Genomic DNA, 57,671 nt, shown 5'->3' on the forward strand with positions numbered 1-57,671 from the left:
CGGCGGCCTGCGCCTGCTGCACGGCCAGCCGCGCGAGTTCACCGACGGCGACCGCCAGGACCTGGCGGACCTGGCGGATCTCGCCGCCGCGGCCATCGCGCAGCACCATGCGCAGTCAAGCCGGCGCGCCGACGAAGACTCCTGGCGCGAAGAGGCCAGGAAGCTGGCGCTGGCCATCGAAGGCAGCGGCACCGGGGTCTGGGACCGCAACGTGGTGACGGGCGAGATCATCTATTCGCCCGGCTGGAAAGCCTTGCTGGGCTATTCGGATTCGGAACTCACGACCCGCATCGAGGATGCCTACACCCGGCTGCATCCGGACGACCTGGACTTCGTGCAGGCCGCCATGCAGGATCATTTCGACGGCAAGACCGAGAGCTACGAGGTCGAGCACCGCGTCCGTTGCAAGGACGGCAGCTACAAGTGGATCTGCAGCCGCGGCAAGGTGATCAGCCGGGACGAATCGGGCAAGGCGTTGCGGATGATGGGCACCACCACCGACATCAGCACGGTGCGCGCCATGGCCGAGCGGCTCCGGCTCACGGCGGATCTGGTCGTCAACCTCACCGATGCGGTGCCCGGGCTGGTCTTCCAGTGCCAGTCCGCGGCAGAGGGGGGCTCCCGGTTCTCGTATGTCAGCGCCGGCATCTGGGACATGTTCGAGCTGACCGCCGACGACGTGCGCGCCAGCACCACCGCGATCGAACGGCGCATCCATCCCGAGGACCTGCCCGCCTATCGCGCCTCGCAGCAGCAGGCCGCCGCCGCCCTGACGCGCTGGCACCTGGAGTTCCGCGTGTGCCTGCCGTTGCAGGGGGTGCGATGGCGGCAGGGGGATGCCAGCCCGAGCCGCGACCCCGACAACGGCGTGGTCTGGCACGGGTTCGTCACGGATATCACCGACCGCAAGCGCGCTGAACTCGAATTGCGCGAACTCGCCGCCACCGACGCGCTGACGAGTCTGCCGAACCGCCGCCATTTCATGTCGCGCATCGCCGCCGAGCTCACGCGCCTGCAGCGCCACGGCGGCCAGGGTTCGGCGGTGCTGATGTGCGACCTGGATCACTTCAAGCGCATCAACGACACCTGGGGCCATGCCATCGGCGACGGGGTGCTGCAGCATTTCGCCAGTATGCTGCGCGCCCAACTGCGCGAGATCGACCTGGTCGGCCGTATCGGCGGCGAGGAGTTCGCCGTCGTGCTGCCCGATACCAGCATCGAAAGCGCGCATCTGTTCGCGCGCGACGTGCAGCATCGGATCGCCGATACGCCGTATCTGTCGGACGGGTTGCAGGTACCTTTGACGGTCAGCATCGGCATTTCCGCGCTGCATGCCAAGGACGACCACGCGGAGCTGGCGCTCAGCCGCAGCGACCGGGCGCTTTATTACGCCAAGCAGCGCGGCCGCAATCGGATCGAATCGGTATTTTCCCGGTAGGGCGGGACCCGGCCGCGATCGCCCGCCCGGCCGGCGTCCGGCATGAAAGATACGGGTACTGACGGACCTGCCGATCGAGCATTTCGGGCAGTCGCCGCATTTTGCGGGACGGGGGTGAGCGCCTTCGTCCGCGCCTTCGGCCGGGGGCCATGTGATGAGGTAGTCTACGCCCCTTGACATGGAGAACAACAGTGCCAAACAGGTACGGAAAGCTCGCTTCCTGGGTCTATCACCTGGATAAACCCATCGGCCATTCCTTCGGCGACCTGGAATACTATCTGGAGCGCCTGGCAGGGTGTGATGGCCCCATCCTGGAACCCGCGGTCGGCAATGGCCGCATCTTCATACCGCTGCTCGAGAAGGGCCTGGCCATCGAAGGGTTCGACGCATCGCAAGACATGCTTGAACTCTGCCGGCAGGAATGTCAGCGCCGGGGACTGCGGCCCGCGCTGACATGCCAGACATTCGAGCAATTTGGCTACGACCGGCGCTTTGCCTGCATTGTCATGCCGGCGGGATCGATCCAATTGATCACCGAGACCGCGTCGGCAATGGCGGTGCTCAGGCGGTTCTGGGATCATCTGCTGCCCGGTGGCAGGCTGATCGTGGACATTGATCCCATCGAGAGCCTCATCGGAGCGGCGAGCGCCGCGCGCAGTTGGGCGGCAGGCGGCGGCGATCTGCTCACGATGACCAGCCATCGCGCCGGGATTGACTACATCACGCAGACGACCCTGTTCCATCTGCACTACGAACACTGGAGAGAGGGTGCGCTGCTGTCGGCGGAACTCGATCTATTCCATTTGCGCTGGTGGGGTGTCGATGAGCTGGCCTTCGCATTGCGGCAAGCCGGTTTCGTGGATGTGGTGGTGTCAGGCGATTACCAGCATGGATGCCCACCCCGCAGCGGGGCGCGGATCATCAGCTTCGAGGCCAGCCGCCCGCGGGGGTGAGGGTTCGCGCGGCAAGGCAACGCCACGCGCGGTGGCCTCCCATCGGGTCGATGGGGGCCACACGTTGCGGTGTGCTGCGCGATCGGCCCGGCGCGAAGGAAGCCTGCTTCAGGATCGAAAGGCCCGGGCGACGCCAGTGGCAAGGAGGTCCCGCCACGTGGTTTTCATCTCCGGTGACCCGGTTGAGTCAGCACGCCATGGCTTCACTTCACGGAAGGCCAGCGTCCGCCCAGTGCGTGCGTGGCATCGGCCGCGGCTTCCTGCACCAGCTTGGCCATCTTTTTGACGGCGGCCGGCGAGTAGCGTTCCTTGGGGCCCGACAACGAGATGGCGCCGCAGATGTCGCCATCCGGGCCGAATACCGGGCTGGCCACGGCCGCGCAGTTGGGGTCGCGTTCGCCCATGGATGTCAGCATCAGGCCGACCTCGGCCGGCGACTTGCCATCGACCAGGTAGGCGGTCAGCAGCTTGCCGGCGGCGCCCTTGTCCAGCGGCAGCAGGTCGCCGACGCGGATACGGTCCAGCGTGGAATGGTGTGAGTCCACGCGCAGCACGCAGGCGCGCGAGCTCGCGTCATGGTAGACGTGGAACGAGGCGCTTTCCGTGCCCTTGTCGACCAGGGCCTGCAGCAGGGGCAGGATGGTCTCGGTCAGGCGGTAGGTGGCCTCGTACGCGCGTCCCAGTTGATGCGCGTAGGGCCCCAGGGAATAGCGGCCGTCGGCGCGCCGCACCACCAGCGCGGCCTTTTCAAGCGAAGCAATAAGCCGCAGGAGCGTGCTCTTGTAGAACCCGGTGGCCCGGGAAAGATCCGCGAGCGTGATGGGCTCGGTGCGCTGCGCAACGGCCCCGACGATGGTCAGGGCGCGTTCGACGGCGGCAACGCCGTCAGTGGAATTGTCCTGAGTAGTGGTGCGACTCATTGGAATGGTAGGGGTGATTAGGCGATGGTCCCCGAATCCGGATCGATCACCCGGCTGATGACCGGGAAATAGCGGTTGCCATGGCCCTGGGCCAACGCGGCGCTGAACCAGTGCTCAACGTTGCGGGCGCCCAGCGCTTGTACGCCGGTTTGCTCGGCCAGCGCCAGTGCGTAGCGCAGGTCTTTGCGGGCGTAGTCCACGGGGAAGGCTTTTTCGGGAAATTCACCGGGCAGAATAGCCTTTAAGCCGTGGTTGCGCAACGCGAAGCTATCGGCCGATCCGCGCGTGAACGTATCCAGCAAGACCTGGGGATCCACCCCCGAACGCCTTGCAATTGCGCGCGCTTCCGACAATGCCACCACGGTTTCGAACAGCACCATGTTGTTCAGGATTTTCACGACCTGGCCGCTGCCGACCGGCCCGCAGTACGTAATCTCGCTGGCGAAGGTGGACACCAGTGGCTTGACCCGCTCAAACGTCGATGCCTCGCCGCCGATCATGACGGACAGCGTGCCGGCCTCGGCGGCGGCGCGGGTGCGGGCAACGGGCGCGTCGATGAAGAGGGCGCCCTTGGCGGCGAATTCGGCGGCCAGCTCGCGCGTCACATCGACCGGCGACGTGCTCAGGTCCACGATCAACTGGCCGCCGCGCGCATTGGCCAGCAGGCCGTCGGCGGCGCGCGCCAATTGCGCGACCACTTCGCCGGACGGCAGGGACAGGAACACCACGTCGCAGTCGCGCATGATCTGCTGCGCCGTCGCGGCCACCACGCCATGCGGAGCCAGCCGCTGCAAGGGGGCGGTGTCGGTGTCGCAGCCCAGCACGGGCAGACCGCCTTTGGTGGCCAGGTTGCGGCAGATGGGTTCGCCCATGACGCCCAGGCCGATGAAGCCGGCTCGTTGAAATTCAGACATGTGGAGAGTCTCCGAAGAAAAAGGGGGCCGTCGCTGCGGCCCTGAAAAGAATGCGAAAGGACGCCTGCGGCTTACATGCCGAAGTAGATGCCCTTGGATTGTTGGTACAGGCGCAGGCCGCTGACGCCTTTTTCGCGGCCGATGCCGCTTTGCTTGAAGCCGCCGAACGGGGTGGAGATCGACAGTTGCTTATAGGTGTTGATCCATACGCTGCCGGCTTCCAGGCGCTTGGCCACGCGCCAGGCCCGCCGGTAGTCCGCCGTCCAGATGCCCGACGCCAGGCCGTAGACGCTGTCGTTGGCCTGGTCGATCAAGTCGTCTTCGTCGTCGAAGGTCAGCGCGCACAGGACCGGGCCGAAGATCTCTTCGCGCACCACCTGCGCATCGCGCGCCAATCCGCCCAGGATGGTGGGCCGGTAGAACGCACCCGCTTGCAGCGCGTCGCCGTCGGGCCGCTGCGCGCCCAGGAGCACCTGCGCGCCGTCGCGCTTGGCGGACTCGACCATGCTTTCGATCTTGTCGCGATGGCCGAACGATGCGATGGGGCCCATCTGGGCGCCGGCGGCGTCGGGCAGGTTCACGTTGAGCCGCCCAGCGCGCGCCACCAGCTTTTCCATGAACGAGGCCGCGATACCGCGCTGCACGTAGAGCCGCGACCCGGCCACGCAGGACTGCCCGCTGCCTTCGAAAATGCCGCCGATCACGCCGTCGATCGCCGCGTCCTGGTCCGCGTCATCGAACACGATGTGCGGCGACTTGCCGCCGAGTTCCAGCGCGACGGGCATCAGCTTTTCGGCGGCGGCGTGGGCGATGGCGCGGCCGCTGGCGGTGCCGCCCGTGAACGAGACCATGCGCACACCGGAATGTTCGACCAGGCGGCGGCCCACGGTGGCGCCCAAGCCGGTGACCACGTTGAGTATGCCGGGGGGCAAGCCGGCCTCCAGCGCGATGCGGCCCAGCGCCAGGGCGGGTGACGAGGTCACCTCGGAAGGCTTGAGGATCACGGCGTTGCCGGCGGCCAGCGCAGGCGCGACCTTCTGGGCTTCCATCGTCAGCGGCGAGTTCCACGGCGTGATCGCCACCACCACGCCATACGGCTCGTAGTGCGTCATGGACAGGTAGTTGCCGCGAGCCGGCGTGACCTCCGCGCCCAGCGTTTCGCACACGCCCGCGTAGTAGCGGAAGGTTGCCGCCGCGCTGGCGACTTGCGTCTTGCATTCGGCCCAGACCTTGCCGTTTTCGATCATCTGCAGACGCGCCAACAGCTCCGCATGCTGCTCGATGCCGTCGGCGATGCGGCGCAGGATCGCGGCGCGCTGGTGCGGCAGCATGTCGCGCCAGGCGGGCTGGCGTTGCGCCTGCCAGGCGGCGTCGACGGCCTGGTCCACCTGCGCGTCGGAGGCCGCGCTTATCAGGTAATTCCGCGCGCCGGTGGCGGGATTGATGGACGCGAACGCGGCGTCTTGCTGGGCGATCCATTCGCCGCCGATCAGCATGGGTTTAAGGGTTTCCGATGATTCGGACATGACGTGATGTTCCTCTCTTGTTGGGATGTTCCAGCGCGGACGCTGGCAGCCGGCGTGCATTTATTCGTTGACAGTCTGCGGCTGAAAAAATATAAAATAGAATAATCGTTCTGTCTACAGGAACGAAAGAATAAACAGACCGTCATTCGAAGACAAGAGGAGACCACTCAATGCATCGGAATTTCTTGCGCGCGCTGGCATGTGCCACGGCGTTGTTGGCGGGAACGGCCCACGCCGATTCCTATCCATCCAAACCCGTGTCGATGATCGTGCCGTATCCGGCCGGCGGCGCCACCGATGTGGTGGCGCGCGCCGTCGCCGAAAAGCTGACGCAGTCGTGGGGCCAGTCGGTCATTGTTGAAAACCGCGCGGGGGCCGGCACCACGATCGGCGCCAGTTCGGTGGCGCGCGCGCCAGGCGATGGCTACACCCTGTTCATGACCACGTCGGCCCACACGATCAGCGGCCATCTGTACAAAAAGCTCAACTACGATCCCGTCAAGGACTTCGCGCCCATCACGCTGATCACCCGGGTGCCGCTGGTGCTGGTCGTCAACCCGGCGGTGCCGGCCAAGACGCTTCAGGAATTCCTGGCCTACCTGAAACAGAACGGCGGCTCGGTGAACTTCGCGTCGCCGGGCAACGGCACCGCGCAACACCTGAGCGGCGAGCTCTTCAAGATCGCCACGAAGTCGGGCATCACGCACGTGCCTTACCGCGGCGACGCGCCGGCCTTTACGGACCTGGCCGGCGGCCAGGTGCAGATGATGCTGGCCACGATCACGTCGGCGCTGCCGTTGATCGAGTCCGGCAAGCTGCGCGCGCTGGCCGTGGCCAACGGCAAGCGCGTGCAGGCGCTGCGCGACGTGCCGACCTTCGCGGAAGCAGGCATGCCCGGCTTCGAGGCGGCGACGTGGTTCGGCCTGCTCGCGCCGGCGTCGCTGCCGCCGGCGCAGGCGCAGCGCATCTATGAAGACGTGTCCAAGATCGTGGCCACGCCCGCGATGCAGGCCCGCCTCGAAAGCTTGGGCGGCGAAGTCGTCAACAGCACGCCGCAGGAATTCGCCGCCTTCATGTCGCGCGAGCAGGAGAAGTGGGGCCAGGCCGTCAAGGCGTCGGGCGCCGTCGCCGCGCAGTAATCCCAACGAGGCGCGTGATTGCCGGGCGCATGCCCGGTATCCGTGCCATGGTGGCGGGGCCGCGCGTTGACGCCGTGCGGGACGTGACGGATTGCCCGTTGATGCGGGCGGACGATGGGCGGGCGCTGCCACCGGGATAAGGTTCGGCTCGGATTTTCCCCGTGTTGACACGGGGAGTTTTCGATACTTAGAATGTTCTGGCAGAAAGAATATACGTTCTAAAAATAAGAGCGAACATAGGTGGGAAGAGACAATGAATAACCACGCCATGGCAGCGCGGCATGCGTCCGACGCGCAGCTTGCGCACCGCTTCCGAAGCCGCGCGCTGTCGTTCTCGCGGCCGCGTCAGGTCGATATGGACCTGCTGCTGGGCGTCGGCGCCGTACCGCTGCTGGTCCGCATCCGCGACGGCCGCGTCATCGCCGCCGACACGCCCGCCGCGCCGCTGCCTTCCTGCGATGTATCGCTGCGCGCCGGCGCAGACGCCTGGTCGCGCTTCTGGCAAGCCGTGCCGGAAGCGGGCTGGCATGACATCTTCGCGTTGAGCAAGCGCGGCGAACTGGCCATCGAAGGCAACCTGCAGCCGCTGATGGCGCACTTGCAGTTCGTCAAGGACCTGCTGGCCACCGGCCGCGAGGCGCAAGCATGAACGCCGCGCTGGAACCCATCGTCGGCCGCTATCTGTCCGTCGACATCGGCGGCAAGCCTTGCCGCGTCTACTTCGAGGAGGCCGGCGCGGGCATTCCGCTGGTCTGCCTGCATACCGCCGGCGCCGACAGCCGCCAGTATCGCCACATGATGTGCGATGCGGACATCACGTCGCGCTATCGCGTCATCGCTTTCGACATGCCCTGGCACGGCAAGTCCTATCCGCCGCCCGGCTGGCAGGATGAGGAATACCGCCTGTCCACTGAACGTTATGTGGAGACCGTGATGGCGTTCTGCCAGGCCCTGGCGCTGGATCGCCCGGCGCTGATCGGCTGCTCGATCGGCGGGCGCATCGTGTTGCAACTGGCGCATCAGCACGCGGATCGTTTTCGTGCGCTGATCGGGGTCGAGGCGGCCGATTTCCAGCAGCCTTGGTACGACACGTCGTGGCTGCATCGCGGCGACGTCCATGGCGGCGAGGTCTGCGCCGCCCTGGTGTCCGGGCTGGTCGCGCCGCAGTCCCCGGCGGTCTATCGCCACGAAACCTTGTGGCAGTACATGCAGAGCGGCCCCGGCGTGTTTCGCGGCGACCTTTATTTCTACCGCGTGGACGGCGATTTGCGGGGGCGGCTGGGCGGCATCCGCACCGATCGTTGTCCCCTGTTCCTGTTGACGGGCGAGTATGACTTTTCATGCACACCCGAAGACACCTTGCGCACTGCCGCCGGCATTCCCGGCGCGCAGGTCACTGTCATGCGCGAATTGGGGCATTTCCCCATGAGCGAAAGTCCACAGCAGTTTCGCGGCTACATCATGCCGGTGCTGGACGCCATCGCCGGCCTATAGAGCGGCATTACCGACGGGCAGGCACTGCCCGCGATCCACAGGAGGCATTATGCGTTATCCGATCATTCTGGCCGGCATCTTCGCCCTGGCCGCAGTTCCCGCCGCGCAGGCGCAAGAGACGCTGAAGCTTGGCGCGTTGGTCACGCTGTCCGGCGCGGGCGCCGCGTGGGGGCAGGGAATGAAGAACGCCGCCGAGATTGCGGCCGACCAGGTGAATGAAGCGGGCGGACTGGACGTCGGCGGCAAGAAGTACCGGGTGCAGGTGGTGGCCTATGACGACAAGTACCAGGCCAATGAAGCCGTCACCGTGGCCAACCGCCTGGTGTTCGAGGACAAGGTGCGCTACGTGATCGGCCCGGTCGGATCGGCGCCGGTGCTGGCGATCCAGCCCATGACGGAAAAGAACAAGGTGATCGTCATGACTTTGGGCTTTACCACCAAGGCGCTGGCCGCGGACAAGCCCTTTACCTTCCGCCCGAACGTGACGACCGCCGAGGTGTCGCAGCCGCAGATCGACTGGCTGGTCAAGTCGCTAGGCCTGCGCAAGGTGGGCGCGCTGTTCCCGAACGACGAAACCGGGCAGCAGATTGCGCTCGACCTGGAAGGGGCCTACAAGAAGGCGGGCGCGGCCTTGTCCGTCAAGGAGTTCTTCGAACGCGACCGGGTCGATTTCGTGCCGGTGTTGACGCGCATGATGGCGCGCGGCATTGACGCCATCGAACTGGACGGCAATTCACCCACCACCGCCGGCCTGATCGTCAAGCAGGCGCGGGAACTGGGGTTCGAAGGGCGCATCGTGCGCACCGGCGGCCCCGCCACGCAGGAAATCGTGAACGTGGCCGGCAAGGCGGCCACCGAGGGCATGCTGGTGCATACGCCGATTGATCCGGAACTGCCGGAAACCAAGGCCTATGCCGAGCGCTATGCCGCCAAGTACAAGCACGCGATGAACGGGTTCAGCCCGGCCTTCTATGACGGCACCAACATGCTGTTCGAAGCCATGCGCCGCGCCGGCACCGTCGAGGACACGGACCGCGTGCGCGTCGAGCTGGAGAAACTGGAAGGCTTTCAAGGTGCGCTGGGCAAGCTGAGCTGGACGGGCAAGGCCAGGTACGGCATCAACCACCAGTTGAACGCGCCGTTCTACGTGGCCGAAGTCAAGGATGGCCGCGAGGTGATCCGCGCGCGCTGCACCGTCGAGGGATGCCGCTAGCGCGGCGGGGGATGCCACGTGGATTGGAGCATTCTGCTGACGCAGGCCACGATAAACGGTCTTATCGTGGGACTGCTGTATCTGTTGATGGCCGTGGGCTTCACGCTGGTGTTCGGCGTGATGCGCATGGTGAACTTCGCGCATGGCGAGTTCTACATGCTGGGCGCCTTTGGCGCCTATTACCTGACGACCCAGGCGGGCTTTTCGTTCCTGCCCGCCATGGCGCTGACCTTCGTCTTGGCGGTGGCCGGCGGCGCGGTGCTGGAATGGGGCGTGCTCAAGCCGTTTCGCCGGGATGAGCTGAACGGCATGATCGCCACGATCGGCCTGGCGATGATCCTGCAAAACCTGGCCCTGATGTTCTTTGGCCCCGACCCCTTGTCCATGCCCGCGGTGGCGCAGGGCACCGCCCGCATGGGCAAGCTGGTCGTGCCCTTGTCGCGTGTGTATGTGGTGGTGTTCGCCTTGCTGGCGCTGGCCTTGCTGTACGGCTTCCTGCGCCATTCCAGGCCGGGCCGCGCGCTGCGGGCCGTGGTCGAGGACTTCGAAATCGCCGGCATCCAGGGCATCCGCTCGCGCATCTATTACCCGCTGGGCTTCGGCCTGGGGGTGGGGCTGGCGGCGGTGGCCGGCGCGCTGATGGCGCCGCTGTTTTCGGTGTCGCCGTTCGTGGGCGGCACGCCGCTGCTCAAGGCGTTCATCGTGGTGATCCTGGGCGGGCTGGGCAGCATCCCGGGCGCCGCCTTCGCGGGCCTGGCGCTGGGCCTGGCGGAAAGCTATGGCAGTCTGCTGTTCGACAGCAGCACGGCGGACATGCTGATCTTCGCTATCGTGATCGTGATGTTGGTCGTGCGGCCCAAGGGGCTGCTGGGCCGGGGGGAGGCATAAGTCATGACGGACATTTCGCTTGAAGCCGGTGTGGCGCGGCCCGCGCCATTACGCTGGCTGTTGTGGGCCGCGTTGGCCGTGGCGGCGTTCGCGCCCTGGTTCGCCGGGCCGTTCGTTCAGCATCTGGCGGTACTGACGTGCCTGAACGTGCTGATCGTCAACGGCTTGGCGCTGATCGCGCGCTGCGGGCAGTTGTCGCTCGGGCACGCGGCCTTCGTCGCGCTGGGCGCCTATGGCTCGGTGCTGGCCGCACGCTATCTGGGATGGAGCTTTCTGCCCGCCGCGTTGGCCGGCGTGGCGTTGACGGCGTTGGTGGCGCTGACGTTGGGCGCAATCATCCTGCGCTTGAAGGGCGTCTATTTCGTGCTGGTGACGTTCGCGTTCGGGGAACTGGTGCGGTTGATCCTGCTGGACGGCTCGTCGTGGTCGGGTGGCGCCAACGGCATCGCCAGCATCCCGCCGGCCACGCTGGCGGGTATGGTGTTCGATACGCGCGCCAGTTTCTACGGCCTGGCGTTGTGCGTGGCCCTGGCGTCGGTGGCGCTCTTGCGCGTGATGGCAAGGCAGCCGTTTGGCCAAGCCATCGACGCCGTGGCGGAAAACCCCGCGCTGGCCGAATCCACTGGCCTTGGCGTGCATCGCATCCAGCTGTGCGCCTTCGTGGCCGGCTGCGCGTTGGCGGCGGTCGGCGGCGCCTTGCAGGCGCGCTATGTGGGATATGTCTCGCCGGAGTCGTTCAACGCCAGCATTTCCATCGGCTTCATCATCATGCTGGTCATCGGCGGCCGCCGATCGGTATGGGGCGGGCTGATCGGCGCGATGGTGCTGACGCCGCTGCCCGAACTGTTTCGCGGCGCGGTGCAGACGCAGCACATTTTCTATGGCGCGGCGCTGATCCTGATCCTGCGTTTTCTACCGGCGGGCCTGGCCGGCCTGCCGGGTCCGTGGCAGGCGCGCCGGCACAAGGAGTCCCAATGAACCAGCCTCTATTGAAGGTGCAGGGCATGTCGCGCAGCTTTGGCGGGTTGGCGGCCTTGCGCGATGTCAGCTTCGCCGTCGCCCCGGGCGAAATTGTCGGCCTGATCGGGCCCAACGGCGCGGGCAAGACAACGGCGTTCAACGTCATCAGCGGTACGATGCCGCCGTCGGCCGGGTCGGTGCATTTCGATGGCCGCGACATTTCCGGCGGCCCACCCAGCCGTGTGGTGGTGCAGGGGCTGGCGCGCACATTTCAATCCACTTCCACCTATCCCGAGGCCACGGTGGCCCAGAACATTCGGCGCGGCATGCTGTCGCGCATTCGAAATTCGTGGCTGCGCCATCTGGCCGGGCGTGACCAGGACTTGTTGTCGGCCTCGCAGGCCGAGCGCGAAGTGGACCGGCTGCTGCACCTGCTTGATCTGCAGGGCTGGCGCGACGCGGCGGCCGGGTCGCTGGCCTATGGCTTGCAGAAAAAACTGGGCATCGCCGTCGCGCTGGCCTGCCGTCCGCGCATGTTGCTGTTGGACGAGCCGGCGGCGGGGCTGAACCACGAAGAATGCAACGAGCTGGGGCGCCTGCTGCGCCGCCTGCAATCCGAGGAAGGGTTGACGATGCTGTTGGTGGAGCATCACATGGCGCTGGTCATGGAACTCTGCCATCGTATCGTCGTGCTGGTGCAAGGCGAGAAAGTCGCCGAGGGCACGCCGCAAGCCATCCGCGACAACCCCGCCGTGATCGAAGCCTATCTGGGAGCGCCCGACTATGCCCATGCTTGAAGTCCAGGACCTGACGGTTCGATACGGGCCGCTGGAGGCCGTGCGCGGCATCAGCTTCACTGTTGAACAAGGCCAGATCGTCGCGCTGGTCGGCTCGAATGGCGCGGGGAAAAGCTCCACGCTGAAAGCGCTGATCGGCCTGGCGCCGGCCGCGAGCGGGCGCATTGCGTTTGAAGGGCGGGACATCGCGCGGCTGGGTTCGGCGGCGCGGGTGTCGGCCGGGCTGGCGTTGTCGCCCGAAGGGCGGCGCCTGTTCGGCCGCATGACGGTGCTGGATAACCTGATGGCAGGCGCGCATGGGGTCCGGCCGGGCAGTCGCGTGCGCGCGCGGCTGGACGAAATCTACACCTTGTTTCCCCGTGTGCAGGAGCGCCGCGCACAGTTGGCGGGCTCATTGTCCGGCGGCGAACAGCAGATGGTGGCGATCGGCCGCGCGTTGATGGCGCAACCCCGTCTGCTGATGCTGGACGAGCCCTCGTTGGGCATCGCGCCCAAGATCGTGGCCGAGATCGCGGGCGCCATCCAGCGCATCAACCGCGACAGCGGCATCGCCATTGTGCTGGTCGAGCAGAACGCGCGGCTGGCGCTGCGCCTGGCGCATCAGGCCCATGCGTTCGAGCATGGCGAGGTGGTGCGCAGCGGCACAGGCGCCGAGCTGCTGGCCGACCCCTTCGTGCAGAAAGCCTATCTGGGAATCTGAAATGAGCGTGGCAATGCAAACCGCGGTTCCGCAATACGAGGTGTATGCCATCCGCTACGCGCGGATGCCGCGCCAGCGCCGCGATAACTTCCTGGGCGGCGATCCGCACGACGGCGACATGCCCATGGACTTCTTCGTGTGGCTGATACGCGGCGCGGGCCATGTGGTCCTGGTGGACACGGGTTTCAATGCCGACATGGCGCGCTTGCGGCGGCGCGAACTGATCCAGTGCCCCATCGCGGCCCTGGCGCCGCTGGGCGTGCAGCCCGAAGCCGTGCAGCACGTGGTGCTGACCCACCTGCATTACGACCACGCGGGCAATCTGGACCTGCTACCCAACGCGCGTTTTCATGTGCAGGACGACGAACTCGACTACGCCACCGGCCGTTGCATGTGCTTCGAACCGCTGCGGCATGCCTACGCGGTGGAGGATGTGGTCACGCTGGTACGGCGCGTCTACGACGGCCGGGTGGACTTCCATGATGGCGACGGGACGTTGCTGCCGGGCATGGAACTGCTGCATATCGGCGGCCACACCAAAGGCCTGCAGGCGGTTCGGGTGCATACCGAACGCGGCTGGGTGGTGCTGGCCTCGGACGCCAGCCATTATTACGAAAACATGGGGCAGGGCAGGCCGTTTCCGATCGTCTATGAAACGGCCCGGATGCTGTCCGGCTACGCCAAGCTGTATGGCGCGGCGCAGTCCGAGCAGCACGTAGTGCCGGGGCATGACCCCGCGGTGCTGGACCGCTATCCCAAGTGGCAGGGTTCATCGCACGTGGCGATGCTGCATCGACCGCCGCGGCGGGAATCCTAGATCCGGCGCCATTTCGCCGGGGCGCGCCCGCCGGGGAGCTTCGCGCCAGAGTCTGGCGGCCGCGACCCGGCCGGCGCAGTCATCAATAGGTGTACCTGATGCCCAGTTGCGCGGTTCGTGGCGCCCCGGGGTAGACATAGCTGTTGAACGAGCCCTCGTCATACGTGCGATTGAAGAGGTTCGTCACGTCGAGGTTCACTCGCAGATTACGGTTTATCTGATAGAAGCTGAATACGTCGACCGCCACATAGGCTGGCATGCGGTAGGTGTTCGCCGCGGTTTGCCCCGCCCGTTTGCCGACGTAGCGCACGCCGACGCCCAATCCGAGCCCGCGCGCGGGACCTTCATGGAATTCATACATATTCAATAGGCTGAGGGTGCTTCGCGGGATGTTGGCCAGGCGCGTGCCTTCGGGCAAGGTGTTGTCCTGGGTCACCGCCGCGTCGACGAAAGCATAGCCGCCTATCACCCGCCACTGGCGCGTGAGGTTGCCGGCCACATTCACGTCGAAACCGCGGCTGCGCACTTTCCCGGCTGCCACCCGGTAGGTGATGTCCGCGGGGTCGACCGTGAGAACGTTCTGTTTGTCGATCTGGTAGGCCGACACGTCGACGCTCAGTTTTTCATTGAGCAGTTCCCACTTGGCGCCGACTTCAATCGACTTGCCCTTTTCGGGATTGAAGCCGTTGCCCTGGCGGTCGGCCCCCGTGTTCGGCTTGTAGGCGCGCGCGGTGTTGGCATAGACGGAGAGCGTCTCCGTAAGGTCATAGACCACGCCCAGGCGGGGCGAGACCGCCGAGTCGCGGGTGCGCCAGCTCGACGCGCCGGGCAAGCGATCCCGGTAGCGGTGTTCGAAGTGTTCGAATCGCACTCCCGCCACCACTTTGAACCGGTCCGTGAGTGAAATCTGATCCTGTACGAAGGCCGCCCAGGTTTTCAGGTTTTCCTTATCGTGCGTCGTCGTGCGACTCAGCGGCGGGCGCGGTTGGCCAAGCACCGGGTCGTACAGGTCGACGGGGTAGGCGTTGGCGCCGGCCGCGGACCGGCGAATGATCGATTGGTAGTCGTAGTCTTCAACCTCCACGCCAGTCAAGAGCGTGTGGCGTACGCCGCCGGTGCTGAAGCTGCCTGTCAGGTTGAGTTGGAAATCCCGATCGGTCCAGTCCAGCCGGCGGTAGTTGAAGTTGCGGCCCAACGTCCGACCGTCGGACTGGAGCGCATTGGCTTCCACCGCGTTGCCCTTGAGCGTGCCGTCGAGCCATTGGAACCCGCCGGCGACTTTCCAGTCGTCGTTCAGCGCATGTTCGAAGCGCAACTGGACGACCGTGTTGTCGTTGTGCAGTTTGTTGGTGGTGCCGGCTTCCCAGGCATTGACGCTGGACGACGCGCGCTTGCTCTGGTTGGGATAGTTCGTCAGGCCCCGGTCCAGCGGATGGTTGTTACGCATCAGATCCGCTTCGAGCGTAATCCGCGTGGCGGCGCTGGGCTGCCAAGTGAGTACGGGAGCGACGGCGTAGCGCTCCGTGCTGACGTTGTCACGGAAGGTATTGCCCCCTTCGGCCAGCGCATTGATGCGATACGTGAATTGGCCTTGCTCGTCCACGGGGCCGGTGGTGTCGATGGTGACGCGGCGCATTCCGTGGCTGTCGAATTGCAGGCCGGTGCTCAGGCTTGCTTGCGCTTCGGGTTGCTTTGTCACCACGTTGAACGTGCCGCCGGGATCGCCGCGGCCATACAAGGTCGTGGCGGGGCCACGTATGACCTCGAGCCTTTCGAGGGTGTAGGCGTCGGGCGCGTTGGGATAACCGCGATTGATGGGGAATCCGTTGCGGTAGTACTCGCCGGTGGTAAAGCCCCGGACCGTCACCGTGGTCAGGCCTTGTCCGCCGAAATTGTTTGCGCTGCCAACGCCGCCGGCGTAATCGAGCACTTCGCGCAAGCGCGTGGCATTGGTGTCCTCCACGACGTCGCGGGGTACGACGGTGATGGATTGCGGCACCTCGCGCAGGGCGGCATCGGTGCGCGTGGCGCTCATGCTGCGGGTCGCCCGATATCCGATCACCGGACCGTCGGCCCGCTCGGCGATGCCGTAAACGCTCACGGCCTCCAGTTCGACGGCATCAGCGGGACTATTCGGCGCGGCGACCGCGGTGGGGACGATGGCATTCAGGAGACATACAGAGAGGACAGGGCGGCGCATGTTGCTGGGCAGGATAGGATGTGGCGCGATGGGCGCCAGATAATACTATTGATGATACGGATTCGCATTATTGATGGTGTTTTTGTTGTAATGCCGCACGTCCATATCCCTGCCATGGAAAGGCCCGCCCTTCCTTCGTAAGGCACCGGGGCGGGGCCGCGTCGTGGTTCGACCAGTGGCTCGACGGCGAACCGCGGTTGCTCAGTCGAGCGAGATGCCCGACTCTTGGGCCACGCGCCGCCATTTTCCTTGTTCGGCCGCGAGCATGTCGCGGAACTGACTGGCGGATCCCGGCGACACCTCCACCCCCCTTGCGGTCAGTTTTTCGCGCACGTCGGGCATACGCAGCACGGTGTTCAAGGCGGCATTGAGCCGTTGCACGACGTCAGGGGCCACGTTGGCGGGGGCCAAGACGCCCATCCAGCCTTCCGCTGCCATGTCTTGAAAGCCCAACTCTCGCAGGGTCGGAGTGTCCGGCAGGTCACGCAGTCGTGCGGGGGAGGGCGTGGCCAGCGCGCGCAGCTTTCCCGATTTGATATGAGGCAAGGCCACCGCGGCGGTTTCGAACGTGAAGTCCACTTCGTTCGCCAACAACGCGCTCATTGCCGGCGCGCTGCCCTGGTAAGGAATATGCGTCGCGCTGATCCCGGTGCGAGACAGGAACAACGCGCCGATCATGTGATTGGTTGATCCGATGCCGAATGACGAGAAATTCAGGCGGTCGGGATGCGCCTTGGCCCGGGCGATCAATGACGGCACGCTGGTGATGGGCGAGGAGGCGGGCACGACCAGCACAAAGCTGACGCTACCCACTTCGCCAATCGGGGTGAATTGCTTGAGCACGTCGTACGGCGCCGTCTTGCGGGTCACCGGGTTGATGATCAGCTCGGCGCTGGTGCCAAAGAACAGCGTGTTGCCATCGGGCGCGGAGCGTGTCACGTTCAATGCGCCCAGGGTGCCTCCGGCGCCGCCACGGTTTTCGACGATTGTGGGCTGGTCCAGAAGCGCGGGCAGCTTTTCCGCAATGATGCGGGCGGCGCCGTCCGTGCCTCCGCCAGGAGGAAAGCCGACGACCAGGCGGATGGGGCCCGCTGGATTGCCGGCGGCGCCGGCTTGGATGGCGCACAGCGCGCCCGCGCACAAAAAGACCAAACGGAGCAGCATGTTCATGGGGATTCTCCAACCGGAACGGTATGTTCCAAAGGGGGGGGATGGGCAACGACGTTACGGCTGGCCCGCGCTTTGGCGCACGCCTTCTTCATGGGCCGCCTGTTCGGCGGCGCGTACGCTGGCACGGGCGCCGACCCGTTGCAGATAGGCCTCCAGATGGGGCCAGGCGGCGGTGTCGATGCGGTGCGCGCGGGTCCACATGGCGATCGTGTAGCAATGGGCGTCCGCAATCGTGAATTGATGGCCCATCAGGAAGTCGCGTCCCTTCAACTGATCGTTGAGCCATTGCAGCCGGCCGTGCAGATACTGGCGGGCGATCGATTTGTACTCGGGCGGCGTGATGGCCTTGAACAACGGCATGAAGCCGCCTTTGTGCAAATCCGCCGCGATGAAGCTCATCCACTCCATGATGCGGTAGCGAATCAGCGACCCGGGCGGCGCGAACAAGGCCGTGCCGGGCTGTTGGTCGGCCAGGTATTGCATGATGACGGCGCCTTCGCTGAGGTACTGCCCGTCGGGCAACTGCAAAGTGGGCACCGTGCCCTTCGAGTTGACGAGCAGGTAGTCCGTCCCGTCGGCCAACCGCTTGGTGCGCATGTCCACCCATTGCAGATCCAATGCAATGCCGAGTTCGCGCGCGACGATGTCGACCGCCAGCGAGCAACCCCGTACCTCGTGATAGAACTTCATGTCTGTCTTTCCCTGATGACGTTGCCAGCGCCGCGGCGCGCGGCTGCCTGGCATCGGATTGAAATGGCGATTTATCGCAAATCAGTAGTACAAAAATAGAAAAATAATTAATTCAGTACTACAATTCTTGCGTGGCTAGCCTTTGTTTCCAACTAGGGGAAACGCTTGCTCGGCCGGCGGCCCGCCGTCGGCGGCTTCTTGTGAGCCATCGAAGGCCAGCCGGATTTCGGACAGAACCCGTGCCGGGGACGGTGGCGCCCTGTCCGAGCACTTGTTTCCCAGAAGGGGGGAGGAGGACATCATGCAAGGCACGATCTTGGTGGGGACCGCGGGGCAGGGCATATTGCGAAGCGCCGACAACGGCGCGAGCTGGCATCGGCTGGGCTTGAAAGAGGCGATCGAATTTGACGGCGTCGTGCGCTGTCTGGCGGTCGACCCGTCCGATCCCGCCCGCGTGTTTGCTGGCGCGGATGCCGGGATCTGCCTGAGCACCGACGGCGGGGCGCATTTTCGGCGGCTGGATTCCCCGGCCAACGGGCAGACTGTCTGGGCCCTGGCACTGGACCCGAGCAACCCCGCGCGGGTCTACGCAGGTACAGGGGCCCCATCGCGTGCGCGCATGTTCCGCTCGGCCGACGGCGGGCAGACGTGGGAGGCGTTGCCGGTCGAATTGCCGGAGTTCTGCGCCGGCGTGAATCGGCCGCGTATCCTGGCGATTGCCGTGGATCCCGTCAATGGCGAAGTCTGGTTCGGGGTCGAGGAGGGCGGCGCCTGGCGCAGCCGTGACCGGGGCGATTCCTGGCAGCGGATTGACTCGGTCGCCAACGGCATCGTCAGCGGCGACATCCACGCCATCAGCGTTTTGCCGCCGCGCGGCCAGATTCCGCGCACGCATCTGATCTGCACCGTCAATTCGGTCTACACCAACGTCGACAACGCCCAAGGCGCCTGGCAAGGCGCCAGTTCGGCGGATCGCTTCGATGGCCTGTACTACACCCGCACGATCCAGCCACTGCCGGGCGGCGAGGATGTCCTGTTGCTGGCGGTCGGCGATGGCACGCCGGGCACGCGGACGCGGATATATCGCTCTGAAGACCGTGGCCGCACTTGGGCCCGCGCGATTCTGCACTCGCCGCCGAACGCTACCTTCTGGGCCTTCGGCGCGCATGCGGCCGATCCGTCGCTCGTGTTTGCCGGCACGAAGTATGGGCACCTGTTCCGGTCGATGGATGGCGGACGCAGCTGGTTCAAGGAATGGCGTGATTTCAGTGAGATCACCGCGGTGGCCTGGACACCGTTCGTCGCGTCAGTCAAGGCCCACCCCCAATCCAGATTGCCGAGCCAGGCCACATGACCGCTTCAGCGCCGCCGCGCCGGCCGTGTCCGCGAGGCGGCCTTCTCATCCCATCCCATTCCATTTCCTGAACAAGAGACGTACCTTATGAAGACCCCGAATTTCAGCGCTTTCCACATCCGCAAGTGGTATCTCCAGATCGAGGATTCCCTGGCGGGAGAAACCGGCGCGCCCGCGGATGGCGAACCCTTGCGAAAGATCGTCATTGCCGCCTGCCTCCACAATCCCTATGCTGGCCGCTATGTCCAGGATCTGTCCGCATGGATCGACGCGTCGCCCGAGTTGGGACGCGAGTTCGGCCGCCGCATCGGCGAGGCGGCCGCGGGAAGGGCGATCGAGAGTTATGGCAAAGCGTGCCTGGTGGGGATGGACGGAGAATACGAGCATGGCAATGCCCTGCTCACCAATCCCGCCGCGAACCCTGTGCGGGAAGGCCTGGGCGGCGCGAAATCCTGGGTGCCGTCCACCGGGAAGCGTGGTGCGCCCGGCACGGCCATCGATATTCCCCTGGCGCACAAGGACGCGCTCTATGTGCGGTCGCACTACGACACCGTGACCGCGCAATTCAACGACGGCCCGAACCGTGACGAAGTCGTGCTGGTCTGGGCGTTCGCAACGCGCGGGCGGCTGAACGCGCGCCTGGGGGGATTGCGCGCCAGCGAGGTGAAAGGGCTGGACGGCTTGTGCTGAGCCGGCCGGTTTCAGGGAGAGGTATATGAATCGCCGAGACTATTCGTTGACGGTATCCGGGTTGCGCCTTCATGTCGTGGAGTGGGGCGACGTCGACGGCTATCCCATCGTCATGCTTCATGGCATCCGGGGCTACGCCGAGACCTTTTCGCGTTTGGCGGCCGCATTGCAGCCCGGGGCGCGCGTCATCGCCTTTGACCAACGTGGCCGCGGCGAGTCCGATTGGGATCCCGACTGGAATTACTACGTGGACGCCTACGTGGCCGATCTGGAGGGCGTCACCGGGCAACTGGGGCTGGGGCAATTCGATTTGCTCGGGCATTCGCTGGGGGGCATCAACGCCATTGTGTTCGCGGCGAGACATCCGCAGCGGGTCCGTCGATTGGTCATCGAAGACGCGGGTCCGGGGGCCTTTGAAGTCAGCGCGGGGGCCTCGCGCATCTGCCAGGAGCTTCAGGCCACGCCCGAGCGGTTCGCTTCATGGGACGAGGCCGCGGCATTCATGCGCGCATTGCGACCTTCAGTCAGTGAAGCCGCGCGCCAGCAGCGTTTGACCAGCATGCTCAAGCCGGCCGCGGATGGCGGTTTTACCTGGCGCTACGATCACGCGGGCATCGCCGCAACCCGATTGAACCCGGACCCCGCGCGCGTCGTTGACTTGGAGCCATGCGTGCAGGCGATTGCGTGCGCCACCTTGGTGGCGCGCGGCGGCAGGACGGACTACTTGCAGCCCGATATGGTGCGGCGTATGTGTGATCTCAATCCGCGTATTCGATCGGTCGAGATCCCGGACGCCGGCCATTATGTCCACGATGACCAGCCGGCGCTGTTTGCCGAAGCGGTGCGGGGATTCCTGGGCGGCCCGGCTCCTTATCCGCCCAGATCCGCCGGCTCCGTCGCCAGGACCTTTTGATAGATCGCGATGGTGTTTTCCACGGCGGCCTGCAGCGCCGCCGGCGAAGAGCCGACCCAATCGTAGCCCTGCCCAACCATGCGCTGGCGAGCGGCGTCGTCTTTGCCCAGTTTCCCAGCCAGCATCGCGACGCTATCGCAAATGGACGCCGGGGTGCCCGCGGGCCCGAACAGGCCGAACCATCCGCTGAAGTCCAATTGCCGCACCTGCTGTTCCTCGAAGGTCTTGCTGTCGGGAAAAACCGGCGTGCGGGCTTCGCCCGTCACGCCGAGGACGCGGACCTTGCCTTCGCGGGCCAGGCTTTCAAGCGCGCTGCTGGTCAGGAATACCGCATCGATGTGGTCGCCGAGCAGATCGGTGACCGCCTGTCCGGAACCCTTGTAGGGCACATGGGACAACTTGGCGCCCGTTGATTGGGCCAACAGCAGGCCGTAGAGGTGTGCCGACGAGCCGGTACCGAAGGTGCCGTACGTCAAGGCTTTCTGGCGGGCGTCGGCGAGGAATTCATCCAGCGTTTTCCAACGCGACTTGCTGGCGACCGCCAGCACATTGGCGGTGGTCGCCAGTAAGGTGACGGGGCTGAACTCCTTGGTGATGTCGGCGGCGGCCGTCTTGGCGATGAGCGGGCCCAGCACATGCGTGCTGGAGGTGCCCAGCAGCAACGTCGTCCCGTCAGGCTTCAGGCGCGCGACATGGCGCGCGGCGATGGCGCCGTTGGCGCCTGGCTTGTTTTCGACCACGAAGGTGGTGCCGGGCGCGTGTGTCTGGGCGAAGTGGGCGAATTCGCGCGCGAGTTGGTCGGCGCCTCCGCCGGGGGAAAACGGCACCACCAGGGTAATCAGTGCCGGTAGTGGTTGGCCCTGGGCCTTGGCCAGTGGGGCTCGCCCCAAGGCGCCCGCCGCCATGAGGCCCAACAACCCTGTGGTGAAAGATCTGCGTTTCATGACCGCCTGCTCCTAGGGGTAGGGATCGGCCACGGTAAAACCCGTCAGCCGTCCAAGAACGTGAATGACGGTTCAAATCGTACTACTAAAAAAAGGAAAATTATAATTTAGTACTACAATTTAATGGATAACACCTAGTGTTGTCGGATTCGCAGCACCTGGAGTGCCGTGCGCGCGGCCTGACGGACGTGGTGCAGGGCGGCTTTGCCGGCGGCCGCTTCGTCACGGGCCTTGAGCGCTTCGAAGATCTGGGTCAATTCGTAGAGGGTCTCAGGCAACCGGCTGGGCGCGGACAAGGATGTCCTGCGCAACAGCACGATGCGATTGTGCAGTTGGCGCAGCATGTTGCCCAGCAGGCGATTGCCGCACCCGGCGGCTATCGTGTCGTAGAACGTATCGCTGAGGGCAACCGTCTGCTCGACGTCGCCGCGACGCGCGGCGGCGGCGAGGGCGTCGAAGGTGGTTGTCAAGGTCTGCATATGCTCGCTGCGCGCGCGCAGTGCGAAGCCGGTGCAGATCTGCGCTTCCAGGATGCCTCGTACTTCGTAGATTTCTTCCGCTTCTTCGTAGCTCAACACCGCGACCACCGGCCCGCGATTGGGGATGATCTCGATCAGGCCCTCGGCCTCGACCTGGCGTAGCGCTTCGCGCACCAGTGTGCGACTGACATCGAGCAATTCCATCAGCTCACGTTCCTTGAGACGTTCGCCTGGCTGAAATCGGCCCGAAAGAATGGTCTTGCGCAGCGCGTTTTCCGCTTGCCGCCGCAATGGCGTGGACGGCGTGTCCTGTTCAGCGGGCATGCGCGGGTCCTGGTTATCGTGATTCATGGGATGTCATACCGGAAGTTGCTGTTGTCTCGACTCGATCATACGAAAATTGTATGGCATCGCGCGGCTCGGCCGTGCGTGGCTTTCCATCCGGGCGCTTGAACCGACATGCCCTGCGCCCGCGGCGCGCCGCTTCGATCCTAGACCGTCCCGCGCGGTGCGGCGGCCATGGGAGGGCACGCCGATCCTGCCAACCGTGCCTGTATCAGTTCCAGCAGCGCCCGAACCCGCGCAGTCACGGAATGGCGATGGCTGTATGCCCCCAGCAATTGCAGGGGGGCGGGACACAGGTCCAGGGGTACCTCTTGCAATCGGCCCGCAGCAAGGTCTTCCTGGCAGGGATAGGCCGCCACAATGGCGAAACCGATGCCTTGGCGTGCGCCCGCCACGGCCAGCTCTCCGCTGTTGACGCGATAGCGGCTGCGCACCGGCACCTTGACGATTTCGCCCGCGGCGTCCTGAAACTGCCAGGGCTGGCCCTTGAGCGCACTGAGGGTAGTGATACAGGGCAGGGACTTCAGCTCGCGAACGTGGCGCGGCATGCCGGTCCGGGCCAGCAAGGAGGGGGCTGCAACCACGATGCTGGGCAGTGTGGCGAGTTCGCGGGTGATGAAGGCACTGTCCTCCTGATGGCCCCGGTGGAAGACGATGGAAAGGTCAACGTCCTCTCGAAGCGCTTCCAGTCCGGTCATCCGGGTATCGCATTCCAGTTCGATGCCTGGATGGAGGCTACAGAATTCGGCGAGGATGGGAGCCAACAACCTTGGCGCTTCGCCGGGCATGCACATTTTCAGAGGACCACGCAGTTCGCGCTGTACCGCACCAAGCTCTTCCTGCGTGGAGAGCAGAGCGTCGAGCAAGGGCTTGGCGCGTTCGTAGAGCAGTCGACCGGCTTCCGTCATACGCAGGTGGCGGGTGCTGCGTTCCAGCAGGCGTGTGCCGAGTTTGCGTTCCAGTGCGGCCACGTAGCGGCTGACGTTGGATGAGGGGATCGCCAAAAGACGCGATGCGCCAGCAAAGCTCTGCTCATCCACAACAGCGGTATAGACGCGGACGGTATTCAGATCGAGCGCATCGCGCATTGATTGTCCCATCTGAGGTATGAAAACCTCCCATTTTTGCATGCTAGTTCTCAGCGGTGGCGAAATCTAAGATGCCATTTTGTTCGATGCGAGGCGGCGAGCCCAACATCGAGCACCGTATGGACAGGAGAGATTCAGCGTGGAAATTGGAATACTTGGCGGCGGCATCGCGGGCCTGAGCGTGGCGTTGGCTTTGCGCAAACAGGGCTACCGGCCCAGGGTCTATGAGCGCCGGGCGGAGCCGGCAACCATGGGGGCCGGCGTGACGCTTTGGCCGAACGCCAGCTTTGTGCTGGAAGAACTGGGGCTGTTGCAGGACATCGACGCCATGGGCGGCCGACCGCTGACAATGCGCCGCCAGGATGCTGCGGGCAATGCACTGGGAGGCCTCGATATTGCCTTGCTGGACAAGACGATGGGATACCCGACCTACACGGTGCTACGCCGGCACTTGCAGGAGGTGTTACTGGATCATGTCGTCCGGGCCAGGATACCGGTGGCGTTCGGACACCGGGCGGTGGGTATTGAGCTGGCTGCCAATGGCAGGGCTGTGGCCCGTTTCGAGAACGGTGCGCGCATCTGCCCGGATCTGCTCATTGGCGCCGACGGCCGCATGGATTCCGTGGCTCGCAAGTTTGTCGCGGGTGACAACACACCTGCCTATCAGGGCTTCGTGAATTGGATTGGCGTAGCGCAGGGGCAGCATGCGCTGGTGGACGATATTTCGATTCAGGATTTCTGGGGGGCGGGCGAGCGCTTCGGTTGCGTCGCGATTCGACCCCAACTGGTGTATTGGGCTGCAGCCCAGGCTCGGCCGCTATCTGAAGCCAGACCGGCTGCAGATATACGCAAGGAGGTCGAAGATCTGTTCGCGGGATGGCCCGAGCCCGTCGCGCGCATCATCCGTGCCACGCCCGCAAATGCCATCCGGCTGATTGCGGTGCATGACCTGGAGCCGCTGCATACGTGGAGTCGGGCGAATGTACTGCTGGTTGGGGATGCCGCACACGCGCCGTTGCCGACGTCGGGGCAAGGGGCCTGCCAGGCGTTGGAGGATGCGTGGCATTTGGCGCGGTGCCTGGAGGGCGCAGGCGGCAGCCTGGATGAGGCCTTTCGGACCTTCACGCAGATCCGCAGCCCCAAGACGGCAAAGCTGGCGGAGCAAGGTCGGGGCTTTGCTCGCGGGCTATTCGCCACCGATCCTGAAACCTGTCGCATGCGCAACGCGCGGGCCAAGGCCTCCGACCCGGTGCGTGACGTGCAGGTCTTGGCCGCCGGATGGGGACAGGGCCTGCCAATGCCAAGCTGCAGCGACAGCACGCCAACGCAAGGGGGAGGCGCCGGCAGCCTGTACCGTACTGAATGACGCGCGCCTGATGTGCTGCATCAGTTCGGGCCTTCCATAAAAAGCAAAGCACGCCGCCTCCGACGCTGACGATTTCCAACTTTCAGCGCGAAAGGCGAACGTTATTCCCGCTGCTCAGGGATTGAGTAGCAGGAATAAAGTTCGCCTTTCCGATCGAAGGAGGCAAGGCGATTTATTGAGAGCTAGGAGTTCGCCTTTTTGATAAGCGGCATTCTTGGACTGCCGATTTTTATGTCAAAGTTCGCCTTTTTGACGGTGCCGTCCGATCCAGGAAGTATCTCCGCCGGTGACTTGCTTGCCGAGGCTATGGCCGTTCTCGACCGAGGCTGTGTGAAAACTCTTTGACGCCGCTTCGGTGGTGTAGATAAAGTTTGGTATCTCGATCCCGGGAGTCGACATGCCCCGATTCATCGAAGGTCAGGACCGGCATCAGGTAGCGTTGATCCCGGAATGCCTGGATGACTTCATCGCCGACGACAACCCGGTGCGCATAATCGACGCATTCGTCGAAGAGCTCAACCTGGCAGTGCTCGGATTTGAGAAGGCGGCGCCAGCAGCTACCGGCCGCCCGTCGTACCACCCGGCCGTGCTGCTGAAGATCTACATCTACGGCTACTTAAATCGGGTCCAGTCCAGTCGTCGACTCGAGCGAGAGTGCCAACGCAATGTCGAACTGATGTGGTTGGTCGGCCGTCTGGCGCCAGACTTCAAGACCATCGCGGATTTTCGCCGTGACAATGGCTCAGGCATTCGCAACGTTTGCCGGCGGTTTGTTGCCGTATGCCGAGATCTCAAGCTATTCAGCCAAGCCCTGGTTGCCGTTGATGGAAGCAAGTTCAAGGCAGTCAACACGCGCGACAAGAACTTCACGGCTGCCAAGATTGATAAACGTCAGCAGCAGATTGAGGAGAGCATCCATCGCTATCTGGCGGCGCTCGACACTGCGGACCGAACGCAACCTGTCGAGATCGAGGCCCGCACCAATCGGCTCAACGACAAGATCGAGCGCCTGCGCAAGCAAATGCGCGCGCTGGATGACGTCAAGGAAAGGCTCAAAGATAGTCCAGACGGTCAGCTGTCGGTGACTGACCCGGATTCCCGCTCGATGGCTACCAGTGGCCGGGGCTCGGGGATGGTTGGCTACAACGTGCAGATGGTTGTCGAAGCCAAGCACCATCTGATCGTCGCGCACGAAGTGACGAACCGAGGACACGACAGGGACTCCTTGGCATCGATGACACAAACCGCGCGGGAGGCGATGGGCAAGAAGCGACTGCGTGCGATTGCCGATCGCGGCTACTACAGCGCGCCTCAGATCAAGGCATGTGCAGAGACAGGTATTGATGCGATCTTGCCCAAGCCGACCACTTCCAATGCCAAGGCCGAAGGCCGCTTCGACCGTTCCGACTTCATATACATCGCAAAAGACGATGAGTATCTGTGCCCTGCGGGCCAGCGCGCCATCCACCGGTTTACGCGGGAGGAGAATGGTCTTCAATTGCGGCGCTACTGGAGTAGTGCCTGCCCGCAATGCGCTATGAAGGAGCGATGCACACCTAGCGCGTATCGGCGCATCAGTCGATGGGAACATGAGGCCGTGCTTGAGGCGGCGCAGCGCCGTCTAGACCTAATGCCAGAAGCGATGAAGGTGCGGCGGCGCACGGTGTGGAACATGTGTTCGGCACATTCAAGCATTGGATGGGCTATACGCACTTCCTAACGCGTCGCTTGCGCAATGTGAGCACGGAAATGAGCTTGAATGTACTGGCCTATAACCTCAAGCGGGTGATGCGCATCCTAGGCTTCCAGCAAACGATGAAAGCGATGCTGTCGATGGGGGGCTGAGCCCTTCATGTGACCAATGACGCACTTCATATCGTATCCGCGCCGCTCAAACGGCCTTCAGGGAGTCTCGCGTCGAAAAATCGAAGTGAAGACCGCTCAAGTTGATGCGGTCCAGGTGAATTCGCTGTGGTCGTTAGGGCGAGATGAGTTTCCACACAGCCTCGACCCGAAGCAGACGTTCGGCAGCGGTGTGCCAAAACCGGCCATTCGCCCAGCGCGAAGCCGTCAGGAAGAAATGCAAAGGGCGGCGGGCCTGGCCTAAGACTCCGCGAAAGCCGCGATCGGCGTCAGAGCCTCGCTGGGGACGCACGGATCAGCAGCTATTCGAAACTCTGCTCGCCTTCCCGATCGCGCTTGCTCTCATGTTCGATCCAGCGTTCGAGTTCGGGCAGCATGTCGGTGACCCATTGCCGAACCTCGCCTCCAACAATGTCACCCAGCGTTGTGATAGCCGCGTGACGCCGAACCAGGATATCGGCGAGCGAGCCGCTATAGCTGCGCGGATGCAGCCGCGACCAGATATCACCGAGGAACGCCCGCTTGTCTGGCGCGCGGCACAATATTTCCAGGAAGAGCGTGGAGACACCATTCTCCTCTTCGCCCTGCTGCCGCTTGAACATGGGGATGCTCTCCCCGAGCAGCGGATAGCGCCGATCCGGATCGATATTCGCCCACTGAACAAGGGTCTCGGCGCCGACATCTTCCTCCGGCGTGCCAGACCCGAAGTCCCCCTCAAACAGCCTCCGATTGCTCGGCCTGAGTTCGGGGAGCAGGAGTTCGTCGAGTGCGATCAGGGGATGGGTCTCGAAGATCGCCTTGAGGACATAACCAAGATCGTAGGACGAGAGATAGGCGGTCTCCAGTTCGGCCCGAACGCGAGCGCAGATTTCCCGCAATGTCGCCTCTCCATCAGGTCCGGCGCAGCAGACCCGAATAACGGTATGCAGCCCAAAATCGCGTAGCGACTGCGTCTTTCCGAAGTCAGCGTGCAGTAGCAGTTCACGGCCAACAGCGATCAAGGATGGCGCACGTTGACGGCCTTCTTCCTGATCGCGGTAGAAGTGCATGTGCAATATATCGAGCGCGATCTCGACGCCGTCGGCTAGATTGCCGATGTCGGTGAGCAGCGGGCCAAGCGCGTCGGGTGGAGACTCCCCGACACTGCCATTGGCGATGCTTTGAAAATTCCGCGCCGAAAGGACGCCACGTTCGATCGCACGCCGAAGCCGCGCTATGCCTTGGGCATCGATAGCAACACGCGCCTGAAGATACGGCAGACTCGCGGCGAGATCGGGATTCTGGATCACATCCTCTAGCGTAGCGTTGGCAAAGGCCGAATCCTTGGCGTGCGCGTCATGGATAAACCCGCCCAGCACCGTCGCATTCCGGCTGTCCGCCTCGGCGGCGGAGATGAGGTCCAGCAGTTCCCGCCACATCGCACCAAGATCGGCGGCACCATCCGACAGGCCAATGCCGCATTCATAGGCGCGCTGCGGATTTTGTTCGACTAGCAATTCGGCGATGAAGACAGCGCGCGTCTCCGGGTCGTGCGCGAGTGCGGTGCCGATCTCTTTCGCCAGCTGGGAGGCGCGTTCATAGGGTTTTATGACGTCGCCGTCATCCGCATCGCCATCAGCCACATCCCAACCGAAACTGCTGCGCCCAAGTACGACCGCACGGGCCCGATGGAGAAGATCGGTGGGTTTCAGGCGTTCGATGAGCGCTACGAGACGGGCGCGCACCTCATCCGGCATCGCGTCGCCCTCGAAGCGCAGCGCTGTGCGGAAGCCGATCCACCCCTCGATCCAAGGTCGCTCGGAAGAAAAGTGGGTCGCTGCCCGTTCGAGCGCATCATGGCAGGCGCCGAAGCGCCACAGCCCTCTTACGCTGTGGGCAAGGTGGTCTCTTGCGTTCTCGATCATTGGCGAGAGCTCCACCGCCAGGTCGACCGCGCCGTTGTACCAGGCCCAGACGTCACCATGGGTCGGCGGGTGCCAGCCATAGTCCCGTGACCGGGCGCCGAAGTCGAAGTCGCTGGATGAACTGAAATGGTGCGCCTTCAGCAGCGCATCGAGGGCGACGCCGGCGCAGCGCACCAAAGCCGGATCCCCCGATTTTGCGAACCGGCGAACGAGCGCTCGCCGCTGATCTGGCAAAGCTTTGGTGCCGGACAGGTGTAGGTGAAAGAGCTCGGCGAACATGTCCGATGCTGAGTTGTGGCGGTGGTGGGGCGATTCAGCGGAAAGGAACCGCGCAAGCAAGGTTGCCGCGCGGTCAAACAGCGGCGGATCGTAAGCGAGGAGCTTGATCAACCGCATCCATTGCCACCGGTTGTTCGACTGCGGATCAAGTATCTCGCCGTCATTTGGGCCAGCAATATCTCGCTCGATCCTCACGAGTACGGCTTCGGGCTCGACCGGGGCGATGTTGGCGATGATCTGACGGCCGTCTTCTCCCAATGCCGCAAGATCGCCGAGTGGCCCGTCGGCACGGAGCCAGCGCTCGACCGCGGCCCGCGCCTCGGCGCTGTCGTGCAGATAGCCGAGGCGGCGCGAAAGGGACTTCTGCATCCGCGTTGTAAGCGACGCACAGAAGCGATCGAAATCGGCTGGCGGTATGCGTTCAAGGGCGAACCCGGCGAGCGGGTTGGCGATCGCATGCGGCAGGATAGCGCGCCACCGTCCCCGCAGCTGCGCGATCCCCCGCTGTCGAAGCGCGTTCAGCGCCGCATATATCGCCGCCACTGGAACACCACGAATAGCGGCGACCCGCGCAAGTTCACCGCCTTCCGAAGTGTCCTCGCCATCGATCGAATAGAGCAGGGCAAGGTCTTCGGCAGCGGAAAGCAGATCCCGGTCAGGCTCGTTGCGCTGATGAAAAATCCGCTCGAAGAGGTCGCGGCTCTTGAGCTTTCCCAGGGTTTCGCCTTTTCCGAGCGTGTCGGCGAGAGCGCGCGCCACGCGGAAGTTGCCGTCGCTGAACTCAGAGATGGTTCGCCGGTCGACCTGCGTCACATTGGGGAAGGTCTTTTCCAGCCACAGCTCCACCATTTCGGGCGATGCTGATTGCAGGCGAAAGACCTCGGTGCGCTCGGGCTCGTCGTCGCGAACATCATATTCGACAGTTAAGAGACTGACTTGGCTCCCAGCTTCCGAACAGATGCGGGCCAGTTCGCTGTGCGTCGCAGGGTTACAGTTGTCGACGATCAGGATCGCGCGTCGCCGTGCGATCACCAACTGGCGCGCCATGTCCCGTGCGGTCGGGTAAGTCTCCGCCGAATAGTCGGTATAGACGGCGAGCCCGGGATCGAGCGGCACCTCGCCCACACCATCCACGAACAGTGCCTGCACGAGACGCGTCTTTCCGAGGCCGGACAAGCCGATCAACCGGATACATTGGCGAGCTGTGGTCAGAGAGACGCGAAGCCGGGTAATACCCTCGCCGATGGTGAGTTGCTCGCGGTCGCTCGTTCTTTCATCGGTTAGGCAGGCCTTGTCGTTGAAGAGATAGGGCGTCTCCTCGCTCACGCCGACGCCGCACCAATCGCCGATGCTGCTCCAGCCCGACATACCGATGCCGAGCCGCGTGCGGACCCAAGCGGCGATTCCGGGATAGTGATTGACCCATGTCGCCAGCCGGTCGCGATCGTAGAAATCGCTATGCAACTGCCCGGCCTCAGGCAGATCGTCGAGCTGTGCCCGGATCGCATCGCGACGAGCACTCAGCGGCTTGTCTGCGACCGATCCTTGCGCACTGACGATGATGTAAGCGCCGGAGCGAGCGGCGAGTTCGGCGATGACCGGCCGTAGTACGCCGCGAGGACGCATCTCATCGCGGATTGCGCTCGCCGGCATGTCGGGCTTTTTTACCTGAAACCCTGTGTGCTGGCGCGGCACGAAATCCGGCCTCGGCAGTGCGGACGGGCACTCGACCCGGACATCAAGCCCGCCATCGGCCGCATCCTGATTGCCGCCAGAGGTTACCGACGAACTGGGGCAACCCTGCGCCCGCAATTCTGCCAAGGCTAGACGGGCGACGAGTGTTCGCAGATCGGCGTCATTGAGGTCGGCGACTTGTGCGCCAGTAATTTCGAACATCGTTCTTCAACCCCCCCTTTCATCAAGTATAGGAGAGCATGCGGGAGAACAAAGAGCGGTCAAGCGATAGTTGGTCCGCCACGGCCGCGACCGAACTGCCAGTTGATCCGTCGCCACGCATGATGCCTGCGACTGTCTTGCTGAGCTGGCGCTCCAGCGCCGGTGGCCACGGCACGAGCGCGAACTCGCGCGATCCGGCGGAGAGGCTGTTGGGTCGCCATCCGCGCGATTTCTGCTAGGTGCGGAGCACCTGAATCGTCTCGAGATGCTTGAGCGCCGCGCTATCTAGGCCGTTCGTGAAGAAAAATCGTTTGCCTTTCACGGCGCCGAAGAACTTCTTGAACCGATTGACGGTGGCGTCGGCATCGGCGCCGCCGGTGGTGCTGCCTATGCTATTTCCTCGAGAATGATTGGCGGCCTCGAAGGGCCAGCCTGAACGAATGTCCGTTCAGCACGATTTGCGGTTCAGAAGCTGCCAGTGTGGTTCCGGCCCAGTTTTTGCCTTTTCCCGTAGGTCGCCTTGGTTGTTGCCGAATGCCAGCTCCTGGCCGGCAAGCGACCGCTTGCCGGCCAGAATGCATCAAACCTCTGTTTGTTCAGCCATCTCAAGAGCATCGTCGACCTCGATGCCAAGGTAGCGAACTGTGCTTTCCAGCTTCGTATGCCCGAGCAGCAGCTGTACAGCGCGAAGATTCTTCGTCCGGCGGTAGATCAGCGAGGCTTTTGTGCGGCGCATAGTGTGGGTTCCATATGCGGTATCGTCGAGGCCAATTGATGCGACCCAGCGATGCACAATCCGGGAGTACTGCCGCGTCGACAGATGCGGCGACGTATGCAACCGGCTCGGAAACAGAAAATCCTCCGCCTTTAGCCCTCGCGCTTCGATCCATGCTTCAAGGTTCTCACGGGTTTGCTCCGTAATCTCGAATTGGACCGGACGCTGGGTCTTCTGTTGCACGACGGTAGCTCTCGCGGCTACGTGGCTTCCGTGACGGATGTCCTGTACCTGCACTCGCGTGAGATCGCACGCTCGAAGCTTGCTATCAATTGCGAGATTGAACATCGCGAGTTCCCGAGTGTTCGAAGCCATCTGAAGTCTCATTCGAATTGCCCAGATTTCTCGGAGCTTTAGGGGCGGCTTCTGCCCGGTGAGCTTTCCCTTGTTCCATGGCACACGACGGTCAACGGCGGCATTCGCGGCTTCCATGACAATCTCCTTTTGAGTAAAGGGAGATTCAGTGTGCTCCTTCGGAGGGGCGCTATCCGACCCATTGCGGTCACGCGGCAAGTCAAATTCATTGACTTTTTTGCAGCGGCTGCTGCCGCTGTTCGATGACGAGGGGACTGATGCTACCCGCTACAAAGCCGTCAATGGCGACCATACCCTCGAAAGTGAAAACGAGAAATATAGTCGGTTGCGCGGAATAAAGTCGGTCGCGACCTGAAAACTTCCTAAGATCGCTGATTTTGTAGCTCAGTCGACGGTAATTGTTTTCCTTGTACAGAAGGGCCGCTAAGCGGCCCTTTTTTTCTCGTCCGCTCATCTCATTTCAGACAACATTGCGAGAGTAGCGCGGAGGGATTTGCGGGTGGCTTGGATAGGTTGGGCGAAAGACGGCCATGAAAGAGGCGAGCAAGCACCTATAGGCAGAACCGGCGGCGGTCTGAGCCCGCTTGTCAGCGATCGGAAAAATCGCCGCAGCGGTGGCGTGTCTGGCAATTGGGACTTCGACAGCGACAGCAATATTACGTCGTTTGGCATGACGATTCTTAAGGGAATTATGTCCTGTACGCCAAAGTGTTCGTCGATAAAGTGATGACTGCCAAACCCGGACTGCCCTCCCGCCGTGCTTGCTGCATCGTCCTTCCCACTCCGTTCTTTCCTATTGATCCCGCCATGCCCCTATCAGTCCCCCTAGCTAACGGCCGACGCAACGCCCGGATCCTGGCCGTTTGCCAGGGCCTATTCGTCGCTGCCATTTCCATCGACCTGACGCTGACGGCGCTGACCGGCCACATGCTCGCGCCCAACAAGGCGTTGTCGACCCTGCCTTTCGCATTGATAACGGTCGCGGGCGCTCTGGTCACTTGGTTCGCATCGTTGCTAATGCAGCGCATCGGCCGGCGCAGCGGATTTTCGCTGGGGGCACTTGCCGGCGCGGCGGGCGGTGGTCTATCGGTATGGGCAGTATTTCATGCCGATTTCTGGACGTTCTGCGCCGGCACCGCACTGGTGGGAGTGTTCCAGGCATTTGCCCAGTATTACCGGCTGGCGGCGGCGGACGCGGTCGAACCCGCCGCCAAGAGCCGCGCGATATCGGTAGTGATGGCGGGCGGCGTCATCGCAGCGATTCTCGGCCCTGCACTTGCCACCTGGAGTCGTGACCTGTTCGCACCGGTCACCTTCGCTGGTGCCTACTTAATGGTGACCTTGCTGGCGCTGCTTTCGGCCGCGTTGCTGTGGAGCGGCTATCGCGACGCCGAAGCGCCAGCCGCGGCCAGCGAGGCCCAGCCCGGCCTGACGGCGCGGCCGCTGCGCGAGGTAGCGCGCCAGCCGGTGTTCGTGGCCGCGCTTGCCAACAACGTGGTCGGGTCGGTTTCGATGATGTTCATCATGACCGCCGCTCCGCTGGCCGCAGTGGCGTGCAGCCACAGCATCGGTGACGGCGCCAACATCATGCAATGGCACCTAGTCGGAATGTATGCGCCAGCCTTCTTTGCTGGAACGATGATCCGGCGCTTCGGCCTGCCGAGAGTGCTGGCCGTCGGCATGCTGCTGAACGTCGCCTGCTCGCTGATTGCGATGGCCTCGCCGTCACTTCCCGCGTTCTATGCGGCGCTGTTGTGCCTGGGAGTGGGATGGAATTTCATGTTCGTCGGCGGCACCACATTGCTGGCGCAGTCCTACCGTCCGTCGGAGCGCGCCCGCGCACAAGGTGTTGCCGAGGTGCTGCGTTATGCCGCGACTGCGCTGGCGACGCTGGCGGCCGGACCGGCGTTGGATGCATTTGGATGGGAAGCACTGAACGCAGCCATGTTGCCAGTGGTGCTGGCGGCCGCTCTGATGACATGGCGATGGGCGCGTGGGCCGGCCAGGGGGGCAGTTGCGGCCAGACCGGGTTGACCCTGCTGGCATCTGCATCAGGCGATGCGCCTGGGTCGACGGCACGCGCGACCTGTGCCGAATTATCGGAGCGGGCGTGAAAATTTGCCGCGCTATTGCTGCTGGCGCCATTTCTCTAGCTCTATTAGTCACTACCCCCGGCGGAATTCCTGCTCGTAGGGACACGGCGGCTTGATCCGATACCTCGGGGCACCGCTCGGACTGCGCCCGGGCGGGCATGGGCTGCGTGCAGTCGGTCCAATATCTTGCAACAGGGAGAGTTGGCTGAGACGGTGCTTCTGGCCGGCTGCTTCGGACCGATTCCACTGAAAAAATCCGCCAGATAAAACTCGACCATGCCTTCCATCATTGATCGCTTCGTGGCGTCAGTATCTGCGGGATCTATGTCCGACGCTCCTCTTTTGTGTCCCACTGCCCAGAAGGTATAAACCTTGAGTTGCTAGCGAACGTTGCGTAGTCAGGTGGCTCCCTGCGCCATATTCGAACCGTATCGCGCCGGCCATCGGTAGATCCGACAGCCACAGGTGCTAGCCCACCAGCGGCGCGATCTCGGCTATTCCAGTCATCAAGCCTGTTCCGCTGTCTCTTGTCCGCAGTCAGTCCGACGCGGCGAAATTTTATGTATCGAACCTATCTCGAGTTGGTCAAACCAGGCATTGTGGCCGGAAATCTAGTCTCTCTCGCCGGCGGCTACCTGCTCGCATCGCGAGGCGTCGTGGATGCAAGCCATAGTGCACTGGTGATATCTGGTGCTGCCCTCGTGATCGGGTCTGGATGCGCCGTTAACAATGTGATTGATCGTGACATTGACCGGCTCATGGCTCGCACCCATAAGCGTCCGATGGCGACCGGGAGGATCTCGATAACGTCGGCTCTGAACTTTGCCGCTATGCTGGCTATCGTCGGATTCCTGCTTTTGTATGCTGGCACGCGTCAAATTGAGCCGCTGGTCTTGATGCTTCTCGGATATATCGTCTATGTTGGTCTTTACTCGCTTTTCCTGAAACGCAGATCGGTCCACTCCACGTGGGTGGGCAGCATATCGGGCGCGATCCCGCCCGTCGTAGGGTATTCCTCGGTGCGCGGAACCATCGATACGGCCGCTGTCGCACTCTTCGTGATTTTCGGCATATGGCAAATGCCTCACTCGTACGCGATTGCCATGTTCAGATGGAAGGACTATGAAGTGGCGTGCATCCCCCTCCTGCCCCTGGTGAAAGGACAGCATCACGCGAAGAAGCGCATCGTTTTGTACATTGCCGCATTTATTGTGGCCGCGCTTTCCCTCGCGGCGCTTGGGTACGTGGGAAATCTCTATATTTCATTGGTGTTATTAAGCGGATTCTACTGGCTGAAAACTGCCATGGACGGGTTTTCGGCCCGCGATGATGCGCGGTGGGCGCGGCGGGTGTTCGCGGTTTCCATCGTCGCTGTTGTGCTGATAAGCGTTGCGATGGCAATAGATGCGGCGTGAGGATTTCAGCAGTTCTGCAAATTGGGATGAATGAAATCCAGGAACGCCCTGACTCTCGCGGGCATCTTGCGCGTGGGCAGCAGGGCGACCAGGGGAACTGGCGGCAATGACCACTGCCGCAGGACCCGGGCGAACTTGTTGCTGCTGCAGCCGGTTTTCGCCGCCTCGAACTCCATAAGTGGACCGATTCCGATCCCCGCGCGGACTAAAGATCGAATCATGCCGGAATCACTGGCCCCAACTTTGCCCGATACCCGGACCCGCTCCACCCGCGCCCCGGACCGCAACATCCACTCGAATTCTCCTCCGGGCGCACCCGCCAGGCATTGATGTCTGGCCAAATCCGCCGGTGAGCAGGGCATCCCGTGTTTATTGAGATAGTCCTCGGATGCGTACAGGCGCGGCGTCATCGCGCTGATGACGTGGGCAATTAGGCTAGAGCTGGGTTGCTGGCCGAAACGCAGGGCGACGTCGCAGGTGCTGCTGATCGGGTCGACCCGCTGATTTCCCAATTCGAAATGACAATGAATGTCCGGATACTGGCGGTGGAAGGCGTCGATCACCGTAGGCATGAAGACTTGGGCCAGTGAGGCGGGCAGCGATACACTCAACTGCCCTGCGGCGCTGGCGATGCTTGTCTGCAACTGCTCGTGCGCGACGCGCGCGTCATCGATGAGGTCTCGGCAACGCTCGAAGTAGAGCGTGCCAGCCTCGGTCAAGCCGATTTTCCGAGTGCTGCGCTTGAGCAACTGCACTCCCAGATCGCGTTCCAGTCCGCTCACTCGCCGCGAGAGCGTCGAAGGAGGAACGCCCAGCGCGGCAGCGGACAGGCTGAAGTTCCCTCGCCTCGCGACCTCGACAAACATGGCAATATCGTTCAGCTGTATGTTCGCGCGGGGCACGCGCGATGACGAGCGGGTCGAGCCGGGAATCGTCGTCGGGATATCTGTCTTCATGCGTTACGCCCTCCATCCAGAAACGATCCGCCTCGAACTCATCCGGAAGACGGGGAATTACCTGGCAACTACGCGGTCGGCTTGGGCCGATTCCCAGCCACCTCCAAGCGCCTTGAACAGGTCCACCTGAGCATTCACGACCCGCGATTCGCTCTCGGCAAGCTGCGCCTGCGCGTCGGCGTAGGTGCGCTCCGCGTCGAGCAGGGCCAGGCTGTCGGCGCGTCCCTCCCGCGCTTGCGCCCGGACGATCCGCGCCACGCTTTCCGCCCGGTCCCTAGCTCCTGCCAGTGCCACGCGCCGGTCCAGGCTTTGGGCGTAGTTCGAGAGTGCGCTTTCCGTTTCGCTCAAAGCCTGTAGCACCGTCCCGTCAAACGCAGCCAACGCGGCCTGGGCGTCGGCTGTAGCCCCATCTATACGCGCGCGGATCGATTCCTGATTTGGAAATGACCAGGAGAGGAGCGACCCGGCCACCCAGCGTAGCGGCCCACCGCCGAAAAAGTCGTCTAGGCGGAACCCGGTAGAGCCGAGCGATGCACCGATGGAGACGCTCGGATACAGATCTGCTGTCGCCACACCGATTCGGGCCGTTTCCGCCGCTAGTCGGCGCTCCGCAGCGCGCACGTCTGGACGCCGCGCGAGTAAGGCCATCCCGTTGCCGATAGGGATGGGCTGCAAGATCGTGGGCGGCGCCGTGAGGGCACCCGCCTCGGGCGGAAGGTCCTTGGGCGCTCGGCCGGTGAGCAGGGAAAGCCGGTACAGCTCGGCCTGGCGCTCGGCAACAATCATGGGAATGTCCGAACGTCGCTGGTCCCGAAGCGCCGCGATACGCGCGGTGTCGAGCGAACTCGTCAAGCCGGCGTCCTCCCTGCTGCTCGTCACACCGACAGAGCGGTCCAGCAATTCGACGATCTGCCGCGCCACGGCCAGACGGTGCGCGGCGCTCGCGGCGCCAAGATACGCGCGGGTTGTCGCCGCGACGATTGATACCCGCACGGCGTCCAGTTCGGCCTGCGCCGCTTGGTAGTCGCCCCGCGAGGCTTCAATGTTCCGCCGCACGCGGCCGAAGAGGTCTACCTCATACGCCACGGACAAGCCCGCATCGACGACGGTATTCTTGCGATCGACGCCGGGCGAAGCCTGGATGGCGGATTGCCGTTGGCGGTTCACGCTTGCGCCGATCTCGGTACTGGGTAGCCGTTCGGCGGACGTTTGGCGAAGTTGGGCGCGCGCGCGGGCCAGCCGGGCGACCGCCACGCGCACGTCGGTATTCGAGGCGAGCGCCTCCTGTACCAGCCTGTCTAGCACCGGGTCCTGGTAAAGCTTCCACCAGTCGGCGGACACGGGGGCGGGCGCTGTCGCCTCGCTTCGGGACAGGAACGGCCCCGCCGATGAAACCGGAACCGACGGCGTTTCATAGTCCGGGCCGACCGCGCATGCGCTCAAGAGCAGCGGCGCAATTAACATTGATAGGGTGTGCAATCGGATCACTTGATGCTTCCTGATTGTTCGTGCACCGGCTCCAGCGAGCGGGCGCCGGCATGCCGAGACAGCCGATCTCCGAGCTTGCGGCAAACGACGTAGAACGTGGGGGTGTAGAGCAGGCCGAAGACGGTGACGCCCACCATGCCGAAGAAAACGGATGTGCCCAACGCCTGCCTCAATTCGGCACCCGCGCCCGAGGCCAGGAGCATCGGCACGGCTCCAAGAATGAAGGCGAAACTCGTCATTAAGATCGGACGCAGGCGGGTCTGCGCCGCGCGCACTGCAGCGGCAGCGGGGCTCAGGCCGTCTTCCTCTTCCGCCTGTTTCGCGAACTCGACCACCAGGATCGCGTTCTTGGCGGCAAGGGCGATCAGCACCACGAGTCCAATCTGCGTCAGGACGTTGTTGTCCATCCCGCGAAGATTGACGCCGACCATTGCCGCGAGCAGGCACATGGGGACGATGAGGATGATTGCCATGGGTAAGGTGAGGCTTTCATATTGTGCCGCCAACACCAGGAACACGAACACCACCGCAAGCGCGAAGACGAGGCCGGCAGTGTTGCCCGCGACCTTTTGCTGGAACGCGATGCCCGTCCATTCATAGCCGTATCCCGAGGGCAATGTCTGATCGGCGAGGCGTTCCATTGTGGCCAGGGACCTGCCCGTGGAAGAACCCGGCGCCGTGTCTCCGTCCACCTCGACCGCAGGAAACAGGTTGTAACGCACGACCCGGAATGGGCCAGTTTCACTCTTGAACGTGGCGACCGAGCCGATGGGCACCATCGCGCCGCTGTCGGATCGCGTCTTCAGATTGGCGATGTCGGATTCGCTGTTGCGCTGGCCTTGTTCGGCCTGCGCGATCACCCGGAACGTGCGTCCCAGAAGATTGAAGTCGTTCACATAGGCCGAGCCCAGATAGACCTGTAGCGCTTCAAAGACGCGATCTGGCGGAACGCCCAGCATTTCGGCTTTTCGCCGGTCGATGTCGGCGAAGATGCGAGGGGTGGAGGTGTTGAAGAAGGAGTAGACCTGCGACAACCCATCGGTGCCGTTCGCCTTGGCCATGAGCTGATCGGAAATCGTCCCCAGCGGCTTGTAGCCGTGGCCGCCGCGATCCTGCACCATCATCCGGTAGCCGCCCGCCGAGCCGATGCCGTCGATCAGCGGAGGGGGAATAATGAGAACCCGCGCTTGATCGATGTCCGCGACGGCCTTGCGTGCTTCATCGAGGATGTCGCTGGCGGGGCGGGACCGCTCTTCAAATGGCTTTAGCGGGATGAAGGTGGTGGCGGTGTTCGGCGAATTCGTGTTCGACGCGGCGTCATAGCCGGGCAGCATGATCGTGCCACGGACCCCCTCGACCTTCAGCAAGCGCTTGGACACCTCTTGCACCACGGCATCGGTACGCGCCAGCGAGGCCCCCGGCGGTAGTTGAGTGATCGATATCAGATAGCTCTGGTCTTGCGAGGGAATGAAGCCGGTGGGCGTTACCCAGAAAATGCCTATGGTCGCCAGCACAAGCCCGCCGTAGCTGATCAAGACTCGCTTCGGGCGCGCCACGAGCCACTGAGTCAATCGGCCGTAGCTTGCGCTGAACCGGTCGAATCGTTCATTGAACCAATCGCCGGCAAGCTGGATGCGCCGGATGATGCGATGCCGGCTCTTTTCCTTCGTGTGCGCCCGCAGGAGCAACGCGGCCAAGGCCGGCGAGAGCGTCAACGACAAGACGAGCGAAATGACGGTGGCGCCGGAGATGGTGAGCGCAAACTGCTTGTAGAACGCCCCGGAAAGGCCGGTCAGAAAGAACGTGGGAACGAACACCGCGCAAAGCACTAGCACGATGGCCACCAGGGCCGCCGAAACCTCGTCCATCGAGACGCGAGCCGCTTCCAGCGGACTCAAGCCCAGCGTGAGGTTTCTTTCCACGTTTTCAACTACGACGATGGCGTCGTCCACCACGATGCCGATGGCGAGGACCAGTCCGAACAGCGACAGGCTGTTCAGGCTATAGCCAAACATGGCTAGCAATGCGAAGGTGCCCACCAGCGAGATAGGAATCGCCACGACGGGGATGATGGCGGCACGCCAGTTCTGCAGGAAGATGAAGATGACGAGCACAACGAGCGCCGCGGCTTCGAAAAGCGTATCTCGGACCGCTTCGGTGGACTGCGCGATGAAGCGCGTTGAGTTCCACATGATCCGGTACTCAAGACCGGGCGGAAAAGCCTTGGCCGCCACCTGCATCTCGCGTTCGAGGGTGATGCCGGTTTCAAGCGCGTTGGTACCAGGCCGTTGGAAAATGCCGATCATAATGGACGGCTTGCCCGACAAATAGGCATTGGTTCCGTAGTCGTCGGCGCCCAACTCCACGCGGGCGACGTCGCGAACGCGAGTCTGCCGGCCAGCGGGATCCGTGCGGATGACGATGTCGGCGAACTGCTCCGGCTCGCTCAACCGGCCCTGTGTCCGAACGTTTAGCTGGAAGGCGTCGGCACTCGGGTTGGGCGGCTGGCCTAGCGCTCCCGAGGCAACCTGCACATTTTGGGCCCGCACGGCGGCGACGATCTCGCCGGCCGTCAACTGAAGCTCGGCCGCGCGCCGGGGGTCGATCCACACGCGCATGGCCACTTCACGGCTGCCGAAAATCCGAGCCTCGCCGACTCCGTCGATACGGCTCAGCTTGTCGCGCAGCTGCGTGAGGGCATAGTTTGAAAGATAGGCCTGGTCCCGCGAGCCATCCGGAGAAACCAGGTTGATCGCCATCAGGGCACTGGGTGAAGTCTTGCGGGTGGTGACGCCCAGCCGCTGCACCTCTTGCGGCAGGCGAGGCACGGCCACTGCCACCCGGTTCTGAACAAGCATCTGGGCCGCGTCTAGATCGGTTCCGACCTTGAACGTAATCGATATGGACACCTTTCCGTCCGCCGTGGATTGGCTGGACTGGTAAAGCATGTTCTCTACTCCATTGATTTCCTGTTCGATAGGAGCGGCAACGGTTTCCGCGACTGTTTCCGCCGACGCCCCGGGGTAGCTCGCGGAAACGACGACAGTGGGAGGGATGATGTCCGGGTACTGCGCAACGGGAAGTGCGAAATACGAGATCGCACCAACAATCGTGATTACGATCGCCAGCACCGCAGCGAATATCGGGCGCGTAATGAAGAAGCGCGACAGGCGCATGAGTTTTTTTCCTTTAGGACAGCCGCCGGCGCATCGTTACGACGCGGACGCGGGCTTGCTGCCGGAAATGAGAGGGTTCGAGTTCCCCATCCCGCTTGGGGAGGCCGCCGGTTCTGGCTTCGTTTGTACTTTCGCGCCTGGAATGACGTGTTGTTGCCCGCCGACTATCACTCGGTCGTCGGCGGCCAGGCCGGCACGCACGATCCGGAGCCCATCGACGAGCGGGCCGAGTTCGATGGCCCTGACGAGCACAGTGCCTTCGGCGGAAACGGTGAGAACCGTCTTGCGCGTCTGGTCCATCTGGACCGCGGAATCGGGGATTAACAAGGCAGGCGCGCCGGATCCGCTTGCCAGCCTCATGTTTCCGAACAATCCCGGTGTCAGGAACAATTTCGGGTTCTCGATTACGGCGCGCATCCGTATGGTCCCCGAGCGGGGATCAATCCCGTTATCCGTGAAGTCGAGCTTTCCGCGCCAGGAGTAGTCAGGCTCATCCTGAAGGCGTACCTCGACCTGGGTTTGGGCCGCGCTTGGCTCCTGCGCGCGCATGGCTTTGAGGTACAAGGCTTCCGATGCGTCGAATGTGAAATAGATCGGATCCAGCGCGTTGATGGTGGTTAGGCGGGTGCCGTTGCCGGCATCTCCGCTCATGACCAGGTTGCCGGGGTCGACGCGTCGGTCAGAGATCCTACCCGTCATGGGCGAGCGTACCTCCGTGAATTCCAGCTCAAGCGACTTCAGCGCGACGCGGGCTTGCGCGCCGGCGACGTTTGCCGTTCCTGCCCGCACACGCGCTTGCAACTGATCGATGTCGCTCTTTGAAATCGCGCTGTCGCCCACCAGTCGCTGCGCTCGCGCTAGGTCGACGCGTGCCAGCGCCAGCTCGCTGGTGGCGCTCGCGAGGCCGGCTTGCGCCTCGGCGTAGGCGGCCTGGTAGGGGCGCGAGTCGATGGAGAAAAGCAATTGGCCCTGCTGGACGATTTCTCCGTCCTTGAAATGCACCCCTACGATTTGGCCCGACACCCTGGGCCGAACTTCCACGCGGCGACTCGCCTCGAAACGTCCGACATAGTCGTCCCATTCAATAATCGTGCGCTGCATCGGCAATGCGACGGAAACCGTGGGAAGCTCGACGGTGCTGACCGCCAGTGACTTCTTGCCGGGCAGGAGAAACAATGCGCATGCGGTTGCCGTGGTGAGCCCCGCGACCAGCAGAGCCGCGCGCAGGAAGGTCGGTTTTGCTCCCGTGTGGGAGGGAAGGCGTGGGCGGGTCATGCGGCTGCACTCCACGCATGATTGGACTCTCTATGCTTCATGTTGGATATCGCTATGTAAGAGGACTCGAATGCGCCATGTGTACGTCGGCCATGCTTCTACGGCCTATCCGTTGGCACAGACGCTTTCGTTGGCCCGAGACAATCCGCCCGGCGCGTGAGGGTGTCGCGTCGGGCGATGTGAATCCGGGTTATCCCAGGCTTTCAACGTGTGCAGATTCTCCGGCCGGGGAGCCAATGGCAAAAGGACTAAGTTCCCTCCTTTAGAGTCATGGCGTGCCGATTGGAGGTTCTGACCCTTTCGATGCTCGGACGATGCGAAGCGTCAGTTAACGCCCGCCATAACGGTGAAATCCTCTTCGTTCAGTGGCGGGAACACGTGATTCGCCGTTGCGTCTGGCAGACTGTGCCTCGTCGTGCTGACATGGCAGTTTTTGAGGTATATATGTCTTACCCGCCACCATGCTGGGTGTGTACCATCAGATCTCGTCCACGCACCGGCCGGCAGCCAGGATGCGGTGGAGCCTGTGTCCGAGCGTTGTGCAAGAGTGTTATGAACCCAACATCATTAAGCGCGAGTCCCGCTCCGCGGGACGTCGCTTTCCTCGTATTCCGCGACTTCCAGATCCAGGACGTGACCGGGCCCCTGGCGGCGTTCGAGGTGGCCAGCAGGCTCCTGGGCGACGACGCTTACGGATGCCAGGTCATATCGCTGGCCGGAGGACCCGTTCAAAGTTCGGCGGGCCTTGAAGTCACCACGGGGAAGGCCGGATTTTCCGCCTACGACACAGTGATCGTGGCGGGAGCCGGCCTTGGCGCCTACCCCGATGACGCATTGCCGGAAACCTGCGACTACTTGAACCACGTCGTCGCCAAGGGTGCTCGCCGCATCGCAAGCGTATGCACTGGGGCCTTCATTCTGGCTGCGAGCGGCCTCTTGGACGGCCGGTGCGCGACGACGCACTGGAAATACGCCGCCCGTCTGCAACGGGAGTACCCCCGGGTGAAAGTGGATGGCGATCGGATCTTCACCCGAGAAGGTGGCATCTGGACGTCGGCCGGCGTCACGACTGGCATCGACATGGCGTTGGCAATGATCGAAGAGGATCATGGCGCCGACTTGTCTCACGCGGTCGCCCAGATGCTGGTCGTCTACCATCGCCGGCCCGGCGGGCAATCCCAGTTTTCGGCCATCGCCGATATGGAGCCCGAGTCGGACAGAATTCGTAATGTGCTTACTTATATACGTGAACACTTGCACGAATCATTGTCGACCGAGCTCCTAGCTTCCGTGGCCTGCCTGAGTCCCCGGCAGTTCGGCCGCGCCTTTCTTGCCGAAACGGGGGAGACGCCGGCCAAGGCCGTCGAGCGCCTGAGAGTCGAGGTGGCCAGGCAGCGCGTCGAGCGTGGCGCGGAGCCTATCGAAATCATCGCCCACAAAATCGGTTTCACCGATCCCGAAAGAATGCGCCGGGCATTCATTCGCGTGCTTGGCCATCCGCCGCAGAGCATCCGGCGCATGGCGTCCCGGGAAGCGTCTCCGCTTGCCTGACTATGGTGCCCACCAGGGAGTGGAGCCAATCCTTTAATTCGGCGACCGTCCGGACTGGCATGCCCAGTAGGCGCCCAGCGATTGTTGCCGCGGAAGGCCCGGGTCAGCCAGGCGATTAAACGTGCTGCCCTCCGTTCACGTCGATTTCCGCGCCATTCACATACGAGGCTCGGTTCGAACACAGGAAGAACATCACTCCTGCGATTTCTGTTGCGTCGCCAAGCCGGCCCATCGGCACGTTCGCCTTAACCATGGCCTCGGTGCCGGGAGACAAGATGGAGGTGTCGATCTCGCCGGGCGCGATCGCATTGGCCCGGATTCCCATCGGACCGAACTCGAAAGCCTGTTCGCGCGTGAGCGCTGCGAGGGCCGCCTTAGAGCACGCATAAGCCGCTCCTGCGAAGGGATGAACGCGAGAACCCGCTATCGACGTCACGTTGACGATCGCGCCTTGCGCTATGCGGAGTTCCGGCAGGAGTAGACGGACGATCATCGCTGCGGAGAAAAAATTGACGTTGAAAAGCGAAAGCCACTCTTCATATGCCGTCATGCTGACGCCCTTGCGGCCGCCGTTCGTCAGTTTCGGTGAAATCGCGGCATTGTTGATAATCGCAGCCAGTTTCGCGCCACCCAGGCGTCGACGGACTTCAGCCGCGATCAGTTCATACGAGCTCGGGTTCGCCAGATCGGCGGTAATGTGGTCGTCCACGCCGCCCACCCACGCGCATTCACTCGAAAAGCTCTCCCGCGATACCGTCAAGACACGCCACCCTCTGTGGTGAAACAATTTCACTGTCGCATGCCCAATACCACGGCTCGCGCCGGTTAGCAGCAATGTGGGGCGCGGTATTTGCTGAGACTGGCAGGGTGCCATCTGCACTATCCTGGAATGAGCGATGAAGATTGAACTCGTCAGGCGTTGATTCCGCCGTCAACGACCAGGCCGGTGCCTGTGATGTGGCGTCCGTCTGGGCCCGCAAGATAGGCCACAGCTTTCGCGACGTCAGTCGGGCTTCCGAATCGCCCAAGCGCTATTTGTGATCGGAGGTAGTCGGCATCAGGGCCCTGGGCTGGGTTCATATCGGTGTCAGTGGGGCCTGGATGAACAAGATTTACGGTAATGTCCCTCGGCGCAAGCTCGCGCGAGAGTCCGCGAGTGAAAGACAGCAGAGCCGATTTCGACATCGAATAGACGGTCACATTCGGGATGGCTACTCGCTCCGCGAGACACGACCCGATCGACACGATGCGCCCACCGTTCGAGAGCAGTGGTATCGCTGTTTGCGAGGCGATGATGGCTGCACGGAAGTTGACTGCTAGGATTCGGTCGATATCAGCCAACTCCATTGTTTGTAGAGTGCTCGAAATCAGGATGCCCGCATTGTTGACGAGTATGTCTAGTCCCCCCATCAGGCGGGTGCCTTCTTCGACAGAGTAGCGGACCGCTTGCGCATCGGCACTATCGGCCTGAATGGCCACGGTACGTCGGCTCTCGTCAGTCAACTCATCGGCTAGGCTGTTGGCCTGCCCGGCGGCACTCTTGTAGGTGATCACGACGTCCGCGCCGCGAGCAGATAGCTCCCGCGCAATCGCCGCACCGATCCCCCTGGCCCCGCCGGTGACGATCGCCCGCTTTCCTGAAAGATCATTCATACATCGCTCTCTTTTTGACATAGACGCCAGCCTTCGCATAGGCAATGTCGAAGTTTCACCCTACTGGTGCTCTGCGTAAAAGACGTTGATCCCTCAAATTTTGCCAGCGCGGCCTGCGTCCTTCTGCCGCCGCGAAGCGCAGTCGTTGTTGATTGATGATCTGGAGGACTTGGTCTTCGGAAATAGCTGACCGTCTCAGCCCTTCTCTACGGCGTAACCTATCCGTTGGCGCGTGGGGCATAGCGGCCAGGGGGCGGCCAAGCCGAAGGAATAAAGCCTCACCACTCCGCAGTAAGGCACCGGACCGACCCGAAAATGACGCAACCCGTTAAGTCTCCCTGCGGTCCAGTTCGTTCAAGTAACCCTAATGGACCGCACGCTCCCAGCGTCCGCTTTTGGCTGTGCATTCAACCGGTCGTTGCAACAGCTTGGTTAAATCGCTCGGCCGGCGTTTCGTAGCCCAGAGTCTTTCGCGGACGCTCGTTCAAGCATCTAGCAATAGCATCTAGTCTGTTCTGCGAGTAGTCGCTGAGGTCGAGGCCCTTGGGAAGATATTGCCTGAGGAGGCCATTGGTGTTTTCGTTGGTTCCACGCTGCCAGGGACTCTGTGGATCGCAAAAGAACACTTGTATATCTGTGGCTAGAGTGAACCGGCTATGCGCAGCCATTTCCTTTCCTCGGTCCCACGTCAGAGATTTGTATAGCTCATGAGGCAATCTCCGAGCATGCCTGATCAGCGCATTGACGACCGTTTCGGTGTCCTTCGCTGCCACCTTGATCAGCATGAGGTAGCGCGTCTGCCTTTCGACCAGCGTGGCGATCTGACTATTACAACTTCCGAAGAGCAGATCGCCTTCCCAATGGCCTGGTACGGCTCGATCCTCCGCTGAGGCCGGGCGCTCGCTTATCGAGATCGCATTCACGATCCGCCCATGGTCATCCGTCTTTTGCGTATGGTGGCGAGATCGGCGCATGGCTCGGGTACGCCGAAGATGCGCTACGAGCTCCTTTTTCAAGGCTCCGCGCGCTTGGATAAAGAGTGTCCGATAAATGGTCTCGTGCGACACTTGGCAGGCCTCGTCCCCGCAGTAGGCGCGTTTCAGCCAACCGGCGATTTGCTCTGGCGACCATTGCAAAGCCAACTTCTCCGCCACTAACTGCGCCAAACGCCAATTGTCTGCTAGTTTGCAGGGCTTTGGGCGACGCGCTCTGTCCCACGTCGCTTGATCAGCCTGGCTGGCGGGGTACTCCGACTGCCCTCCATTGCGCTTGATCTCTCTGCTGATGGTTGAGGGCGCACGCCTGAGCCCTATGGCGATGGAGCGAATCGATTGACCGCGGACCAAGCCCCGAGAAATTTCTTCCCGCTCTGCCAAGGACAACGCTAGGCAAGATCGACAGCGCGGCGCGGGTTGAATACCGCCCGTCTCAGCAAGAATCCTCTGAATTGACGAATGATTTCGGTCAAATAGTTGAGCAATCTGCTGAAGCGAGTCACCCTTTCGCCAGTGCTCCCACATCACGAGCTTCTGACTTTCGGTGTAGTAGATTCGAGGTCTCTGCTTCATTTGCAACACCTCTTCTGCTTGCGCAGCCTCTAGTGTGTTGCAACGACCGGTTGAATGCACAGCCGAGAGTCGTCCTTGCTGACCGGCCGATGACGACCCGGAACGGACGTTCGGGACGGCTTAATGTTTTCGACAGTTGCGTTAATGGAACTGTCGCTACTTAACGAGGTTTGGTGATGCGCACCTGATAGTCGAAGCTAACGAAATAGTCAGTGCTGCCGTAGTTAGGACCACTTTCGATCTGTTTCGGCTTGACGAGAACACAGCCTTCTGGCCCTTTGAATATACCAATTTCCCCAACTGCAATTCGAACCGAATGACGGAATTCGTAGGCAGCGGGATCGTCGACTTCGTCAAACGCCTTTGCAAATCTGGCCATCGCAACCTCGACGGGGCGAGATGCATAGCCATAAGCCGCGTTGATGCCGGCGACCGTCCAGGCGATTTCCATTGTTCGGTCGTCGTCCTCCGCAAATTTAACTAGGAATTTACCCGTATCTTTATGCCCCACCTTTGCTCCCCCGGTAGGGCCCACACCCCTTTCGAAAAAGCCCATGAAGTGGCTGTTAATCTCGTCGATCTCATCACGTAGATTTTGAGGGAAATCACGCAAATAGACGCCTCCGTCTCTCAGGCGTTTCCAGCCTTGGCGGTAGATGTTCGGATTAGGATCATACCGGCCGATTACTACCTCTTTGATGCCTGAAGAAACAATCAGATCCGCACAGCATTCCACCTGCTGCCCCGGCCGTATGTCCACGCAAGGTTCAAGAGTAGTGTATAAGACCGCTTTTTTCAGATTGGCGCGGCGCTTTCCGGCCAATCGGATCGCGGCTCGTTCGGCATGCTCGCCCTTTGTTCGAAAAGCACTGGAAACTATTCGGTCATCAACTACGATTACAACACCGACCTTTACGGACGTATCGCTTTTCCTCATTTCTTCGACGGCGGCGGCCATATGTAGTCGGTCGTTTGTTTGCTCTGTCATAATTCAAGATCTAATTTTTACTAAAGTCGATTTTTAAGATTAAAAGCATTGCACAATATTAGCGACCGAGCGATAAAGAAATCCAATCCAGCACGGATAAGGAAAATCTCATACACAACTCGAGCTTCATGTAATAGGTGTGTGCCGGCTAGGTCTACTTTTGGCAGATAGCAGACCCACACAGATGCTAGCGCTCGAACCCAAGCAGAATACGGCAGCCTCAACCACGTCACTACTCAGGCACGTTCAAAAATCCATTCTCACTGAGTGACCTGTGCTGAAGTGGGATCGCGTGTCTAAAAAGATCTCAGATTCCAAATCTAGATTCTCAGCGACGACATCATCATAAATCTCCACCAATTTTTTACACAGGCGAACTATGTCACTTCTATCTTCAGTGAATAGTGCTTCGCCAGGATTATGAATTAGCGCCCTTTCATTTATAGAATATGTGGATTCGGATAACGAGCTACTAAAACCCAGATTGTGTACGCTATTTCGCGCGGTAGAGTAGAACGATACAGTGGGCAGATAATTTGATCTGTCCCGAGACTCATCCTTTGGAAGCTTAGACAACACGAATTCAATTTTCTCGCGCCCAGATACGTAGGTGTTCAATTCGGCGATATCGAGCAAAAGTCGATGCTTATCTTCTCCTTCGCTCGTATTGTATTTTTCAATAAGCTTCTTTAATTTTTCAAGCTTGCGGTTCGAAGACGAGTATTCAAGACGAATGCGATCGTAAATTTTCGCCATATAAAATTCGAGCGCAGAATATGTACCCACAATGAAATCTAAGTAGAGGCTTCCTCGCACATACTCCCCCCTAGCGTGGAATAAGTGCTCCATATCTTTAAAAGCATGTTCGAGCTGTGACTCTGGGATACCCGCACTGTTGGCGTCGTCCATTACAGACCTTAAAAGATCCCCAATCGCCCCCCCTGCGAGGCAAGCCGTTGCCTCCTCGTTGATTTGAGCGAACAACAGACAATCAGCCGCCCCAGCGATCGCAGTAAAAAATGAAGCAGCCGTCCCCTGAGATTGGTATGCATGCCTCAGGGCATTATCTCGCTCGATGCAGTAATTCTTTAACAAAATCAGATTAAGAATTCTGTCCTTCTGGTAACGATCGAATTCTTCGACCTGCCGATGTGTCCTTTCAGGGATGATCGATTTTTCGTCCTGGTTCACAAGCTGATCCTATTCATAATTCTCGTTGCATTGATACGATATGAGGTGCGTCATTGGCCAAATGAAGGGCTCAGTCTCCCATCGACAGCGTCGCTTTCATCGTTTCCTGGAAGTCTAGGATGCGCATCGCCCGCTTGAGGTTAGACCATGCTGCGCACAGTGCCTCGCGAGCGTGGCTCGAAGCGCTGCTTTGCCGCTCTCAGAAAGGTAATCCCAAGCTCGGCGTACGCATTGGATAGTTAGCTGGAGCGGCTGACCGTTCGAGGCTGGAAGTGGCGTCTTATTGTTGTATGCTCTCGACCGAAAGGCACACTTGCGTACGTTATTCATTGGTTTGCTGAAGACGCAAGAGCAGTCAGTCTTTATTCTTTGACAATCGAAAGGGTCAATTACTCAAACCTGTTGAAATGCACGAAGACTTCCGGATCGGAGCGCTGCTGAAGTGGATACGATACGGTCAGGAATTCGCTGTGCGTGCAGCACATCACGAACGCCCTTCATCAATATCTTCCCGTGTACCACCACTGCCTCTGGCCCCACCATGAGACCGTTGCATTCCACTGCGAGATCTCCCGCGTTGGGCTGTTGACCAGACTTCCGCATATTTTCGACGCGCGTATTGACGTATTTTGCTGTCAGCTCGTTCTTGCGAGCTTCGTATGCGGCCTGAACCACCTGCCGCGCTTGCGCTTCTTCGATCCCGCATGCCACGGCAATATGTTCTGGCTTAACAAAGAATGCTTCTATGTCGTTTCCTTCCGGAATAAAAACCGCAACATTTAGGCGAGCGAACTTCTCTCTGTATTGGTTCAATATGTCTTCGGACAAAAAATCTCGATCTCGATGAACTACGTATTGGGCATCGCCATGTGTTTTACGCAGGTGCGAAATCAGGGCGATCGCCGTCCCTATCTGGGTGCAACCCGAGTAAGAAACGATGTCACATTCATCGATGTCATAACCGTTCGACTCAAGCAATACGCCAAACAAATTCTGATCCTTGTCTTCGGTCAGAAAGATGTATCTCGGGTTGCCGAGCCGTTCGCCGACGTTCAGCGCGCCTATCTCTAGAAGCGCCTTTATTTCGTAATCTTCCACATTGGGCTGCACAGCACCTTCCTTTAGCCACACTAGCCGCGCATTTTCCCAAAGTGCCTCAACCAAATGTCGGCTGTGGGTTGAAACCACAACGTTCAATCCAGAATCCGCCGCCGTTATTAGTTCCTGCGCCAATTGCTTTTGATTATTTGGATGAAGATGACTATCCGGCTCATCCAAGAGCAAAATTTTGGGCTCGAATAGATTGATATATGAAAAAATCTGTATTGCTTGGAGCACTCCTGTTCCGCAGGAGTCAATGGGATAGATTATGCCGTCCCTCTGCACAGTGCACCGGATGGTTTCATCGGCGTCTGGATTGAAAGTAACTTCGAGATCATATTCGGGAAAAATCCTCCGAATCTGACTTTGGAAGCGAAACCACTTTTGTGGGTCGGATTTAAGCTGTAAAAGTATATTTCTGAAGACGGAGTTGGAGTCTCCTTTTGCAGCCGCTTTTCGAACAACAATGTTCGTTTCGAACTCTTCCTCCGATGGGATCCCAGCCAAGCCGGTCACGAGCGCGCTGAATGGACTGGTGATGGATTGAAGTTGCTGCCCCACCCCTTGTCCGATCAATTCGAAACGGACATTTTTGTTCCGACCTTTCCGTACCGAAACCTTAGCCTCACTTCCTCCTTGCGAATACGTGATACTAATAGCTTCATTTTCCGGCTCCCTAAGTCTGCCATTTGGCCCGAGAGAAAGCACATCCTTGATTGGTGAGTAGACGAGGTCGCTTTGCCCGATAGATGTAGCCAGCCGATCGTCTGCCCATATTCCCCCTTGCATCGCCGAAGTCTGCGCAACTGAGACGCCAAACTGAATAGCCTGTAACACCGAGCTTTTACCAGCGTTGTTGCCGCCAACCAGCAAGGTCAATCCGCCAAGCTCCAGATTTACCGAAGCGAGGTTCTTGAATCGTTCGATTTGTACGTGCATAGATTCTGTCAGTTACGAAACGTGTTCTTTCACATCCTGCCCAATATTCGTATGAAGTGCAAGGTTGAAGGTCTGTCTTGAAGCGTCGCGTAGCCTTTCATGGGCGCTCGCGATGCCTTCGTCGAAGGACTGGTCATGGCCGAAGACAGTCATCCTGGGGGATCCCTCCGGCCACTTTCTTGAGCGGGAAAAGAAATAGCCCCGAATGGTTCGGGGCTATTCAGACCTAGTCATGTCACCGGCATTCTATCCGGGAGAGATTTCTCTAGGGCGGCGAGAGTAGCTTAGGTCAAAGCAGTTGCGCTCGTCAATGTGGCTCCGCAGATTGTATTAGGGACCGATCGGGCGCTCCGTCATACATCGGCGATGTGGAGGGCTAGCCTGCAAGATTAAGACCAGGAGCGTTGCACGCATAGCTCCGGAGAATCGTGCGCATGGCACCCGCATCATCATGAGTAGCTGGATGCTCGATGTGTTGCGCAAGGACGCCAGAGTGTGCAAACATGTCAATAGCGCAATAGCTGGTGCGTCCAGGTACGGACAATAGCGTTACCCCCCACGCAAGTGGTCCCGCCAGGAGCGGGTAATGAGATCCAGACTACGGAGCCCCAACTCGTTGGGGCTTTCGTTTTTTTGCGGCGTATGTGAACTCCGCGCCCCCGATCGTGGTGGCGTTTAGGTTCTGCGTTGCCCTGTGCGCGACCCGTGAAGGGGGTATTCGGCATTATGACCGGGGCATGGCTTAGTTTTGCGATCCATATAGCTTCCCAAGGCGAATGGCATTGCTCAACAGATCAACGGCGGTAGGGCGATTTTTTCGGCTTCTTGGCGCTGGCGGGGCGGTGGCTAGCCGCCGTTCGCCGTCTGGATTGTTGTCTTTCGAATTCACGGGCACCTGCGTCAGGGATGCTCTGCGGGCAATTTCCTTCAGTGTGGGATCCTCTGTGTTACTGGTATCAAAGCCTCTTGCCAATCGGGACGGACCGAGAGGGTTGTGGTACTCGCTCTTTGGGTTTCCGCTAATGACGTAGTCACTGAGTGCCTTGAGTTGGTGGCGGGATACTGCATAGTCAGAGGATCGGTAGGCGTCTTGCACGTGGTCCATTGTGACTTGGCGGATTTTCTTGGAGCCTCGGGAGTGCCGGTAGGAGATCTTCAACAGATCCACGACTAAGCGCTTGATGCCACCTGTTAATTGGTGAATGACCTCTTGCTCAGAATGGACGTCGAGATTAATGGTCTCGCCAAGACTCGTGTGGCAGCAACGCAAGAAGGCAATCCAATCGTCCGAGCCCGCTCCATCACGTCCGACTTCTATTGGCCTAGTGAGCAAACGTTGGCGCAGCTGTTCAGGAGAACGACTGAGCGCTCTGACTAGGCTTAGGTTTGCAACGAACAGCAGCGGTATGCCGAATTGCGTGAACTGGAGCAAGATGTTTCGAATGCTGCTGGTGCTGCTTCCACCTACTTTGAACTGCGTTTCATCGATTAGGACGAAGGGGGCTCCGCGGGCATAAGCGCGATGTGGAAAGCAATCGATGGCGTCCTTGAGAGAATGGATCTTCGGATTCTTGACGCCTAGATTGATGTAGTCGTTGAGATAGGTCTTGAGGCCCAAATCTCGTTGGAGAGTCACCTTGATAGGGCCTTTCATGGGGGACGCTAAGAGGCCATCTAGCACCTGGATGCGCGTGTCAGTGAACAAGCGGCAGAACGCATCAATGACCTGACTTTTGCCGACACCGGCAAGGCCGGTGAGGCAGATGGGATTGCTAAACGTCCCGGTCGTAGTCTTTATTGGCGCATGCAGCTTGGATGCATAACGCTGCTCGCTCTCATAAGCGCACTCGCAATACGCTTTGGCAAGGTCCCGCAAGCGACTTAGGATCGCCACGTCCTGCTTCGTGGGGTAGTAGATCTCAGCTAGCGTGCTACCGACCCTGACTTCAACGTCGGTAGGGCTGGCGGTTGATGCCAGTTCTAGAGGACGCGGCATCCGATAGCAATGTTGTCGTATCGCCGATTCGGTGCGCAGCGCTTCGAATCGTGCGATCCAGGGAAGGGATGAGCTGGGCATCAGCGTTCTCCGTGGTACAAATTTCGGTGCTGCGAGCGTTCGGCAGCCGACGCCTTCGGCGTTTTCTCACTTCGTCGAGTGGTCAGGCGAGGTGCTTGATAGGGGCGTCCGAATCGATCCTGCTCATTTTTCATGCCCTGTGCGATGACTGCGTTACGGTTCAGGTCCTGCCTTTGACGGTTCCCGCGTCTTCGATCTTCCAGTTCGAGAGCTTCCTTCTCGCTAAGGTTGGAGTCCTCGGGGCCGCCGTTGAAAATACTTTCGTTGTCGAGTTGCAATAGCCGTCCGTCTAGCTCTATCCAGATATGACGAAGGCAAAGTGGCAGGTAGTAGGCCTTTAGCTTTCTGACGCGCTTGTCAGGATATGTGGACACAGCCTCTGCCAACTGATTGGACCGATACGTAATGCTCCGAAACCTGGCTCCTAATCGCGTGAGCGAGATATGGGAGGAAGGCAGGAATTGACGAACTGCCTCTGCGAAGGGGATGGGTTGAGCAGCCGTCCTGCCTACCTTTACCAGGTCTGCTGCGAGAGCGGCTGGCGTGGGACGGACATTCCTCCGGGCGAACGTCGCGTTGTAGCCGGTGTCTTGTAGCTGACTCTCGTTTTGCGTGAGACAGCGCTGGATTTCACTGAACACCAGCTCTGTGACCGTTTTCTCGCTTTTGACGTAGACGTTCGGCTCTTCCATCCGAAGGTCCTTCGGGTGCTTGCTCTCGATCAGCGCTTTTGACTGTCCCGAACCTGTAGGGGTGATTTCACACAGCGGGAGGTAGCTTGTTTTTCGGTTCGGACCGAGCATTTCTCGCCGGTGGTGAAGCGTAGAGCCTGGTCCTCGGTCATTCACAATTTGAAGGGGAAGTCCGTGACCCACCCATTCTCCTTCCTGGATCTCTATGCCGAACAGAGAGCAAAAAGCTTTTTTATCAATGGCCATCGAAAACAACATCATTCGATACGCATCGGAGTGTTCTCCCCCTAGGGAAAAGCCGATGCCCACGAGTTGAGATGTCGCTACGCACACGCCTCGAACAACGCAGAGCCGGTCAAGCTCCTTGCCGGTAACGTAGCTGCACGGTTTCTCCAGGCTGTAGAAGCCGTCGCATTCCACTATCTGCATGTGGTCAGTCGTGGTCTCCCGGAAGCTGCCGTGGTTCCGTCTCTGGCGTCTTGCCCGATTTTTTCCGTACTTCGCCGTGCGGATCTGCGACGCGCCAAACAGCTTATTTACGTGGTATCGATAGGCCCCGAGGGTGGGGACCGGGGTTCCATCGGCGGCAATTAGCCTGCGATTGCGATCGGCCAGCACCTCTGTGGTGGCGTGGAAGTGTTTGACCATTGCCTCGGCATAGATTTTGGATAGTGATTGCCCGTTTCTGGCTAAATTTGCGTATGACTTCCCAATCAGGTCGATGTCCCGTTGGGTCAGGCGCCGAGGCGGAGCCAAGTCAGGATTGCGGGTAAGCCGGCCGTATGGCTTGGAGCCAGGTGTGGACGCACGATCGTAATGACCAATCCTGCCGAATGCTGGGTAGAGGGACAGCTCTGACCTTCCGAAGCACAAGTACGTCAAGAGCCAATGCCGAACTCGCCGCGGTGTTTGCCCTCGTTCTCTTGCCATCTGATTGATGGCGAATTCGGGAGCGTCCGCTTGGACGATGGCAGGCCAAGCATCTACATAGTCGACGATGGCAAGCAAACGCTCTTGGGCTCGAAAGATGTTGCTCTTCTTGCTTCCAACGCGGCGCGTGTCGACCTCCCATAGATCGATTCCCTCCAGTCCTTCGAGGTGCGGAGGCATCGAAGGTTGGGACGCTGTGGCGCGGAGCTCTCCGCTGAGGATTCCACGTTCGAAGTCTTGTTGCTCGAGGACGACGAGGTGCGCATCCCATTCCTTTTTGCCGCGCTCAAATATGGCCAAAAGTGCTCGGCGCGCGGCTGTGCTGTTCAGTAGAAAGTAGAACTCGCGATCTGTCGGCAGATCCAGGTATCCATTCGGGGCGATAAGTTTGGTTCCGACTTGCATGGCTACCTCGCGAACCATCGAGAGAATTCGACGAGGGGATCCTGACGTTCGGGGCGCAAGGCTCTATCGATCAGGATCGGCGAGTACAGATCCACCCGGATGTCGCGACGGTAAATTCCTTCATAGAAGAGCCGCTTGCATTCATGTTGAGACAGTTCCAGCCTTGTCTGCAATTCCGGGAACACAGAACGTGGAGAGACCGCGTTTCGGCGGAGAGCGTGAAAAGCGGCCCAAACGGCATGCCGTTTTTCCGGATCCGTTGGTACTGGGCGCGCGCTCCATGTGATGAGCCACTTCAAGTTTGTGACGAGCATGAGATCCATGTCAGCTTCGCTCACCTGAACTGTCCGAATGCCAGCGGCTGCATAGTACTCAGCTTCGAGAGTCTGACGCTGGGCGACGCGCTCAGCTGCGCGTTCTCGAGAGGCTCTGGCGCGCACACGGTTCCCAATGGGCGATGAGAATGCTGCAACGGTCTTTTTCACGGACCAGTTGATGCAGTAAAGACCATCGCGATCTTCCATAACGAGCAAAAGGTCGCCCAGATAAGGGAACGGAACAGCGGCTTTTTCGCCGTGAATAGATTGAGGGTCGTCAATCCATACGTGAGGGTGCCGATTCGCCATGCCAAGGCGTTCCGCGATCGCGACCGTGCCAGGCAGCGGAGGAAAAACTTGTCCCTGAGCACGGGGGTGTGTCGTCAAGGGGTGATCGGCGGGTATGGGCGACAGGACTTTCTGCTCGTGCATGTCGACAAGTCGAGGATGGAGCAGGGCAAGAGAGCCGGCAGCTCGTTCCGGTAATGACAGGAAGTGTAGGTCTCGACCCAGGCGGCTCGAGTAGACGATGGAGGCCCTGCTTATGCTGGGGGCTTCCTCACGAGTCGCGAGCTGTGCGGGGATATAGTCAGGTCCCCAGAGAGGGGTGTTCTGACGAGCAGAAATTGTGCGAAGTCTCGCTTCGCTGATAAGCGCCTTCTTGGCCATGGAATTAATTCCTTGAAAATGTTTGGGTTTCAAGGCTTAAGAACGAGGCATTTCCTCGGGGCGAACGCGTCCGGAACTGCGCTTGACTTGCGCAGCCCACCGAGGCAAGATGGGCATAGGGATTCCACCCGACGCACATCTCGAAGGCCGAAAAGCTCCTGCAAGAGCTTTTCGGCCTTGTGCTATTTGGTCTCAAGCAAAGTGGGGCTAGGCTTTCGAGGGGGTCTCCTTGGTGGATCGGTATCAGAGCGTCTCGTCTGGACAAGCCCATGGGACGGTCGGCCGGCCAAAATTGGGGGGCGGCCGGCTGGGGTGATTTTGAGCCATTAGCTCCTGTTTGTCGAATAATGAAAAATTTGCTTTCGGCGAAAAGTGAACCCTCTTTTCTTGATATAATCTGTCCCCATAAAAGTCCTGCTTTATAATAGAGTCTTTATATCAAGGACTTAGGTATTGTACTGACCCTTTTTTTCTGGTATGTTCGCATTGCAATGGGCTGAAGGAAGTCAAATTTCTGAGATTTGATTGTTCCGAAATTGTTTGCTAATGAGAGCGCTGGTATATGGGTTACGAGTCTCCGGTGCAAGGTTGGCTAGCAGGCGACGAATCCTTCTTCAGCCTTTGCAGTCGTATTCATCGAGCTTCAGGCCTTAGGCGCAGTGACGTCACCTGTAGCATGCTGTTCGGCCACCCTCTGCTCGGCCGTCAGCACGATTTCCCCGCTAGGCTTGAGCATTTTGCGGATGTGACGGAGGGCCGTTTTGGCGACGCTCTCCAGCTCTTGTTGCGCACGCTTTATCCCTATTTCTTGGCTTGGAAGCCGCGAGAGATCGCCGAGGATCTGATGACGCGCATCTGCGACGATGTTGGAGGCGACGCGTGGCGGTTTCGCATACGCACTGCGATCTGCGGCTTCGCGTCAGACCATGCTCTGAAGCTCTGCCCCGATTGCGTAGCAGAGGAGCGTCGGCGTTTTGGCGTTTCCTATTGGAAGTTGCCTCATCAGTATCCGGGCGTTTGGATGTGTAGCGTGCATGGCAGGCTGCTATGGATTCAACGACGCGTTAGGGAGCGTGCAGGTGGCTTGTCTTGGGCCTTGCCCACGTTGGAGACGGCGGTGCCGGTAGGGCAAAACATCAACGAGGCGGATTTGGCGG

The 57,671-nt window shown here is 61.3% G+C and carries 44 protein-coding genes and 2 pseudogenes (2 of these 46 only partly in view); 21 read left to right on the top strand and 25 right to left on the bottom strand.

The genetic code is table 11. The features are described 5' to 3' along the window. Together K2W61_RS17510 and K2W61_RS17515 are read left to right on the top strand one after the other, a co-directional pair. On the top strand, nt 1-1,438 hold the 3' portion of the coding sequence (locus K2W61_RS17510; RefSeq protein WP_175132655.1) for a GGDEF domain-containing protein. It extends 248 nt beyond the left edge of the window; 1,438 of the gene's 1,686 nt are visible here — the last part of the coding sequence; the start codon falls outside the window, past its left edge; it ends in the stop codon at nt 1,436-1,438. Nucleotides 1,439-1,629: 191 nt separating this feature from the next. Next, entirely contained in the window at nt 1,630-2,391 is a 762-nt protein-coding gene (locus K2W61_RS17515; RefSeq protein ID WP_236756165.1) for a class I SAM-dependent methyltransferase, read from the top strand. A 203-nt stretch (nt 2,392-2,594) separates the two neighbouring features. On the opposite strand, the gene K2W61_RS17520 is transcribed toward K2W61_RS17515, so the two are convergent. The 3 genes from K2W61_RS17520 to K2W61_RS17530 all read right to left on the bottom strand — a co-directional run bounded on the left by K2W61_RS17520 (nt 2,595) and on the right by K2W61_RS17530 (nt 5,751). Continuing rightward, nucleotides 2,595-3,311, bottom strand: coding sequence for an IclR family transcriptional regulator (locus K2W61_RS17520; protein ID WP_175132653.1), 717 nt, complete (start codon nt 3,309-3,311; stop codon nt 2,595-2,597). A gap of 17 nt (nt 3,312-3,328) precedes the next feature. After that, nucleotides 3,329-4,225, bottom strand: coding sequence for an NAD(P)-dependent oxidoreductase (locus tag K2W61_RS17525; protein WP_175132652.1), 897 nt, complete (start codon nt 4,223-4,225; stop codon nt 3,329-3,331). Nucleotides 4,226-4,296: 71 nt separating this feature from the next. Further along, a complete protein-coding gene (locus K2W61_RS17530; RefSeq protein ID WP_175132651.1) occupies nt 4,297-5,751 on the bottom strand; it encodes an aldehyde dehydrogenase in 1,455 nt (484 codons plus the stop codon). 170 nt (nt 5,752-5,921) lie between these two features. Here K2W61_RS17530 and K2W61_RS17535 point away from each other — a divergent pair, with 170 nt between their 5' ends. The 9 genes from K2W61_RS17535 (at nt 5,922) to K2W61_RS17575 (ending at nt 13,759) form a co-directional block, all read left to right on the top strand. Beyond that, a complete protein-coding gene (locus K2W61_RS17535; protein WP_175132650.1) occupies nt 5,922-6,890 on the top strand; it encodes a tripartite tricarboxylate transporter substrate binding protein in 969 nt (322 codons plus the stop codon). A 253-nt stretch (nt 6,891-7,143) separates the two neighbouring features. Next, nucleotides 7,144-7,539 carry a hypothetical protein gene (locus K2W61_RS17540; protein WP_175132649.1) on the top strand — a complete coding sequence of 132 codons (396 nt, stop codon included), beginning with the start codon at nt 7,144-7,146 and terminating at the stop codon, nt 7,537-7,539. Continuing rightward, nucleotides 7,536-8,384 (top strand): alpha/beta fold hydrolase, encoded by an 849-nt coding sequence (locus K2W61_RS17545; protein WP_175132648.1) that lies wholly within the window; start codon nt 7,536-7,538, stop codon nt 8,382-8,384. The genes K2W61_RS17540 and K2W61_RS17545 overlap by 4 nt, the downstream gene beginning before the upstream one ends. Nucleotides 8,385-8,433: 49 nt before the next feature. Beyond that, nucleotides 8,434-9,597: an ABC transporter substrate-binding protein gene (locus K2W61_RS17550; RefSeq protein WP_175132647.1), complete on the top strand. Its 1,164-nt coding sequence runs from the start codon at nt 8,434-8,436 to the stop codon at nt 9,595-9,597. A gap of 18 nt (nt 9,598-9,615) precedes the next feature. Next, nucleotides 9,616-10,485: a branched-chain amino acid ABC transporter permease gene (locus K2W61_RS17555; RefSeq protein WP_175132646.1), complete on the top strand. Its 870-nt coding sequence runs from the start codon at nt 9,616-9,618 to the stop codon at nt 10,483-10,485. A 3-nt stretch (nt 10,486-10,488) separates the two neighbouring features. After that, on the top strand, nt 10,489-11,463 hold the full coding sequence (locus K2W61_RS17560; RefSeq protein WP_236756166.1) for a branched-chain amino acid ABC transporter permease: 975 nt from the start codon (nt 10,489-10,491) through the stop codon (nt 11,461-11,463). Then, nucleotides 11,460-12,242: an ABC transporter ATP-binding protein gene (locus tag K2W61_RS17565; protein WP_175132644.1), complete on the top strand. Its 783-nt coding sequence runs from the start codon at nt 11,460-11,462 to the stop codon at nt 12,240-12,242. The genes K2W61_RS17560 and K2W61_RS17565 overlap by 4 nt, the downstream gene beginning before the upstream one ends. Then, nucleotides 12,229-12,942, top strand: coding sequence for an ABC transporter ATP-binding protein (locus tag K2W61_RS17570; RefSeq protein WP_236756167.1), 714 nt, complete (start codon nt 12,229-12,231; stop codon nt 12,940-12,942). Before K2W61_RS17565 ends, K2W61_RS17570 begins: the two co-directional genes overlap by 14 nt. A 13-nt stretch (nt 12,943-12,955) precedes the next feature. Next, a complete protein-coding gene (locus K2W61_RS17575) occupies nt 12,956-13,759 on the top strand; it encodes an N-acyl homoserine lactonase family protein (RefSeq protein WP_236756169.1) in 804 nt (267 codons plus the stop codon). Nucleotides 13,760-13,841: 82 nt separating this feature from the next. Here the strand turns inward: K2W61_RS17575 and K2W61_RS17580 are convergent, their stop codons facing one another. The 3 genes from K2W61_RS17580 to gstA all read right to left on the bottom strand — a co-directional run bounded on the left by K2W61_RS17580 (nt 13,842) and on the right by gstA (nt 17,819). Beyond that, nucleotides 13,842-15,959, bottom strand: coding sequence for a TonB-dependent siderophore receptor (locus K2W61_RS17580; RefSeq protein WP_236756170.1), 2,118 nt, complete (start codon nt 15,957-15,959; stop codon nt 13,842-13,844). Nucleotides 15,960-16,160: 201 nt separating this feature from the next. Further along, the gene (locus tag K2W61_RS17585) at nt 16,161-17,129 is read right to left on the bottom strand and encodes a Bug family tripartite tricarboxylate transporter substrate binding protein (RefSeq protein ID WP_236756171.1); all 969 of its coding nucleotides are present in this window, start codon (nt 17,127-17,129) and stop codon (nt 16,161-16,163) included. Nucleotides 17,130-17,183: 54 nt separating this feature from the next. Further along, nucleotides 17,184-17,819, bottom strand: coding sequence for a glutathione transferase GstA (gene gstA / locus K2W61_RS17590; protein WP_236756172.1), 636 nt, complete (start codon nt 17,817-17,819; stop codon nt 17,184-17,186). A 301-nt stretch (nt 17,820-18,120) separates the two neighbouring features. On the opposite strand from gstA, the gene K2W61_RS17595 reads away from it, so the two are divergent. From K2W61_RS17595 to K2W61_RS17605, 3 genes are all read left to right on the top strand, one after another. Further along, nucleotides 18,121-19,173, top strand: a complete 1,053-nt coding sequence (locus K2W61_RS17595; RefSeq protein WP_236756173.1) for a WD40/YVTN/BNR-like repeat-containing protein — start codon at nt 18,121-18,123, stop codon at nt 19,171-19,173. An 87-nt stretch (nt 19,174-19,260) separates the two neighbouring features. Then, nucleotides 19,261-19,863 (top strand): amino acid synthesis family protein, encoded by a 603-nt coding sequence (locus K2W61_RS17600; RefSeq protein ID WP_175132638.1) that lies wholly within the window; start codon nt 19,261-19,263, stop codon nt 19,861-19,863. A 25-nt stretch (nt 19,864-19,888) separates the two neighbouring features. Further along, nucleotides 19,889-20,776, top strand: coding sequence for an alpha/beta fold hydrolase (locus K2W61_RS17605; protein ID WP_236756174.1), 888 nt, complete (start codon nt 19,889-19,891; stop codon nt 20,774-20,776). Here the strand turns inward: K2W61_RS17605 and K2W61_RS17610 are convergent. The 3 genes from K2W61_RS17610 to K2W61_RS17620 all read right to left on the bottom strand — a co-directional run bounded on the left by K2W61_RS17610 (nt 20,734) and on the right by K2W61_RS17620 (nt 23,632). Then, nucleotides 20,734-21,720, bottom strand: coding sequence for a Bug family tripartite tricarboxylate transporter substrate binding protein (locus K2W61_RS17610; protein WP_236756176.1), 987 nt, complete (start codon nt 21,718-21,720; stop codon nt 20,734-20,736). The genes K2W61_RS17605 and K2W61_RS17610 overlap by 43 nt on opposite strands. Before the next feature lie 134 nt (nt 21,721-21,854). Further along, on the bottom strand, nt 21,855-22,550 hold the full coding sequence (locus K2W61_RS17615; RefSeq protein ID WP_175132635.1) for a GntR family transcriptional regulator: 696 nt from the start codon (nt 22,548-22,550) through the stop codon (nt 21,855-21,857). A gap of 140 nt (nt 22,551-22,690) precedes the next feature. After that, nucleotides 22,691-23,632: a LysR family transcriptional regulator gene (locus K2W61_RS17620; protein ID WP_236756178.1), complete on the bottom strand. Its 942-nt coding sequence runs from the start codon at nt 23,630-23,632 to the stop codon at nt 22,691-22,693. Between the two features lie 139 nt (nt 23,633-23,771). Here K2W61_RS17620 and K2W61_RS17625 point away from each other — a divergent pair, with 139 nt between their 5' ends. Beyond that, nucleotides 23,772-24,998, top strand: coding sequence for an FAD-dependent monooxygenase (locus tag K2W61_RS17625; protein WP_236756180.1), 1,227 nt, complete (start codon nt 23,772-23,774; stop codon nt 24,996-24,998). Nucleotides 24,999-25,395: 397 nt separating this feature from the next. After that, nucleotides 25,396-26,843, top strand: a pseudogene (locus K2W61_RS17630) (IS1182 family transposase). Between the two features lie 320 nt (nt 26,844-27,163). Here K2W61_RS17630 and K2W61_RS17635 read toward each other — a convergent pair. Further along, nucleotides 27,164-30,940 (bottom strand): hypothetical protein, encoded by a 3,777-nt coding sequence (locus tag K2W61_RS17635; RefSeq protein WP_236756182.1) that lies wholly within the window; start codon nt 30,938-30,940, stop codon nt 27,164-27,166. 343 nt (nt 30,941-31,283) lie between these two features. Here K2W61_RS17635 and K2W61_RS27895 point away from each other — a divergent pair. Continuing rightward, nucleotides 31,284-31,376: pseudogene (locus K2W61_RS27895) on the top strand (PID-CTERM protein-sorting domain-containing protein); the annotation flags it as partial. A gap of 144 nt (nt 31,377-31,520) precedes the next feature. Here K2W61_RS27895 and K2W61_RS17640 read toward each other — a convergent pair. Continuing rightward, entirely contained in the window at nt 31,521-32,147 is a 627-nt protein-coding gene (locus tag K2W61_RS17640) for a tyrosine-type recombinase/integrase (RefSeq protein ID WP_236756185.1), read from the bottom strand. A gap of 88 nt (nt 32,148-32,235) precedes the next feature. Beyond that, the gene (locus tag K2W61_RS17645; protein WP_236756187.1) at nt 32,236-32,484 is read right to left on the bottom strand and encodes a hypothetical protein; all 249 of its coding nucleotides are present in this window, start codon (nt 32,482-32,484) and stop codon (nt 32,236-32,238) included. A 353-nt stretch (nt 32,485-32,837) separates the two neighbouring features. Here K2W61_RS17645 and K2W61_RS17650 point away from each other — a divergent pair, with 353 nt between their 5' ends. After that, nucleotides 32,838-34,064 carry an MFS transporter gene (locus K2W61_RS17650; protein WP_236757013.1) on the top strand — a complete coding sequence of 409 codons (1,227 nt, stop codon included), beginning with the start codon at nt 32,838-32,840 and terminating at the stop codon, nt 34,062-34,064. Between the two features lie 619 nt (nt 34,065-34,683). Beyond that, entirely contained in the window at nt 34,684-35,538 is an 855-nt protein-coding gene (gene cyoE, locus K2W61_RS17655; protein WP_236756189.1) for a heme o synthase, read from the top strand. Nucleotides 35,539-35,543: 5 nt separating this feature from the next. On the opposite strand, the gene K2W61_RS17660 is transcribed toward cyoE, so the two are convergent. The 4 genes from K2W61_RS17660 to K2W61_RS17675 are packed head-to-tail and all read right to left on the bottom strand — an operon-like array spanning nt 35,544 to nt 42,433. Beyond that, the gene (locus K2W61_RS17660) at nt 35,544-36,494 is read right to left on the bottom strand and encodes a LysR family transcriptional regulator (RefSeq protein WP_236756191.1); all 951 of its coding nucleotides are present in this window, start codon (nt 36,492-36,494) and stop codon (nt 35,544-35,546) included. A gap of 57 nt (nt 36,495-36,551) precedes the next feature. Beyond that, entirely contained in the window at nt 36,552-37,982 is a 1,431-nt protein-coding gene (locus K2W61_RS17665; protein WP_236756193.1) for an efflux transporter outer membrane subunit, read from the bottom strand. After that, nucleotides 37,979-41,158, bottom strand: a complete 3,180-nt coding sequence (locus tag K2W61_RS17670; protein WP_236756194.1) for an efflux RND transporter permease subunit — start codon at nt 41,156-41,158, stop codon at nt 37,979-37,981. The genes K2W61_RS17665 and K2W61_RS17670 overlap by 4 nt, the downstream gene beginning before the upstream one ends. 36 nt (nt 41,159-41,194) lie before the next feature. Continuing rightward, nucleotides 41,195-42,433: an efflux RND transporter periplasmic adaptor subunit gene (locus tag K2W61_RS17675; RefSeq protein WP_236756195.1), complete on the bottom strand. Its 1,239-nt coding sequence runs from the start codon at nt 42,431-42,433 to the stop codon at nt 41,195-41,197. Between the two features lie 552 nt (nt 42,434-42,985). Between K2W61_RS17675 and K2W61_RS17680 the strand changes: the two genes are divergently transcribed. After that, nucleotides 42,986-43,984, top strand: coding sequence for a GlxA family transcriptional regulator (locus tag K2W61_RS17680; protein WP_236756196.1), 999 nt, complete (start codon nt 42,986-42,988; stop codon nt 43,982-43,984). 115 nt (nt 43,985-44,099) lie between these two features. Here the strand turns inward: K2W61_RS17680 and K2W61_RS17685 are convergent, their stop codons facing one another. The 9 genes from K2W61_RS17685 to K2W61_RS17725 form a co-directional block, all read right to left on the bottom strand. Beyond that, entirely contained in the window at nt 44,100-44,858 is a 759-nt protein-coding gene (locus tag K2W61_RS17685; RefSeq protein ID WP_236756197.1) for an SDR family NAD(P)-dependent oxidoreductase, read from the bottom strand. Nucleotides 44,859-44,896: 38 nt separating this feature from the next. Continuing rightward, nucleotides 44,897-45,637: an SDR family NAD(P)-dependent oxidoreductase gene (locus K2W61_RS17690; RefSeq protein ID WP_236756198.1), complete on the bottom strand. Its 741-nt coding sequence runs from the start codon at nt 45,635-45,637 to the stop codon at nt 44,897-44,899. A 407-nt stretch (nt 45,638-46,044) separates the two neighbouring features. Further along, a complete protein-coding gene (locus tag K2W61_RS17695) occupies nt 46,045-47,205 on the bottom strand; it encodes an IS30 family transposase (protein WP_236756200.1) in 1,161 nt (386 codons plus the stop codon). A 160-nt stretch (nt 47,206-47,365) separates the two neighbouring features. Beyond that, nucleotides 47,366-48,193, bottom strand: a complete 828-nt coding sequence (locus K2W61_RS17700; protein WP_336885396.1) for a deaminase — start codon at nt 48,191-48,193, stop codon at nt 47,366-47,368. A gap of 246 nt (nt 48,194-48,439) precedes the next feature. Further along, a complete protein-coding gene (locus K2W61_RS17705) occupies nt 48,440-49,384 on the bottom strand; it encodes a hypothetical protein (protein WP_236756202.1) in 945 nt (314 codons plus the stop codon). 393 nt (nt 49,385-49,777) lie between these two features. Next, nucleotides 49,778-51,424, bottom strand: a complete 1,647-nt coding sequence (locus K2W61_RS17710; protein ID WP_236756203.1) for an ATP-dependent nuclease — start codon at nt 51,422-51,424, stop codon at nt 49,778-49,780. A 742-nt stretch (nt 51,425-52,166) separates the two neighbouring features. Beyond that, nucleotides 52,167-53,501: a TniB family NTP-binding protein gene (locus K2W61_RS17715; protein WP_236756204.1), complete on the bottom strand. Its 1,335-nt coding sequence runs from the start codon at nt 53,499-53,501 to the stop codon at nt 52,167-52,169. After that, nucleotides 53,501-55,528: a hypothetical protein gene (locus tag K2W61_RS17720; protein ID WP_236756205.1), complete on the bottom strand. Its 2,028-nt coding sequence runs from the start codon at nt 55,526-55,528 to the stop codon at nt 53,501-53,503. Before K2W61_RS17720 ends, K2W61_RS17715 begins: the two co-directional genes overlap by 1 nt. 2 nt (nt 55,529-55,530) lie before the next feature. Further along, the gene (locus tag K2W61_RS17725; RefSeq protein WP_236756206.1) at nt 55,531-56,514 is read right to left on the bottom strand and encodes a PDDEXK family nuclease; all 984 of its coding nucleotides are present in this window, start codon (nt 56,512-56,514) and stop codon (nt 55,531-55,533) included. A 562-nt stretch (nt 56,515-57,076) separates the two neighbouring features. Between K2W61_RS17725 and K2W61_RS17730 the strand changes: the two genes are divergently transcribed. After that, nucleotides 57,077-57,671, top strand: the 5' portion of a protein-coding gene (locus K2W61_RS17730) for a TniQ family protein (RefSeq protein ID WP_236756208.1). The gene runs 341 nt beyond the window's last position; the window shows 595 of its 936 coding nt (coding positions 1-595); the start codon lies at nt 57,077-57,079; the stop codon falls past the right edge of the window.

This window comes from Achromobacter pulmonis, assembly GCF_021733725.1.
In the GTDB taxonomy this organism is placed as follows: Bacteria; Pseudomonadota; Gammaproteobacteria; order Burkholderiales; family Burkholderiaceae_B; genus Achromobacter; species Achromobacter pulmonis.

What these genes read in the sequence shown, in the direction of transcription:
- K2W61_RS17520 (WP_175132653.1), bottom strand. Translation starts at nt 3,311, where the DNA reads ATGAGTCGCACCACTACTCAGGACAATTCCACTGACGGCGTTGCCGCC.
- K2W61_RS17525 (WP_175132652.1), bottom strand. Translation starts at nt 4,225, where the DNA reads ATGTCTGAATTTCAACGAGCCGGCTTCATCGGCCTGGGCGTCATGGGC.
- K2W61_RS17530 (WP_175132651.1), bottom strand. Translation starts at nt 5,751, where the DNA reads ATGTCCGAATCATCGGAAACCCTTAAACCCATGCTGATCGGCGGCGAA.
- K2W61_RS17535 (WP_175132650.1), top strand. Translation starts at nt 5,922, where the DNA reads ATGCATCGGAATTTCTTGCGCGCGCTGGCATGTGCCACGGCGTTGTTG.
- K2W61_RS17540 (WP_175132649.1), top strand. Translation starts at nt 7,144, where the DNA reads ATGAATAACCACGCCATGGCAGCGCGGCATGCGTCCGACGCGCAGCTT.
- K2W61_RS17545 (WP_175132648.1), top strand. Translation starts at nt 7,536, where the DNA reads ATGAACGCCGCGCTGGAACCCATCGTCGGCCGCTATCTGTCCGTCGAC.
- K2W61_RS17550 (WP_175132647.1), top strand. Translation starts at nt 8,434, where the DNA reads ATGCGTTATCCGATCATTCTGGCCGGCATCTTCGCCCTGGCCGCAGTT.
- K2W61_RS17560 (WP_236756166.1), top strand. Translation starts at nt 10,489, where the DNA reads ATGACGGACATTTCGCTTGAAGCCGGTGTGGCGCGGCCCGCGCCATTA.
- K2W61_RS17565 (WP_175132644.1), top strand. Translation starts at nt 11,460, where the DNA reads ATGAACCAGCCTCTATTGAAGGTGCAGGGCATGTCGCGCAGCTTTGGC.
- K2W61_RS17570 (WP_236756167.1), top strand. Translation starts at nt 12,229, where the DNA reads ATGCCCATGCTTGAAGTCCAGGACCTGACGGTTCGATACGGGCCGCTG.
- K2W61_RS17575 (WP_236756169.1), top strand. Translation starts at nt 12,956, where the DNA reads ATGCAAACCGCGGTTCCGCAATACGAGGTGTATGCCATCCGCTACGCG.
- K2W61_RS17580 (WP_236756170.1), bottom strand. Translation starts at nt 15,959, where the DNA reads ATGCGCCGCCCTGTCCTCTCTGTATGTCTCCTGAATGCCATCGTCCCC.
- K2W61_RS17585 (WP_236756171.1), bottom strand. Translation starts at nt 17,129, where the DNA reads ATGAACATGCTGCTCCGTTTGGTCTTTTTGTGCGCGGGCGCGCTGTGC.
- gstA (WP_236756172.1), bottom strand. Translation starts at nt 17,819, where the DNA reads ATGAAGTTCTATCACGAGGTACGGGGTTGCTCGCTGGCGGTCGACATC.
- K2W61_RS17595 (WP_236756173.1), top strand. Translation starts at nt 18,121, where the DNA reads ATGCAAGGCACGATCTTGGTGGGGACCGCGGGGCAGGGCATATTGCGA.
- K2W61_RS17600 (WP_175132638.1), top strand. Translation starts at nt 19,261, where the DNA reads ATGAAGACCCCGAATTTCAGCGCTTTCCACATCCGCAAGTGGTATCTC.
- K2W61_RS17605 (WP_236756174.1), top strand. Translation starts at nt 19,889, where the DNA reads ATGAATCGCCGAGACTATTCGTTGACGGTATCCGGGTTGCGCCTTCAT.
- K2W61_RS17610 (WP_236756176.1), bottom strand. Translation starts at nt 21,720, where the DNA reads ATGAAACGCAGATCTTTCACCACAGGGTTGTTGGGCCTCATGGCGGCG.
- K2W61_RS17615 (WP_175132635.1), bottom strand. Translation starts at nt 22,550, where the DNA reads ATGAATCACGATAACCAGGACCCGCGCATGCCCGCTGAACAGGACACG.
- K2W61_RS17620 (WP_236756178.1), bottom strand. Translation starts at nt 23,632, where the DNA reads ATGCGCGATGCGCTCGATCTGAATACCGTCCGCGTCTATACCGCTGTT.
- K2W61_RS17635 (WP_236756182.1), bottom strand. Translation starts at nt 30,940, where the DNA reads ATGTTCGAAATTACTGGCGCACAAGTCGCCGACCTCAATGACGCCGAT.
- K2W61_RS17640 (WP_236756185.1), bottom strand. Translation starts at nt 32,147, where the DNA reads ATGGAAGCCGCGAATGCCGCCGTTGACCGTCGTGTGCCATGGAACAAG.
- K2W61_RS17645 (WP_236756187.1), bottom strand. Translation starts at nt 32,484, where the DNA reads ATGAGCGGACGAGAAAAAAAGGGCCGCTTAGCGGCCCTTCTGTACAAG.
- K2W61_RS17650 (WP_236757013.1), top strand. Translation starts at nt 32,838, where the DNA reads ATGCCCCTATCAGTCCCCCTAGCTAACGGCCGACGCAACGCCCGGATC.
- cyoE (WP_236756189.1), top strand. Translation starts at nt 34,684, where the DNA reads ATGTATCGAACCTATCTCGAGTTGGTCAAACCAGGCATTGTGGCCGGA.
- K2W61_RS17660 (WP_236756191.1), bottom strand. Translation starts at nt 36,494, where the DNA reads ATGAAGACAGATATCCCGACGACGATTCCCGGCTCGACCCGCTCGTCA.
- K2W61_RS17670 (WP_236756194.1), bottom strand. Translation starts at nt 41,158, where the DNA reads ATGCGCCTGTCGCGCTTCTTCATTACGCGCCCGATATTCGCTGCGGTG.
- K2W61_RS17675 (WP_236756195.1), bottom strand. Translation starts at nt 42,433, where the DNA reads ATGACCCGCCCACGCCTTCCCTCCCACACGGGAGCAAAACCGACCTTC.
- K2W61_RS17680 (WP_236756196.1), top strand. Translation starts at nt 42,986, where the DNA reads ATGAACCCAACATCATTAAGCGCGAGTCCCGCTCCGCGGGACGTCGCT.
- K2W61_RS17685 (WP_236756197.1), bottom strand. Translation starts at nt 44,858, where the DNA reads ATGGCACCCTGCCAGTCTCAGCAAATACCGCGCCCCACATTGCTGCTA.
- K2W61_RS17690 (WP_236756198.1), bottom strand. Translation starts at nt 45,637, where the DNA reads ATGAATGATCTTTCAGGAAAGCGGGCGATCGTCACCGGCGGGGCCAGG.
- K2W61_RS17695 (WP_236756200.1), bottom strand. Translation starts at nt 47,205, where the DNA reads ATGAAGCAGAGACCTCGAATCTACTACACCGAAAGTCAGAAGCTCGTG.
- K2W61_RS17700 (WP_336885396.1), bottom strand. Translation starts at nt 48,193, where the DNA reads ATGACAGAGCAAACAAACGACCGACTACATATGGCCGCCGCCGTCGAA.
- K2W61_RS17710 (WP_236756203.1), bottom strand. Translation starts at nt 51,424, where the DNA reads ATGCACGTACAAATCGAACGATTCAAGAACCTCGCTTCGGTAAATCTG.
- K2W61_RS17715 (WP_236756204.1), bottom strand. Translation starts at nt 53,501, where the DNA reads ATGCCCAGCTCATCCCTTCCCTGGATCGCACGATTCGAAGCGCTGCGC.
- K2W61_RS17720 (WP_236756205.1), bottom strand. Translation starts at nt 55,528, where the DNA reads ATGCAAGTCGGAACCAAACTTATCGCCCCGAATGGATACCTGGATCTG.
- K2W61_RS17725 (WP_236756206.1), bottom strand. Translation starts at nt 56,514, where the DNA reads ATGGCCAAGAAGGCGCTTATCAGCGAAGCGAGACTTCGCACAATTTCT.